This is a genomic window from Arthrobacter sp. R4, assembly GCF_051365025.1.
GTDB lineage: Bacteria > Actinomycetota > Actinomycetes > Actinomycetales > Micrococcaceae > Arthrobacter.
Map to the genome: position 1 here is coordinate 114400 of NZ_JBLWIJ010000007.1, position 56640 is coordinate 171039.

The window sequence follows — 56640 nt, forward strand, 5'->3', positions numbered from 1 at the left end:
GACGTGCTCGATCTTGGAAGACGATACTGCTTCACTGCGCAGCAGGAAGCCGCTGATAGCGGCCATACGGGAGCTCGCTGTGACATCCAGGGAGGCAACCCCTACGGCCGCCTCTTCAAGGGCAACTATGGTTTCGCGGCTGGGGGAGTACCAGAGGTCGGAGATCTGGGGCGGCAGGGAGACGACCACTTCCGTGAAATCGCGGTCCTCACGGGGTGGCCGGCCCGAGGATTTCCATGGCATGGTTTTGCTTCCATGCGCTGGCCAGAAATCGGTCATCGGTTCTCCTAAGTCTGAATAAGAGCGAGCTTATTCCTATTTTCGGGCCAAAGTACGAATAACGGCGTCACTGGTCATGGTTTGTGACGATCCAGTGGGGTGCAGCGCTCGGCGGCCACCGCCGACACGCTCCGGCGCTTCTCGTCGTCACCACGGTGGTGCTTGTGCTCGCTGTGGTGATGATGGTCGCGGCGGCGGTGAGGGTCGCCGTGGTAAAGACCTCGGCGAAACGTTCCGGTGTCAGGGTCTTCGTGCGCCCTTTGTAGGCCCCGCGCTGTTTCTAGTGGGCAATGCCTGCCTGCTTGCGTTCTCTGATGAGGGAGCGTTCGAATTTCGGCGAAGGGCGCCCATGACGGATAGACCTGCAAAACCCCGAATTAGTCACGGAACGGGAGTTCTCGCAGCTACTTCTACTCCCGTGGTTTTAGTGCCGATAACCGACGTTACATAAAGAAACGCGTCGGTACCCGGGACGCTACCCCTGACTACAACACCGTTTGTGCCATATTTATCCCGTGCTTCCCATTTCCGAAATCTGGCGAATCAGCAGGACCGTGGATGAACGCTGGCGCAGCCCGGTAGCCGATTCCGTTGCAGCGGCTTGGGGCTTTCCGGCGGGCTCCGCCCGGTGGCTGCGGTCGAGTGCCACCCACGTCTTCGTCATCCCGGCCCCGGACGGAAGCGAGCCGCCTGCCTATCTGCGATTTGCCCGGGATGGGTCCACGGCCGCAGTGAAGCTCGCCAACTCGATGCCGCTGCTGGCTGGCTGGGCCGGCCAGGGGCTGGGTGCCGTGGCGCCGATCCCGAGCAACAACGGCCAGCTTTCTGAAGCCGTCGAGACTCCGGACGGCCGGGTCGTTGCGATGCTTGTGCCCGCGGCCGCGGGCGCGGAACTTTCCGTCGAGGAGCTTTCCGCCGGGCACGCAGCCAAGTGGGGAGCAGCGCTGGCTGGCCTTCACGCCAGTGGAAATGGAGCTCCGGAGCCGGCACCACCCAGAGTGGACACGCCGCCAGTTCAGGAACAATCGGGCGGGACGCTCCCGGGAGGGTTAGCTAAGGATCCATTGAGATGCGCCATCCGGTCCGTCGAGGACGAAATCGCAAAACTCGACCCGGACCAGTACTCGCACGGCATCTGCCACGGTGACTTTGAATTGGACAACATCCGGTTCGGTCCCGGGGGAGTAGCGTTCTTCGACGCCGATGAGGCTCACCACGGCTGGTTCGCCGCCGACGTCGCCCTTGCCGTCCGGGACCTGACCGGAACCACCCTGGGCTCCAGAGAACGGCCCGAGTTATTGGCAGCATTCCTGGCGGGTTACCGCAGCCGGCGAGCCTTCACGTCAGCCGAGGAGGCCAGCTTGCCCCTGCACTCGCTGGCCGCATCCGCTCGCATGATCGGGCAACTGGAGGGCGTCTTGGATGCGGGCGATGGTGAGCGGCCCGATTGGGTCCGGGAATTGGACGCTTCACTGCGGGAACATCAACGCTGGCACCGGGACCGCCTCCTGCGGAACGGGATCTGACCGCAGTCAGGCAATCATTCAGCGGGCGCCGGAATTCCCGCCGCTTTTTCGGCCTCGGTCAAGGCCAGGCGAAGGCGCGCGACGGCGGGGGCATACCCCTGATGCGGGACGGCCCGTAGCTGCTCGGCTTCTCGCATTGCCCTAATCACTGCCGCGGTTTCGGGCTGCCGGACGTCGGTCATGGCCGGGTAATCGATGCAATAGGCCGGATCCAGCTCATACCGGCTCCACCGTGCCAGCAGCGTGCTGTGTTCAGCCTGCGCTGCCGTATAAAGCGGCTGCTCCTGCCGGCGCTGGCGCCGAGTAGTCTGCCACGCCATGATTCGAGGATGGCTCCGGTAGGCCGCCACCCCCGTTGCTCCGCCCACAGCGGCCAGCACAACCCCTGCCCACGGCGAGGCCAGTGTGGGAATGAGGATCGCGGGGACCGCCACTGCCGAGCCCATAAATACGTCCCAGAACAAAGTGTCGGAGGCGCGGCCGGCCGGCTCCGGCGCAGAGTGAAGGCGCACGGCAAAAACCGTCGCCGCCACCGCGCACGCCAGCACAGCTCCCCAGAACAACAGCTGCCAGGTTCCCGAAAGGACGGATTCTAATAAGGCGGGCACCGCGGCACCTCCCAGCGTCAGGCCCGGCCCAGGACTCCGGGATCCTTCTTCCATTGCAACCCCTGCGGGCAGCCGGGTCAATGGGTAGAGCGCGGGCAGTGCTGCGGGCTGGCGGAGCTCCCGGATCGAACCTACTCAGCGGCGGCGCCACCGCGTAGCGTATGACCATGCGACTCAAAATGTGCAGCATCCACGTCAAGGACCCCGCCGCCGCCCACACGTTCTACACGGAAACCCTGGGTTTCGAGACCCTGATGGCCATGCCCGAACACAACCTGTTCATCATCAAGGACCCAGGCTCCGGCGCCGGGTCGGTGGGACTCCTGCTGGAGCCCAGTGACAACCCCATCGGGGCGGACTACATGAACGCCGTGCACGACGCCGGGCTCCCGGCCATCGTCATGGGCGTCCCCGATGTGCAGGCGGAGTACAACCGACTGGTCGCCGCCGGCGTCACCTTCCAAGGTCAACCGTCCGAGGACCCCTCCGGCATCAGCGCAGTGTTCGACGACGGCTGCGGAAACTTCGTGCAGCTGCACCAGGACTGACGCCTGCCTAGCCCGCCCCCGGACACAACAGAGGCTTGTTCGCAGATCCGAACCACGAAGGTCCGGATCCGCGAACAAGCCTCGGATTCGCGGGGCGAAACGGACTACTCGGCCTTGGCGCGTGCCTTTTTGGCGTCCTTCTTGGCTGCCTCGTCCTTGACCCGCTGGGCTTCGGCGCGGACGGCGGCGTGCGTGGCGCGCTCGGTGACCAGCCACGCCGGGGGCGCCTGAAGCAGCGCGGTGATTTCCGCCGTCGTCAGCGCTTCCTCCACACCGCCGCGGGCCAGGCCGCTGATGGAAACGTTCAGCTTCTGGGCCACCACGGGGCGCGGGTGCGGCCCGTTGCGCCGGAGTTCGGCGAGCCACTCCGGCGGGTTGGCCTGGAGCTCGGCGAAATCGGCGCGGGTGATGGTCGAATCCTGGAACTCCTGCGGTGTTGCGGGCAGGTAGATGCCAAGCTTCTTGGCAACGGTGGCCGGCTTCATGGACTGGGAGTTTGCAGAGGTCATGCTTCAAGGGTATCCGGGCGGGCGGTACTGTGAAGACGTGCCCGCTGACAATGAATCCCCGCAGAACGCCGCGCCCTCCGATAACAGCCCCGCTGACTCGCCGGAGGAAGAGGCGCCTCGGGTACTGCGCTTCGCCTACGTGGCCGGCGTGACGCCGGGCAAGTGGATCCGCCGCTGGGAAGAGCGTGTGCTGGATATACCGCTGCAGTCTTTTATGTCCGACGACGGCGCGCAGCTGGAAGTGCTGCGTGACGGTTCCGCGGACCTCAGCTTCGTCCGGCTCCCCGTGGACCGCGAAGGCCTCAGTGTGATTCTCCTGTATGAGGAGCAGCCCGTAGTGGTCGCCCCCAAGGGACACGAGATCTCGGTGTTTGAGGAAGTGGCGCTGGCGGACCTGGCCGAAGAGACGTTCCTGGACGTGGCCGAACTCGGCGGAGCGGAAATGGCCATGCAGGTGGTGGCCTCCGGGGCGGGCCTGGTCATTCTGCCAATGTCCGTGGCGCGCCACTTCAACGTCAAGGACACCGTTGCCCGGCGCCTGACTGGTGCGCCTGCCACGGAGATCGCCGTGGCCTGGCCCAGCGAATCCACGGACGAGATCATTGAAGAGTTCATAGGGATTGTCCGTGGCCGGACGGCGCAGAGTTCGCGGCAGCCTTCAGCCCAGCAGGAAAAGCCTAAGCGGGAACCGAAGCCGGACCGGCGGGGACCTGCGGTCAAGAAGCCCAAGGTGGCGCAGAGGTATGCCCCGAATCCGGACAAGGGCCGGGGCAAGGGCTCCCGGAAAAAGGGCAAGCGCTAGAGTTCCAGAGCCCCAACCAGCGCATAATCGGCCACCGGCCAAGGGAGAATAATAAGCATACTTGCAATTCATATGGTAAGCATGCTTATTGTGGAGGCGGAAGCGGTGCACCAGAAGAGGTGCCACCACGCCCAATCCGCCATCCACAGGAGGCCGCGGTCGATGAGCAGCAATCTTGATCCAGATGCCCGGAACAGCTACCGCCTGCTGACACTGGCCGCGCGAATGGTCCAGCGGCGGCAGGACGATGCCCTTGCGCCGCTGGGCCTGACCCGCGCCGCCGTCATCGCACTCGAGGGTCTTTCGGCTGGGCCGCTCAACCAGGAACAGTTGGCAGCCGCGGTACACGTGCAGAGCCAGACCTTGGGCCGGGTCCTGCTCCGGCTGGAGGGGACGGGCCACATCACGCGGACGCGGCAGACCGTTGACCGCAGGCAATTCAAGGTTGAACTCACCGAAGTTGGCGCGGCAGCCCTGGCTGCGGCAGCGCAGGCGGAGATCCGCGCTTATCCCCAGGACCCGGCCATCGGGTGGAAAGTCCTCCGGGAGGAACTTGCCAAGCTGGTAGGTTCGCTGCCGAGTCCGGACCCGGATTCCGCCGTCGTGCGGTTCCCTGAGCCGGAAGAGCGGCATCCCCGCAGCGCGGGAGACCATGCCGCCAAGCTCCATGGGGTGGACAGTCCGAAGGTCGAGCATCGGCGCGGGTGAGCTGTGCTGAGCCGCCCGGGAGCGGCCCCGCCCATGAGCGCGGCCGGTTCGGCGGATGGGGGACCTGCAGCTAGGCCGGGCAGGCTTCCTTCAATGCTGTAACCGACTCAGCCGGAACTTGGTCTCCGGCTTCGGCGATCTGGCCCAGCGGGGTTGTGATGTCTGAGGGGACGCCGGCTGTTTCGGCGGCGGCCACCAGCCCGCCAAGTACTGCCTTGTCCTCCACGCTGACCAGGCCATCCTGGATCACCGCGCAGATTTGCCTGGTGACCTCATCCGCCGCGGCGGTGGCCACCTTCGAGGCGGCGTCGCTGGCGGCTGTTTCGGCGGCCTCCTGCACCGATCCGCAGCCGGCGAGGACAAGCATCAGGGGGACGGCGGACAGGGCGGCAAGGCAGCGTTTCATTCCTCCAGCCTAGCGGCCCAGGAAAATTCGTCCGATTCAATATCGTTGGATTGTTGAACAATCCGAGGATTTAGGGCATTCTTGGTAGAGCACACCCATGAGATGAGGATCACAATGGTAAGCATCGACCTGAACAGTGACGTAGGTGAATCGTTCGGACGCTGGACGCTCGGCGATGACTCGGCCATGTTCCGCTCCGTCAGCAGCGCGAACGTGGCGTGCGGCTTCCATGCCGGCGATCCCAGTGTGATCAGGGCAACGTGCCGCAAGGCCGCGGCCGCGAACGTGGTCATCGGCGCGCATGTGGGCTACCGGGACCTTGCTGGCTTCGGCCGCCGCTTCCTGGACATCAGCCCCGGCGAACTGGCGGACGACGTCGTCTACCAGCTCGGCGCGCTGCAGGCGCTGGCCGCTGCGGAAGGCGCCCAGGTCCGGTACGTCAAGCCCCACGGCGGCCTGTACAACGCCATCGTCCATCACACCGCCCAGGCGCAGGCCGTGGTGGACGCCGTGAAGTCCGTGGACCCGGGACTTCCCATTCTTGGCCTTCCGGGCTCCGAGGTGCTCCGGCTCGCCGAAGCGGCCGGGCTGCGGCCGGTCACTGAAGCTTTCGCGGACCGGGCCTACAACCCCGACGGCACCCTGGTTTCCCGCACCCTGCCCGGCGCCGTGCTGGAGGACCCAGCGCAGGTGGCCGAGCACGTGCTCCGGATGGCCACCGAATCATCCGTCCGCACCGTCGACGGGTCCGTCCTGAAGATCCACGCCGAAAGCATCTGCGTCCACGGCGACTCCCCCGGCGCCGTGGAGATGGCCATCGCGGTCAAAGACGCGCTTGCCGCCGCCGGTGTCACGATCTCGGCCTTCGCCGGAGCGGCCGCGTGATTCCGATGGAAACAGTCAGCAAAACCAGCGCGGCAGCCCGTGTCCTCGCCGTCCGGCCGGTAGGCACGACGGCGGTTCTCGCCGAACTCTCCGGGCTCCATGACGTGCTGGCCCTGCAGGCACTGCTCCTGGAAGAGCCGCTGCCCGGCCAGGTGGATGTCCTGGCCGCCGCCGAAACCGTGATGGTCAAGGCGGACTCGCCCGCGGCCGCACGCCGAATGGGCAGCCTGCTGCTGGGCATGGACCTGACGGTCCAATCCCACGCCGAAGGCAAGCTGGTGCAGATCGATACCGTGTACGACGGCGAGGACCTCGCCGAAGTAGCGCGGCTCACCGGCATCAGCGCCCACGGCGTCATCGCCGCCCACACCGGACAGATCTGGACCGTGGCCTTTGGTGGCTTCGCCCCGGGCTTTGGCTACATGGTGGGGGAGAACCAGGTCCTTGAAGTTCCACGCCGGAGTTCGCCCCGGACCGCCGTCCCGGCAGGCTCGGTGGCCCTGGCGGGCAACTACTCCGCCGTATACCCGCGGAAGTCCCCGGGTGGCTGGCAACTAATCGGCCGGACCGCGGCGCACATGTGGGACCTCAGCCGCGAGCAGCCGGCCTTGGCCGCGCCAGGCGACCGCGTGCAGTTCCGGGCGGTGCGGGAGCTCGTTGAGGTTGCCCCTCAGTCAACTGCTTCCGACGCCGCTCGCCGCGAAAACGCCACCACGAACGCCACTGGAACCCAGTCCGGCCTGCGGATCCTGTCACCGGGACTCCAAAGCCTCATCCAGGACCTTGGCCGTCCCGGCCACGCCGGCCTGGGCGTGTCCTCCGCCGGAGCCCTGGACCGCTCTTCCCTGCGCCGCGCCAACCGGATCGTGGGCAACCAGCCGTCGGCCGCCGTCGTCGAATCCGTTGCGGGCGGGCTGCGCGTGCAGGCGGTGGGGGACCAGGTCCTGGCAGTCACCGGTGCGCCGTCGGTACTGACTGTTGTGACGCCGTCGTCCGCTTCTGGCGAAGCCGCACCGCAAGATGATCAACCGGAGCAGGTTCGCACCGTGCCCATGGCCACGGCATTTGCCCTGCTGGACGGCGAGATCCTGACCATCGGGGCGCCGGAGCGCGGCTTCCGCACCTACCTCGCTATCCGCGGCGGGGCGCTGGCCGACGCCGTGCTCGGAAGCCGGTCCACGGACACCATGTCCGGGATCGGGCCTGCGCCGCTGGCCGCCGGGCAGCTGCTGGGCGCGGGCGCTGCCACATCCTCCAACGTGGTGGGCAACCCCGAACTGCAGCCTGATTTCCCGGATACCGGCGTCACAGTCCTGGACATCGTCCCCGGCCCGCGCGATGACTGGTTCGACGACGCCGCGCTGGAATCGCTCTGCAGCCAGGACTGGGCCGTAACGCCCCGCTCCAACCGGGTGGGCATGCGCCTGGACGGCCAGCCGCTGAACCGGAGCCGGGATGGTGAACTGCCCAGCGAAGGAACCATGGCCGGCGCGCTCCAGATCCCGCCCGAAGGCCAGCCCGTGCTTTTCCTGGCCGACCACCCCATCACGGGCGGCTACCCGGTGATCGGCGTGGTGGTGGACCACCAGCTTGACCTGGCCGCCCAGGTGCCGATCGGCGGCTCCATCCGCTTTCGCTGGGCTCCCGGCTACGGGCTGCCCGCCAGCTTTTCCTCTCCCAAAACTTCCCAGACAAAAGTGAGCAACTGATGCGCAAGGTCCTGATCGCCAACCGCGGAGAAATCGCCGTCCGAATTGCCCGCGCCTGCGAGGACGCAGGCCTGGAATCCGTAGCGGTGTACGCGGACGTGGACGCCGACGCCATGCACGTTGGCGCCGCCACCGAGGCCTACAGCCTGGGCGGCAACGCGCCGTCGGAAACCTACCTGGACATCCCCAAACTGTTACAGGCAGCCGCGGCTTCCGGTGCTGACGCCATCCATCCCGGCTACGGCTTCCTGTCCGAGAACGCCGGCTTTGCCCAGGCCGTCCTGGACGCGGGCCTGACTTGGATCGGCCCCACGCCGGAGGCCATCCGGCAGCTTGGCAACAAGATCACCGCGCGTGAGATCGCTGTCCGGGCGGGGGCTCCGCTGGTGGCCGGCAGCGACGGGCCGGTGGCCACGGCCGCCGAGGCACGCGAGTTCGCCGAACAGCACGGCCTGCCCATCGCCATCAAGGCGGCCTTTGGGGGTGGCGGGCGCGGGCTGAAAGTGGTCCGGGAACTGGACCAGATCGAGGAATCCTTCGACTCGGCAGTCCGCGAAGCTGTGGTGGCCTTCGGCCGCGGCGAGTGCTTTGTGGAGCGGTACCTGGACCGGCCCCGGCACGTGGAAGCGCAGGTGCTGGCGGACCAGCACGGCAACGTGGTGGTGGTGGGAACCCGCGACTGCTCGCTTCAGCGCCGGCACCAGAAACTCGTTGAAGAGGCGCCCGCGCCGTTCCTGACCGAAGCTCAGACCCGGCAAATTTACGACGCCGCCAAGGCAGTCTGCCGCGAAGCCTCCTACTCAGGGGCCGGAACGGTGGAATTCCTGGTTGCCGCAGACGGTACCGTCGCCTTCCTTGAGGTGAACACCCGCCTGCAGGTGGAGCACCCCATCACCGAGGAGACCACGGGAATCGACCTCGTCCAGGAGCAGCTCCGCATCGCCGCCGGCGAGCCGCTGCGTTTCACTTCCGATCCCGCACCGCGCGGCCACTCCTTCGAATTCCGGCTCAACGCCGAGGACGTGGGCCGGGGCTTCCTCCCGTCACCCGGGACGATCACCAGCTTCAGCGGTCCCACCGGTCCGGGCATCCGGCTCGACTCCGGAGTCCGTTCCGGCTCCATCGTGGCGCCACAGTTCGATTCCCTGCTGGCCAAGCTGATCGTCACCGGCGCCGACCGCCAGCAGGCGCTCCGCCGGGCCCGCCGCGCTCTCGCAGAAATGCAGATCACGGGCGTTGCCACCGTCCTGCCGTTCCACCGCGCGGTTGTCCAGGCTCCGGACTTCACCTCCGAAACCGCCCTCGGCATCCACACCCGGTGGATCGAGACGGACTTCGCCGATTCGATCGCGGCGGATCCGGAGTTCGGCACGTCCGTTCCGGATGGTGAGCGGCGCACCATTACCGTCGACGTCGACGGCCGGCGCCTCGCCGTCGGCCTTCCCGCGGTCCTGCTGGATGGCTGGGCGCGGTCCGGCGGGGCTGTGCCCGACGGGGTTTCTGTTGCCTCCTCGCCGACGGCGGCCGACGGCGGTGCTGCCGCCACCTCTGGGGATCCGGGTGAGCTCCGCGCGGGCATGTCCGGCACGGTGGTGAAGTGGCTCGTGGAGCCTGGAGCCGAGGTTGCTGCGGGGGATCCCGTGGTGGTGCTTGAGGCCATGAAGATGGAAACCCAGGTCGCCGCGCACCGTGACGGTAAGGTCACCGACGTCAGGGCCAAGTCCGGCGGGGTTGTTATGGCCGGAGCCGTGCTGGCGCTGATCAGTTAGCAGCTGGAGGTTTTGTCCAGGTACGGCGGGTTGGCGGCCCCGGAAGTCCCGGTAGCTGATCAAAACTCCGATGGACAGGGGTCAGCGCAGGCTGGCCGCCGGAGCTCCCAGGATGCTGTCCAGCAATCCGTTGCGGAACTTGCCTTCGGGATCGTGCCGGGCTGCCAGGGCGCGGAAATCGGCGAACTTCGGGTACAGCGCTTCCCAGTCGTGGCCGGCTGGCGTAAACAGCTTTCCCCAGTGCGGCCGGGCCCCGAACGGGCGGAGGAGTTCCTCCAACTCGGGAAGGACAGCCTCCACCTCGGACTGCAGCGGCTTCCACGTGAAGTGCAGGGCCACGCTCTGCTGCCGGTAGAACGGGCTGAGCCAGAACTCGTCCGCGGCCCCGGTGCGGATTTCGGAGACGAACAGCAGCGGCGCCAGCTTGGCCGCGAGGCTGCGGATGGCCTGGATGGCGGCCGGTCCGTGCTCCAGGGGCAGGATGTATTCGCTTTGGAGTTCCTCGCCGTTGCTGGGCGTGAATTCGTGGCGGAAATGCGGCAACCGGTCCAGCCATGGGCCGGGTTCGTCCAGCTGCACCGTGCAGTTTTCGCCGGACATTCCGGGCAGGGGGTGCCGGGCTTCCACGGCCGGGGTGGCGCCGAAGAGTTCGGTCAGGACCGGCTGGGAGTGGAGGGCCTTGAGCCACACCTGGCTGATGGCGTCGCCGGCGTAATCGGTGAAGAGGCTGACGCTGTAGGCGCTGGAGACCAAGGCCGGGAAGTCTGCCAGGGCCCGGTCCCACGGCAGGTTTTCCAGGACCCGCTGCCGCATCTGAAAGCTCGGCCGCACGGACAGTTCCAGGCCGGTGACGATGCCCAGGGCACCGAGGCCCACCACGCTGCCCAGGAACTCGTCCCCGTCCTCGCGGGACAGGGACACCTGCTCGCCGGAGGCGCGGACCAGGTCGATGCGTTCGACGCCGCCGGCCAGGGAGGGGTTCTCTACGCCCGAGCCGTGCGTCCCGGTCTGGATGGCGCCGGCCACCGAGATATGTGGCAGGGAGGCGAGGTTGTGGATCGCGACGCCGGACTTTTCCAGCGTGCGGCACAGGGCTCCGTAGCTGATACCGCCGCTGACCCGGACGGTCTGCCGCTCCGAGTCCAGCTCGATTTCCTGCGGCAGGGCGTCCAGGAGGACGTGCACGCCGTCGGTATCGCCTACGCGGTTGAACGAGTGCCGCGATCCGAGTGCTTTTACCCGGCTGGCGCCGGCCACCACCTCGGCGAGCCCGGCCACTGAGGCCGGTCGTTGGACGTCAGCGGAGGAGTATTCGAGGTTTCCTGCCCAGTTCTTCATTGGATCGCTTTCCGGTGGATGGTATGGCTTCCACGCTACTTTGCTCACGAAAGTTGTCAAGGATTTCGTAAAGTTTCTCAGAATCTGGCCAGCGCGGAGTGCTGGTGCTTCAGTTTATATCGTTGTAAATTGGCCCGATGACACTCGCGCAGACACCTCCGATGGGCTGGAACAGCTGGGACTGCTACGGCACCACCGTGACGGAAGAGGAGGTCGTGGCGAACGCTGCCTTCATGGCCGAGCATCTTCTGCCGTACGGCTGGGACACCGTGGTGGTGGACATCCAGTGGTATGAATCTGCGGCCCGTGCCGGCGGCTACAACGACGGAGCCGCGCTGGAGTTGGACGGCTTCGGCCGCCAGTTGCCCGCCGTCAACCGGTTCCCGTCTGCGGCGGGCGGCCGGGGCTTTGAGCCGCTCGCGGAGCGCATTCACGGGATGGGCTTGAAGTTCGGGCTGCACATCATGCGTGGCATCCCCCGCCAAGCCGTCCGGGACAGGCTGCCCGTTGAAGGCACCAATGCCACGGCGGACCAGATCGCAGACACGTCCTCCACGTGCGAGTGGAACACCGATAATTTTGGCCTCAACCATGATCATCCCGGAGCGCAGGCCTACTACGACTCCCAGCTGCGGCTGTTCGCCGAATGGGGCGTTGACTTCGTCAAGGCCGACGACATGCTGGGGCCGTACTTCGCCGCGGAGATCGCCGCCTACCAGCGCGCCATTTCACGCTGCGGCCGGGACATGCTGCTCAGCCTGTCACCTGGCCGGGCGCTGTCCCTGGCCCACCTGGAGCATCTTCGCGGCAACGCCCAGATGTGGCGGGTGTCCGATGACCTGTGGGATGTCTGGGAGGACGTCGAAGCGCAGTTCGCGCGGATGGCCCGCTGGGCGCCGCACCAGCGCGCAGGTGCGTGGGCGGATGCCGACATGCTGCCTGTGGGACGGATCGCCCTGCGGGCCGAACGCGGCACGGCACGGCTCAGCCGCCTGACCATGGATGAGCAGCGGACTATGTTGACGCTCTGGTGCGTATCGCGTTCGCCGCTGATGCTTGGCTGCGACCTGCCGTCGTCGCCGCCCGAAACGCTGGCCCTCCTGACCAATACCGATCTGCTCGACGTCCTCAACGCGAGCCGCAACAACCGTGAGTTGCTCCGCGACGGTGACCTGGTGCTTTGGGCAGCGGAAAGCACGACGTCGGAGGACCGGTTTGTCGCGGTGTTCAACACCGGGACGGCGGACCTGGTCCGGATGATTCCCGTGGGCGACCTGGGCGTGGGTGCCTTGTCCGGAGGCCGGGCACGTGAAGCATGGAGCGGGGACGAGGCCGCCCTTGGCTTTCAGGGCGGCCTGCCCGCTCTTGAGGTGAAGCTGCCCGCCCACGGTGCGCAGCTGTACCGCTTCCCCGGTTAGTCCTGCTGCCAGTGCGGCGGCGCAGACAGTCCCCGCGGAAGCAGGGTGGTTCTGCTGCCCCGGGCCGAATTGAGCTGGGGTTGGGTGAGGAAAAGCGCAGCGCTGAGGTCGGCGCCGTCGAGCCTTGCATCCCGGAGATCCGCGCCCAGCAGGTCCACGCCGGCCAGGTCGCTTGTGCGAAGGTCTGCTGCTATCAGGCACGCTCCCCGAAGGTCCGCGCCACACAGCTTCCGGGTTCGCAGGTTCGCTCCCGCCAGGTCGGCCCCGGGTTTCAGGGCGGAGTCCAACTGGTCCGTACCGCCGGCGAAGTAGCCAGCGCGGACTTCCTCGCTGACCTCCACGAGCATTGTCCTGACGGCTGAATGGAGGCCCTCGAGGTCACACGCGAGCAGCGCCGCCAGCGGACCGCGGGCCAGGTCCGCGATGGCCGTCCGGAGCCCATGCGCCGCCCCGGCCGTGTCGGCGTCGAACGTTCTTTCCTGTGCTTCGGCCAGGTGCCAGAGCATTTCGTGCAACTGCCGCACGACCCTAAACGCCGCGAACATGTCTGGCCGCGAGTCCGGGGCGTCGCGCCAACTGATGCCCGCGAACAGCTGTTGGGACACCGCTTGGCCAGCCCCAAAGCAGTCAAAAACCGTGCAGCCACGGAATCCCCGCGGCCGCAGCCGGTCATGGATGGTGCAGGAAAAATCCTGGTCCAGGTTCGGGCAGGGGGTGGCGGCGGGCTTGTCGATGGCGAAATCCGCGGACCGCGCAAAGCCGAAGGCGGTGCAGCACAGCGCGAAGCAGTTGCTGCAGTCCGGGCGGAGGCTGTCCCGTTCCGGGGCGGGGATGTTGGACGGGCGTTGTGAAGTGATGTTCATGGGTTCTCCCAAAGTTGGTTCCGGTGTGTGCGGGGAGAAGGGGAACTCGTGATGAGTTCCCCTTGCGGGCGCGCGGAATCAGCACTCCTGGACGGGAAGGCCGCGGGAGTTGCGGGAAGCTGCGGGAACTCTGGGTCACAGAGACATATGAAGAATCACTGCGGTCCAGACTACTCCAGTGACGCCGGGCCGCCCACTTCCTCGGCAGCTTGGCCAGTGTCCTGGTCGGGAGAAAAATCTCGGGAAAATCGTTGACAATCGACAGGCCGAAGATTTAGATTCATTGTGAATCAAAAACATTCAGCTCGGTCTACGGTGCCGCTGGCTGCCACGACCGAGGCCCTCTCCTGACGCCCCAATGAAGGGACCTATCATGGCTTCAAACACCTTCCGGCCGAAGTACATCTCCTTTGATGTCTACGGCACCCTCATCAACTTCGACATTGATCCCACCACCCGCCGCCTGCTTGATGGCCGCATCTCTGAAGAGCAGTGGCCAACCTTCAAGAAGCAGTTCCGTGGATACCGGTTCGACGAGGTCCTTGGCGATTACAAGCCTTACGAGGCGATCCTTCAGGATTCCTTTGACCGCGTGTGCAAGCGCTGGGGCATTGGGCCGACCCCTGGTGCCGGTGCGGAATTCGCAGAAGCAGTACGCGGCTGGGTTGCGCACGAGGACGTGCCGGCTCCGCTGAAGCTCATGGGCGATAACTACCAGCTGGTGGCGCTGTCCAACGCGGACACCAGCTTCCTGGACATCAGCATTCCCAAGCTCGGGGCCGACTTCCACGCCGTGTTCACCGCCGAGCAGGCCCAGGCCTACAAGCCGCGCTACCAGGCCTTCGAATACATGCTGGACACCCTCAATGCCAAGCCGGAGGACTTCCTGCACGTCGCCTCACACACGCGGTATGACATGCACCCGATGCACGACATGGGCTTCCGGAACCTCGTTGTGCTGGACCGTGGTTATGACCCCATCACCGTGGGCTATGACTACACAACTGTTAAGTCCCTGGACGAGATCAACAGGAAGCTCGGTCTCTGAACCGGTCCAGCCTGTCCGACTCCGTCACCGGGTTCGAAGCCGGGCGTGTGCCGCCCACGGCCGTCCCGCCGTGGGCGGGGACACCCGCCTGTTCCGTCCTGACCCGCTGCGGCGCACTCTCTATCGGCACTGCCGCCGGGCACGAGATCCTCAGCTGTGAAGGCCTTCTGGATTTTTCCTTCGACTATTGAAAGCGTGAGATGAATCCTTCTGTTGATCCCAGCGCACTTCACACCGGCCTCGCCGGGGCAAACGGGGCGGGCGTCAATAGCGACTCTGCTTTTATTGCTGCCGTCGCATCGGAGAGTGGACTCCTTGCAGGGCAGTCCCAGCTCGCTGACTCGACTGTCTTGGAGCTCCTTGAACAGTCCTACGGTCTGAAGGGGACGCTTGCCCGGATTCCCACCGAGAAGGACGAGACTTTCCGGCTCCGGGATCGCGAAGAAACGTATCTGGTGAAGGTGTCACCATCGGATGAGGATCCGGTGATTGTCCAGCTGCAGACGGCGTGCATGGAGTATTTGGAGCTGACCGTCCCTGAACTTCCAGTCCAACGCCTTGTTAGGAGCCTTGGCGGGGAGCCGCAAGTCCTCCTCCCGCCATCAGGAGGACCTCTTAATCGGGTACTTCGGGTGATGCGCTTCATGCCCGGAGACTTGCTGGCCAGTCAGGAGGCGTCGGCCGGGCAGCTGCAGTTGGTGGGCTCAAGCCTTGCTCGTCTGGGCCTTGCCTTGCGGGACTTCGATCATCCGCGTGCCGACCGTTTGCTCCTCTGGGACCTCAAGCACTTTCACCGGATGCGGCCGCTGCTTGCCTATGTCGAGGAGAAGCAGAAACGCTCCCTTGCTGAAGGAATTTTCGATCAGTTCGACGAGACAGTGGTCCCGCGGCTGGGTTCCCTGACTTCCCAGGTTGTGCACGGGGATTTCAGCCCGTTCAACGTCCTTATCGACCCGGACAGGCCGGACTACGTGAGCGGGATCATCGACTTCGGAGACGTCGTGCGCACGCCGGTGATCTTCGACCTCAGCGTCATGATGGCCAACCTGCTGGGAGCAGACCCGGGCAGCCCTTGGGAGCACGCACTGCATGTCATGGATGGTTATCTGAGGATCCGTCCGCTGCCCGTTCGGGAGTTGGAGGCCCTGATCATCTCAGCGCAGGCCCGCCTCCTCCTGCGGGCCCTGATTACGCAGTGGCGGGCGAGTCAATTGCCTCAACGGCGCGATTATCTGCTCTCCCACTCCAAGCAGGACTGGGACCGGCTGGCCGCCACCGCCGCTGTGCCGCCACCACAACTGCCCTTCGCACCCTGAACCAGATTCACCAGCTTTCCAGGAGAGAATCATGAACACTAGTCCCCAAACCATCCGTAAGCCTTCCAAGGCCATGGTCAATGGCTTTGATCCCGGCCGCCTTGGTGAGCTACCGGATCAGATGCAGAAGAACATCCGACGCCGGGACCAGAGCCTCGGACCTGGGTACCGGCTTTTCTATGACACCCCGCTGGAGGTCGTTCGCGGCAAGGGCGTGACGTTGTTTGACCGGGACGGGAGTGAGTACCTCGACGTTTACAACAACGTCCCCTCCGTGGGCCACGCCCACCCGCGGGTTATCGCCGCGGTCCACGAACAGATGCAGACGCTGAACACCAACACCCGCTACGTCCAGGAATCCATCCTTGATTACTCCGAACAGCTCCTGTCCACGTTCCCGGCCGAGCTGGGCCATGTCATGTTCACCTGCACCGGGTCCGAAGCCAACGATCTCGCTATGCGGGTGGCCAAATACGCCACCGGCAACCAGGGCATTATCGTCACCTCCGGCGCGTACCACGGCCTGACCGCCGAAGTAGCGTCATTCTCGCCCTCCTTGGGTGTCGGCGTGCCCTTGGGCGCGAATGTGCGGGTCATTGATGCCCCGGACGCCCTGCGCTACTCATCGGACCAGGGGTCTCTGGAGGATCACCTGAGGAACCAGGTGCGTGCCGCCATCGCCGACCTTCACCGGCACGGCATCGGACTGGCGGCCTTTATTGCCGACAGCATTTTCTCCTCCGACGGTATCTTCGCCGGCCCGGCAGGCTTCCTCCGTCCCATCATCGAAGAAGTTCACGCCGCCGGCGGCCTGTACGTCGCCGATGAAGTCCAGCCCGGCTTCGGCCGCACCGGCGAGGAATGGTGGGGCTTCCAACGCCACGGAATCGTCCCGGACATCGTGACCATCGGCAAACCCATGGGCAACGGCATCCCCGTGGCGGCAGCAATCTTCAAGCCCGAACTACTACAGGAGTTCGGCAAGAACATCCGCTACTTCAACACCTTTGGCGGGAATTCCGTAGCCATCGCGGCCGCTCAAGCCGTCCTGGACGTTATCCGAGAGGAATCACTCATAGAAAACGCCCTCAAAGTGGGCGGAAAGATCCTCACAGGACTGAAGGACCTCGCACAGGGCCTGGACCAGGTCGCAGAAGTCCGCGGAAGCGGCTTCTTTATCGGCGTTGATCTCGTCACAGACCGGTCCACCCTCTCACCTGATGGGGAGGCCGCCGCCGGCATCGTAAATGCCCTCCGGCAGGACCGGATCCTCATCTCGGCCTGTGGTGCCCAGGGCAACGTCCTGAAACTCCGTCCGCCCATGCCCTTCTCCAGCAACGACGCCGACCGCCTGCTCGAAGGAATGGGCCGCGCCTTCAAAACACTGCGCTAATACCAAGAGGCCCCGGGGAAGCCTTGCTAAGCATGCTCACTCATTCTGCCGATTACATCAGCGGAAACCACGAAGGGAAGCACCGTGAAGACCATGAACAAGATCCAGACGGCTGCCGCGGGGCTTGCTGTCGTGCTGGCGATGAGCGCCTGTGGCGGTGCGGCTACGGGAACGTCGGAGACGGAAGTTCGGAAGACCCAGAACACTCGTGACGTTTCTGAGGGTGTCCAGCCGGATGCGGCTGCGGTGGCGCTGCTGCCGGAGGCCTACAAGGCCAAGGGTGAACTGACTGTGGCGATGGATCTGAGCTCTCCGCCGATGACGTTCCTGGCGGAGGACAACACCACCCCGATTGGCGTGAACCCGGACCTCGCCCGCCTGGTGGCCAAAAAGCTGGGGCTGAAGCTGAAGTTTGAGAACACGGCGTTCGACACGATCGTTCCCGGTATCGACGGCGGCCGGTACGACTTCACCGCCACCACGATGTCCGCCACCGAAGAGCGGCTGAAGGTCATGGACATGATCAACTACCTCAAGGGCGGCTCGGCCGTGGCGGTAGCCAAGGACAACCCGCTCAAGCTGACCAACGACTCGCTCTGTGGCAAGAACATCGCGGTGACCAAGGGCTCCACCCAGCAGTTGAAGCACCTGCCGAACGTCTCGAAGTGGACCTGTGAGGAAAAGGGCCAGCCGGCCATCAACGCCATCACACTGCCCAACGTCCAGGAGGCCCTGACGCAGCTGGACTCCAAGCGCGTCGACGGGGTCTTCTACGATGCCAGTGCCCTGGCCTGGGCCAACGATCAGCAGCCCAACCATTTCACCATTCTGGAGCCGAGGATGGACACCCGAACGAACACCAACGTCGCCATGGGTGTGAAGAAGGGATCACCGTTGACACCGGCCCTGCAGAAGGCCATCCAGTCCGTCCTGGAAACCCCGGAATACAAGGAGTCCCTGGAGTACTGGGGCCTGGGCGAGTCAGCCATCACTGAAGCCGCGATCCGCTAGCGGTGTTTCGCCCTCAACCTCATTAAGGTTGGCCTATGAGTAGCACTCCCACGGCACGCGACTACAACAAGGCTTCGGTCCTGGACGCGGTCCTTTCCGAGGCCCCTTTGACGCGCAACAGGCTGATCGAGGTGACGCGTCTGAGCCAGCCGACGGTGTCCCGGAAGGTGGATGAGCTTCTTGTTGACGGATTCGTAGTCGAGCAGGGAGTCGATGCGGTTGTGCGCCGCGGTCGGCGCTCGACGTATCTGGATGTACCCGGCACGGCGGGGCACATTGTCGGGATCTCTTTCGGGGCGCGAACCACTTGCGTCCTAGTGACGGACCTGAGAGGTCGCGAGGTTAGGCACGTCGTTGTTCCCAGCCTCGAGGGCGCCGATGTTGGAACCATTGCCGAGTGGCTGGTGGGCGTGATTGAGGAGACCCGTGATTCCGCAGAGGGGCCACTGCGCCAGGTCGTCGCCGCGCTGCCCGGTCGTGTCCCTAGTGGCCCTAACTGGTCCGTGACACCGGAATCAAGGAAGACTTTCCTGGATTCTCTTGAAGACCGGTTGAAGGCTCCCCTGATGCTTGAGAGCGATGCCAATGCATCGCTCCGAGGGATCCTCAAGGACGATCCGAGCATAGGGAATGCTGCTTTGTTCATGCTTAGTACGGTGCTGAGCTTCGCCAGTTGTACTGATCAGGAGATCGTCCAAGGGCGGACCCCTGCCTTCGGCGATCTTGGTGGTGTTCTCTTCTCGGGGGTTGGGAACGAGACGCTCGATGGGCTACTCAGCACGAGGGGTCTCCTCCGATTCGCCCAGGGCCGGGGACTGGGCCTGGAGGGCATCGAAGCACTCTGGGCCCAACGGCAGGAAGCGGCGTCCCACGCGGAAGTGGTGGACGCGTTTACGACGGCGATCGTCACCGCTGTCGGTGCCGTTGCGGTGACGCTGGACCCCGAGTCCGTGTATTTTGTGGGTCGCTTGAGCCCGCTCGTGGACATGGTTCTTCCCGAGGTGCGGAGGCGGCTGGCGCAAAGCCTTCCCGTCGTTCCGGAGATCAGGGTCGTGACGCAAGTGGTCGGACTATCAGTGGCCAGGGGAGCGGCGTATGCCGGACTGGCTCTGGCCCACTCCCGGCTCCGGGAATCGATGCTTGAGGCCCGTCTCGAGGGGCAAAGGAGTAGCTAACAACTTTCCACAGCAACTCTGTCCGTCCTGTCTACTGCGAGTCGGCCGTCGACCGGACGGATGCCGGTCCGGGCCCCTTCACTGCCGTTGCCGCAGATCACCAGGCCGAATTCTTCCGCGGAGCCGGGAACAAGCGTGGCCTCAATGAGCTGCACTGCGGCGCCGCCCCCCAACCGGGTGGAGGCCTTCGACGTCGAGCCCTGTGTAAGCAACCGTGCGGGCAGTTGTTCATCCAGCCGATCGTGAGGAGTCGACCGCAAGGAGTCATGGACTGCCCGATACGAACGTACCTCGTCGGGGTAGATACGCCGTGTGATCCGAGACGATCCTGGTTCAGAACACAGGTGGCTCGGATCGTCACCCGAGGGACATCCGGGGACTCCCTGCAAACATCCTCGAAACGAGGACCCTAGACCGGGGTGGGTTCGAGCACGTCGCACGCCAGGCCGGCACTGGAGCGACCTTTGAGGGAAGGTCACCGACTGATGCATTAGCGGTTTTGCCCACTTACTCACGGTCCAGTTAGGGGCGGTAGATAGGGCATCCCCGAGCAGCTCGCAGTCGACTTGCGTTCCGTGCCGAAGATGCCGGACCGTTTAGCGGTGGCCAGGCCATCAGACACCTGCGCTCCGAAAGGGGCAGGTCAAATACGACCGTTTCTTTATAGCCGCAATCCCGGACGTTCGAGAAGCTTTCGGGCGGCAGTCAGTCCGGCATACGATGACTCGGTGCTCTTGTCCCGCGACATTTTCAAGTACTGGGTAGTTGACCGGTCTCAGCGTAAAATCACGATCCTATGCCAAGATGGCCGAGAACTGACAGAAGAACTACCAGAAGACTCGGACATCCTCGGATCCCAGATCGATGTAACCATCTTCGACTGGGAAAGATGGTGGATCACCAGCCAAACCAATCGTGGCCATCTCATCGTTGCGGAGGTATATAGCCCGAGTACTGAAGACCCGCTGCACGGACGCCCCTCGGTTTACTTGGATCAAAATCACTGGAGCACGCTCGCCCAGGCAATTTTCGATCGATCGCAAATCAAGCATCCGGCAGAGCGGGACGCCGCCGATGAGCTCATTCACCTCGCCCAGGACGGTGGCGTCGTTTTGCCAATGTCGTCTGGGAACGTCCGCGAAACCGCAAACCTGTACGGCGATCATAGGTACAAGGTAGGCGCTTCACTTGCTTCCCTATCTGGAGGCTGGCAGCTTCGCCACCCTCTCGCTGTCTGGAGGGCTGAACTCATGCGAGTTCTGGCCCAGCGGCACGGAGTTGAGGTACCTACTGCCGCCACCTTGCCGGTCGTGACTCTTGAACCACATGCGCTTCTCGATGATGACGTGCAGGCACACGCTATGGAGCCAGACGATCCCCAGCTCTTCATTCTTGCGATGTCGAATCCGAGCGTACTTTTGGAATTGCTCGTTGAACCAGGCAAGGCAGAACGGATCGATCCTCATGCTTGGGTTACATCCAATCAAGAGTTCGCAGAGCACTTGGCCAGCGGCCCCTATACGAAACCTCAGAAGGAACAAGCAGCCTATGCGCGTGCGTGGACGGAAAACGGAAGCCTTGTCTCTGCAGCTTTGAGAGAGCTGGGGCTTGCCGTGGAGGAAAATGCGATGAAGCCCAAGGAGATTCAGAAACTCTTTGCTCACATGCCGGCCCTGGGGGCCTTCACGAAACTCATGGTGATGAGGCAGATCAATGTGTCGCATAAGTGGAGACCGAATGATCTTACGGATCTGATATTTCTTTCATGCGCAGCCGGTTACGTCGATTATGTAGCCGCGGAGAAACACACTGGGACACAGCTGAGGCAGCTGAAGCGAAGCATGCCGCATGGGACAGACACGTCAAATGTTCACACTTCACTCGGATCCTTAGTCGAGAAAATACGCAGTGACGGAGTTACGACTGAGAGTGAGAGACCGGACGAAAAGCAAGCCGCGCGGCACGCCACCGGTTCCTGAGACTTCACACGGCAAAAACGAGCTGGTCAAAACCTACAGTGGAGGCTTTTTGACGTGTCCGGCAATGTAATCGGGTATGCGAGAGTATCCACCCGTGGCCAGTCATTGGATTCGCAAGTCGACGCACTTGTCGCAGCAGGAGCCGTTCGCGTGTTTCAGGAATACGCCTCCGGTGCCACCCAAGCAAGGACACGATGGAAAGAATGCCTAGACTACCTGCAGCCAGGAAATGTCCTAACGGTTACTGATCTGACCAGGCTCGGCCGCAGTACTGCTGATTTGGCTGACATAGTGACGGTACTGGGACAGCGAGAGATAGGCTTTCGTTCCTTGGCCGAACCGTGGCTGGATACTACGAGTGCGCACGGCAAGCTGATCTTTGACATGTTCGCTTCCCTTGCCGAGTACGAACGGTCGCGGTTGTCGGAACGGACAAAGGCCGGCCTGGCTGCGGCGAAAGCCCGCGGCCGGCTCGGAGGCCGCCCACGAACGATGACCCCGTCCAAAACAGAGGCCGGCCGACAGTTGCGCAACCAGGGAAAGACCTTGAAGGAAACAGCCCAGATCCTCAGCGTCAGCGTCTCTTCACTGACCCGGGCCCTAAGCAGGGCTGACGCAGTCCCAGAAGCCGTGTCCGAATTCGCGTAGCGCGCCACTATTTTTGGGGAGTCAGATAATGCAAAACGGTCCAAATCTGATCCTCGGAGGAGTGTCCCACTCCTGACTGTTCCGGCTCCAAGGAACTGGGACAGTCTTCTTGCTTGGCTATAGACCAGGGAAGGACGGTTGTGACGGTTTATCCGGAGCGGGGAGGATGATATCCAGCATCTCCATCGTTAGCTTGCCTCGTTCATGTGCTTCAAGAGGTGACTGCTGCTTTAGCAGCGGATGCGGTGTTACCCACCATCGAGCCGTTGACCAGGCGGCCGCCACTTCATCTTGCCCGGCCGCCTCCGCAACCAGGTAGTTTCTGCGGTTTGCCTCCGCGACCGGCCTGGCGACTGAGTTCGTATCCCGATCAACTTGAAACGTTGGGTATTCGTATGCGGTATAGAGCGGAAGACCGAGGAGAAGCCGCTTTTTTCTAAAGTATCTAACTCGATCTGCACGGCGAGAGGGCTTCAGGTCTGCGCCTAGGAGCAGACCCATTCCGCTAGCGGGGTTCGTTTCGAAGGAGTACAGCAGTTCCTTACGGTCCAATGTCTCCATGTCGTGTGGTGCATAGTCGTGCTGCCATATCTCGAAATGCGCCCAACCAGCGGGAAAGCCCATAGCCGCATGGGATTGACCTGTCGAGGCCAGCCCTTCGTTGATGTAGTCGATGACATCGTTACGCCATGTGGTTTCAGGATGCGTTCGGTCGAGGAGGTAGGCCAAGACGGCCAGGGTTCCGTATATGCGGGTTCGGGTCCCTTCCTCGTCAAGATGCATGAGTTCAGGAATCCCGGAGGGTACTGCCAGCGTGGTTGTGATGTTCTTGTTCCACAGCCGTGCGTGGTGGGCACAGGTGTTGCGGATGTATCTGATGTGGTTTAGCCAGTTGGCCAGTGTGGCAAAGTCTCCGGCTGGAACGGAGTTATGTACGTCAAACGCTGCGGCAATGCGCTCCTTGTCTGCCCGGGCCATGCCCGAGTACAGCGAGGCTAAAGTCCCGAAAGACAGGATTTCCGTGACAGCCCAGGTTGGCAGCGGGCCGCCATACTTGGTCTTAAAGTGCTGAACGAATCCTTCTTGGGAGCGGGCTTCCTCTCTGTCCACCTCTCTAAGCCAATCTGCATGGTTGCTGTCCAGCCAATTGGAGTATTTGAGGTTGTGGTTCGTCGCGCCAAAGCCCGTGAACTCGGAATGTAGAGCTTCGGGATCTCTATGGGCAAAAGGATGGCTTTGGCCAAGTAGATGTCCCACCCGGAACCTCAGGGCCACTTCAAACATCTCGATGGCGTCAAAGAGCCGCATCCTTAGACCGCGGTCGAACTCGTAGATCTTCTGGACTTTCGTCAGAGACGTTCCTGGCACGAAGGTGGACAGCCGCCGTTCCGTCGGGGGAGCGGCGTGTGCTTCGTCCTGCGATTGGTTTTGAGGCTGTCCGGGCCAAACTCCCTGCGGGTCCGGCGTACGAAACAGGTAGGAGTAACCCGAGAGCCGGTAGTAGCCGACATTTCGGAGTATCGTCATGGCCTCGAAGTCGTTGTCGATCTCCATGCCCCGGGACCGGAGCAGCCTGATTTGGTCAGGAACCGTGAGAAAAGTCTTCGAGTAGTCCGTTGGCATGGACCAATCCAAGCGGCTTACTTCGGAAAAAGAAAACTGGCCGCCTCTCCTTGTGCGGAGAATGGCGACCAGTCGTGTTGTGTCCATTCTGCCATAAACTGTGCCCGTTTGTTTCATCCCTTCAAACAAACTTCGGATGGTGGCTGGGCAGACACAGCCGGCCTTCCCATGTGCATGAATCTAGGCGTCGCACGACGGCTGAGACAGGTGCTTGCCGTCACTCAGCGAATCGTTCTTTGCAGCTTCGTCGATGGTGTCAATCCGAGAACGCCTCAGAAGTGGCGCTGGGCCACGGCCTTCACCTCATCGCGTAATAGAGGGAGAGCATGGCCTAGCTGGTCTTCAGCCTTAAAAAGGCCCTGCTGAAGAGGTTTCCACGCAGCGCCCTGCTCGGAGAATTCTTGTATGACATCGTCTACCGGGCCGCTGGTCCAATAGCGCGTTTTCCAGGTGTAACGGCCATACCAAGGGCCGTAGGCATACCGGTTAACGGCAAGTGCGTCTTCTTGGGAAGTTTTCGCCTTAAGCGCGAGAAGAACTTCTGTCCGGTCGAAGAGTTCATCGAAGTCCTGCTCATCAGGAGTCAACGTTGCAAGCAGCGGCTTCAGTGCCTTGAAGAGATAGTCCGACACTGGCGTGAGCCTCTTCGAGTATCTCTGGAGATTTTCCATCGAGACAGTCTGGCCCTCTGCACGAAGGGTAATCAGGGTAGGCAGCCAACCGTCGGAAGACTGGAACACGGAACCCGTATGGAGACGCTCTATCATGGGCTGCTTCTCATTTAGCCGTCTGCACGGCGTCATGAGAAGCTCATTCAGCCCGTAGTAGTTCTCCCGCGCTGCTGCCGCCAATGCGAAGGCATAAGTCAGGTGAAGGGGAATGAACTCTTGAAGTTCGATGAGCCGGCTACTTCCGCTGTCCTGCCGTGTGTTCACCACCAGACCAAGGGCCCTGCTCCAGAGCGAACCATGCTTAGGCTCACCCCATGCACCTCCAATAACAAAGATTTCGGCAAGGGGCTTCAGGAGCTCTTGATACGAGTCCAACCGCTTTCCGACAAACTCGAACCCTTCCTGGGCTGACTTCGGAGTTGTAAAGCTCATTGAGAATCCGTCCTCTTTAAGCCTGTCACGGATATTGCCAGCAACCCCCATGACCAAATCGTCTAGCTCGATCTCTAAACTCGGCTCTCGCAATAATTGCTTGACGGTATGACGTGGAGCTACGCCCTTTTTCGCAGAAGCACTTGAGGAGTGTTGTTCGGGAACCGCCTCACCCCCTACTAGCTTTGCTACCGCAGTTGTCAGCCTGATGAGGTTACTGTCGCGCCTGGCGCCGAAGAGGTCGGTTCGGTGGATGGAGTCCAGTGTCCTGTCAGCCCCGAGGGAATATTCGGGTAATGCGATATCGTCAAAGCGCACAGGGAATAACCACTGCCTATTTGGTGGCAGCTTACGGAATTGGTCTATGGCCAAGAGCAGTTCTTCATACTGGTAGGAGCTGTCACGGCCAGCACTTGCGGCTGAGAAGCATGCAATGAAGGCCAGACTGCCGTTCGTGATGGCATTTCGGATTTCCGTTGCCCAGTCACTACCGGGAAAGAGGTCGTTTTTGTCGCGCCATACTTTGACGCCAGCGGCCTCCAGTGCGTCCTCCAGTCGATCGGCCCGTTCTTCATCTTCGTGAACATACGAAATGAACGCGTGCTTTGTTTGCAATCGGTGCCCCCAGTCCTTAAGCCTTATTGTCTTCAATTAAAGCCGATATTCGGCAGGAGTTTGACCGTTCAGGCGTCGTCAATCCGGACGCGGCGTTTAGGATTCGATGAGAAGCCTGTCGATCACGATCATGCCCCCAATGGCTCTCCGGAGGATGGTTGCAGCTGAACGTTCAGATCTGCTTTTGCACTTCCAATCACTTCTCCCCTCGGGCGCTTTGCTCAGTCCAGGTCGTCGGTGTTGGGTCAGTACGATCACTTCATGAGAGTTGACATGGCTGAGGCCCGGGGAAAAGCAACGATTCGTCCGTGGCGAGTAGGTGTATTGATCGACACGGGATCCCGAACTGAAGTCCGTGAGGCAATTGCGAACCTCAGCTCCGTTTGGGGCGGCCGCTCCATGCCAATCTTTGACAAAGACACTCCAGTCCAAAGGTTGGAGGCGCTCGGAGAAATGTATGACGTCGATTCGCTTTATGCGGATACGACAGATGGCGAGCTCGATGAGTTCCTGCGGAAACCTGGATGGGCTTGGCGAGGCAGAGGTACATGGGGTCCATTCGGCGCACTTGAGGAGGAGGGTTTCCGGATGGGACTGCTTCCCTTAGCAGAAGTCCTGCTTCTGTCCAGCGAGGTCGTCCAGCCTCTGTGGTCGATGGAAGACCCTAATGACTTAGTGCTCGCAGCCTTGTGGGGGCTGGCGGACAAAATTGGCGTCCGTCATACAAGCCTGCCGTTACCGGAATTCTTGTCGCAAAAGAATCTGGAGGCGTCACGGCGCGGAGTGCTAGGTGAATCCATGGTGCACACCGATGCTGCTAATCACACCCATCATCGGGGAATAGGGGACGGAGTGTTCATCTTGAGACCTGATGTCACAAATGACGTTGTGAGCTTCTGGAACGCGCGAGCGTTCGGCAGCAACGTGATTGGCGTTCCCGCTGATGCAGAACCAGATCTGGTCGAATTCTTGCTGTCTCAGCCACTTCCCAGCCAGACGTGGACCAACGCTGGTGGAGCCCAAGAACAGCAAGTCCTCAACATCGTTGGGGCGTGTAATGCATCCGACCGTGTCATGAAGACCATCCGGGGCATCGCTTGTGCCAATGGGATGGCGGTGCAGGACGGAACCGGTGACCCGGAGATCTTGGAATCCTTTGTTTTTGAGGGATTGAATACCGACTTCACCAAATCTCTCAGAGTGGATTTTCGACCAGAGGCCCACGGCGTTGATATTGACCTTCCCCGGTTGCCATTGGTGGGAAGCTCCGCCCGTTCATTGAGGCGTGGCATCGTAGCAGTTGAAGTGCATCTCAGTGAGGCTCGGGGTCAAGACCCTCGGTTTACCTCCCAGATCCCCCCGTACCGACGACATGCGGCCTTGCTGGAAGCACATCACTACGCTCATGGCGTTGAGCATGTTCGACCGCGATATGGTGCAGTAGTGTTCGGCCTGGACGCCAACTCCGAGGCGGTGCGCTTTCCCTTTGTCTACAGCCAAGACGCCCTCCGACTACTGTTCGACAGCGCAACAGCCAAGGTCATCCAGTCTGATGTCGGCAAGTTCCAAACCAGAGCCGCGGAAAGATTCGGTGGACCATACAGCGGAACATTTAATCAGAGCGGGGTCAGAGCAGCCGTTGCATTGGCCGCCGGAAAGGCAGCTGGTGTATCACTGCCACAACTCCGCCAGGCTGTGGAAAAGAACAGGGGAAGCTGGCCGCATCCACTCATGGATCGTGAAACGACTCCGCGGGAGTACGCGAATAGGGCAGTCAATAATTTGTTCCACAGCGGGCTATTTGTCCCAACTCTCAGAGTTCATTGCAGCCATTGTCGAGTCGAAAGCTATGCCTCCGTGGAAGTGCTGGGCCCATCAATGAACTGTGAATTTTGCGGGCAGACGTACAACCTGGCTCTTTCTCACAGCCTTACCAGGCCGGACTGGCGATACAGACTGGCTGCACACCTCCGGGCTGACCAGATCGAGGCCCTACTTCCGGCACTTGCGACCACTTCTCTACTCCGCCAACTGCAGCACGACCAGGGTTCGCCGCCCTTGGTACTCGGTTTTCAGATCACCATCGATGGGCGAACTATTGAGGCGGATGTTGCTACTTACCTCGGTGACCTCGAGTGGCTTGCCGTCCTAGGAGAGGTCAAGACGGCAAACCGAATCGATGAGAAGGACATCGCGAACCTTGAATTCCTCGCTAGCAGGCTTCGGGACAAAAGGGTCAGGTGTTTGCCCCTTTTCGCAACGTTGAAGTCCGAGCTGTCACCCGAAGAGAGGAATGGCTTGCGCGGGCTGGTCGAACGATCGGAGTTAATCACAATGTCGCGTGGGCAAAGCGGGCCGAGTCTTCCGCTCGTATTGACGGGCTCTGACCTTTCGCGCAACTGGTGGGATGACGACCACCCCTGGCGATGGGAGAAGAGAAACCACAACGGCATTTTTGACACCGCGCTGATTTCTTGCGAACGAAACCTAGGACTCCTTCGCCATCGGTATAACGACGATCCCGCAGGTCCTCAGTTCCTCTTTGAATGGGCGGACTAAGCTGTGAAGGCTGTCGAATCGCTGCACTTGGGCGCGCTGCTGCTTTGGCTGCATCGCACGTTGCGCCTTCGGCTTCAAAGTAGCTGAGCTCTCCGTCGCCGGCCTCTACGATGACGGTTACTTTCACTCCCATATTTTTGGGCAACTGCCCTGGCCAGGGTGCTTTCCAGCGCTAACAGCAGCGCTGCCTGGTCTTGTTCCTGGCGCTGGTCCACGGGACGTATTCCATCCAGCACGTGGCAGGGGGTCATCATCCAGACGGCGAAGTAGTTGTGAGGGATCCGCAGTTGCATCGCACGCTGGAACAGGGCCGCGATCACAGAGTTCACTGACATGTCCGGCTGAAACTGGAATCCAGGGCAAAAGGTGCCTTCGCCGATGAAAACGCGGACGAGCTGCTGCATCACCGGCTCCGGATCCTCGGTCAGCTCAGTCAACCGGCGTCGGACCTGCTCCAAGGCGGGCAGGGTGAACTCGGCCCGGAGGTCAGCCCAGACCTGGTCGCTGACCGGCCGGCCGATGATCGGCGTCGGCATCAGGCGCCATCGTTGATGGATTCAAGCACCCGCATTATGAAGGTGACCAGCAGCGTGAGTGCCGCGGTCGGGAGCCAGGCGCTGAGCGCCAACTGCTCAAGGATGCGTGTGACAAGTTGCGATAACGAGTTCGACGCCGTGGACAGCGCCACGGACGCGGCGTTCCCTGGCTGGCCGGCAGTCACAGGCCAATCCCCCCGCGCGGAGCCGCCGGAGCGGCGCATTGCATGAGGTACGGAGTGTGTCGTTGTAACGCCACCATCGTCCGGCTCGGCCTTACGCTGGGTTGCGAGATCGACCGAGGCTTACCCGCACGGCCCGGACCTCCGAAGAGGCCGTTATTGCGCCGGCCACGCCGGACAGCGCGCGCCCGGCCAAGGATCCTTCACGGGACACTCCCCGCATTCTGCCTATTCGGCAGCTACGAGCTCGATCTCGACGCCTTCTGAGTTGAAGAGGTAAGCGGCATAGTGATCAGGGCCGCCAACGTACGGATACTTTTCCTGCCTGTTACAGGATGGAATTTGTTCCGGGCCGGGGGGTTCTCTCGAGTTACTTCAGCGTCGCGGACCAGTTCCCGTCGGCGGTGACCTGGTACAGGCCAGGAGCCCAGACCACTGTGCCCGTGTAGGCCCCGATCTCGTTTATGAGCAGGTCCGGGCGGGTGCCGAAGGTATGTACTGCAATGTTGGACGAGCCATCGTGGGTGAACGTCACTGCCTTGGTCGCACCTTTGTAGTAGAAGACATCATCTCCGGCACCCGTAATTGGCACTGAGCCGTCGAAGGACCTGACACTTGTCAGGGGGACAAGCTTGATCGTCCATGATCCGCCTGCGGTGATTTTCAGGGCCGTCGTCTGGCCCCGGCTCCGGGCGTCAAACAGGACAGCGCCGCTGTAGTTGCCAATTGTGTTCACCAGCAGGTCCGTGGTGTCCAATGTGGCGTCCAAGGTGTGGACGGCGAAGTTGCTTCCTCCGGTGTGCTGAATGATGGCGGCCTGGGCGCCGGTGTCGTGCTTGGTGATCGTAACGACATCATCCCCGAAACCCGCGTACTCCTTGGGGGCTGCTGCCGCTTCCGCGGCTGCCTTCGCCGCTGCTTCCTCCGCTGCCTTCCTGGCTGCGACATCCGCTTCTGCCTTCTCCACGGCGGCCCTAGCGGCCTTGTTTCCTTGGTAAGAGGAGTACTGCGTCGAGCATTTCTCCAGGACTTTGCTCTCTGCCATCTTGTAAGCCTCCCGATCAAAACCAGATTGGTCGCTCTCGCCCAAGTCCTTGAGAGGCTTCGCCAGGTCAAGGACCAGTGGCTTCATCGCTTCGTTTGCGGTATTGGCCACGAACTCCAGGTCTCCGGCGCTGATTTTGGCCAGGGTGCGTTGGGACTTATCAATCTCAGTTGGCAAATTAGCCACGAAGGTTGAGGCCGTGATCAGGCGGCTATCGTCATCCTTGGCGAACAGCTGATTGCAGGTCTGGTTTGTGTCGAAGACCCCCACCTTGATGGTCGATGTCGCTATCGCGCTCGGCGATGATTCAGCGCTAGATCCTCCGCCGCAGCCGGTTAGTCCAAGAGCTGCTGCGACAGCTGCAGCAGGAAGGAGCTTGTTCAATTTTTCCCCATTTGTTTGATGAAATTATCCGAATCGTACGCGATGACGCGGCCTGTGACTTGCAGGGGCGCTTCATAATCCGTGGGGAAGGTTAGTGAGACATGCGGTGTAGTTCGCTGTTGCCGGCTACGACCCCATCGCGGTCAGGGGCCACATGGTCAGTTTCCTTAGCGGGAGTTGGACCGCATGAACTTGATGAGGATTACGATGAGCCACAGGCCACCGGTGAGGAGTGTCAGAATTACGTCGAGCAGCAGGCTGCCGAATCCGTAGGTCTTCTTACGTGCCATCTGTTTCTCCTTGAATTCTCTAGGGCTTCTCCGCCCTGCGCCTTCCTGACTGTAGCAAGCCACAGATCGCCTCAGCGTTTGTACACGGTGGGCTTGACCCGCCATTGCCTGGATTTCGGAGGCTGTGGTGACGCCGATGGCTCTTGAGGCCCGGTGCAGGGCACCTTGGAACCACGCGACACCCTGGGCTCTCGCCTGCCCGTAAGCCGGTCGTCGAGCGTTCAGCCGGGCATGGATTCCTCCCTCAGCTCCGTTGCCGGCCCTTGATAGGTACGTTTACCCCGAACGATGAAATGCCCCGTGAAGGTGCCCTAACCGCTACGCCTACGACTGCCTCGAAACCCTTGGGAAAACGAGACGTCTCAACGAGTGAACAGCCGTTTCACCTCCACAGTCACAGATTTGCGGCGGAATTCTGGAAGTGGCGGTGGCAAGGGCAATTCTCGTATCTATGTCTTGCAACCTTCAGGAAAAAATCGAGTACCCATCGTTAGTTTTGAGACACGTGAGCGCGCGTAAGCCAGAGCGAATTGGTGTGGCAGCAACTTGATCGGCGGCAGGACGGACGGGCTCCGATTGACAGAGTGCAGTGAAGGTATCCGTCCCATTTGGGTTCTGCATAAATCACGCCTGGCAGTGCGCCGGGTGACGGGAATGTCTTGACGAGTTTCGCCAGGGCAACAGCAACCGGGGGCTGCAGAGCCGGCGCGATGGACTCGCTCATGGCCCCAGCCTAAAGGACGGGTCGTTCATACCTCTCGGGGCCGTCTTGGGTACCCTCGGCGGTGCACTTCTGGGTGCGCCTTATCGTTTCCGCCATGGCCCGCACGGACTCCGTAGACAAGGCGGACCTGGACGCGCCAGTCCAGTATTCGACGCCGACCAGGTTGCCGCTGCCAACTACGGCCGCGCTCCTGGTGTTCCACCAAACTTTCATTTCGTTAGTGCATCCCCGGGCTGTCAAGCGGCTTTGACCAGGGGGAGTTCGTCCCAGTGGGTGGTGTAGCGCGGGGAGCGCATGCCGCGTTTCATGCTCCAGTCGGGTCCGCCGCGGATGCCCGCGTGGCCCAGTCCGATGGAGCCGCGTCCGTAGCGGCGGACGATGTCTTCAAGGAGGGGTCCGATGTTGCGCTCTTCGTGCGGGTTCTCGAAGATTTCCAGGGGTTTCTGGTTTCCGGTGGGCCTAAGGTCCGTCACCATGATCCCGGCGCGGGCGTACTTCACGCCCTCGTGGATGGCGGGTAGCAGGGCGTGCGCGGCCTTGGTCAGGATCACCGGATCCGCGGTGGGCATGGGCAGCGGTACGCAGACCGACGGAAAGGAGGTGTCCTTCGCGTTGAAGTGGGAGGTGCCGGCGAAGGCTGTGAGGACCTTGGCCTGGAGGTGGTGTTTGGCCAGCCGGGCGCTGGCCTGCTGGCCGTACACGCTGAGGACCTGGCGCAGGCCAGCGGCTGTGGTGATCGGGGTGGAGAACGAGCGCGAAAAGATGAGCTGGTCCCGGCCCACGCGCTCCTCCTCCATGGGAATGCAGGGGGTGCCTTGCAATTCCAGGACGGTCCGCATCAGCACTACCGAGAATTTGTCGCGGATCCGCACGGGGTCCGCCCGGCTGAGATCGACGATCGAGTGGATACCCATCGCGTTCAGCCGTTTGGTCAGGCGGCTGGCAACGCCCCAGAGTTCGACGACGGAAAGGCCCGCCATGAGTGCCTCCCGCCGACCTGCCGGCACCGAATCCCAGCGGCAGACGCCGTCGAACGCGGGATTGTGCTTGGCCCATTTGTTGGCGAGCTTGGCGAGTGTCTTGGTTCGGGCGATACCAACACAGACGGGGACCCCCACGTTCCTCGCTGCGGCGGCCTTCATGTCCCGTCCCAGCTGGAGGAGTGCCGCGGGAGAGCCTTTGACGCCGAGGAAGGCCTCGTCGATGCTGTAAACCTCCAGCCACGCAGAGTATCGGCCCAGGAGTTCCATCACGCGGGCGCTGATGTCGCCGTACAGCTCGTAGTTGCTGGACCTGGCAATCAGCCCCCATTCTTTCGCCCGCGGGGCGATCTTGAACCACGGCTCCCCAACGCCGATGCCCAGGGCCTTGGCTTCAGGGGAGCGGGTGACGGCGCAGCCGTCGTTGTTGGACAGCACCACCAGCGGTTTGCCTTCAAGGGAAGGGTCAAAGGCGCGCTCTGCGCTCGCATAGAAGCAGTTCACATCCACGAGGGCGATTTCCTGCATCTGCCGCATCAGCGCCGGTTTAGACATGGGACCGGCCGCCGTTCTGGGTAGAGTTTCGGCTATGGATACGGGGGTGACGGTTCGTCGGGCGCGCGTTGATGACGCTGCCGAGATGGCGCGCGTGCATGTGCGGTCGTGGCGTGAGACGTACCGCGGGGTGATGGCCGACCGTGTCCTCGACGACCCGGAATTGCCCTCCACCCGGGAACGCTTCTGGACCGTCGCCCTCAGCGACGAGCGCTACCAAGCGAACCGCGTCGCGGTGGCCGAGCGCGATGGTGAACTGATCGGGATTGCAATGGCAGGGCCACCCCAGGACTCCGGAACGCAGTGGGGCACGCACCTGTATGTGCTGTACGTCGTTGCGGCTGAGCACGGTTCGGGCGCCGGGGCTGCCCTCCTGGACGCCGTCGTCGGCCCTCACGATTCGGCGGCGTTGTGGGTTGCCGATCCGAATCCCCGGGCGCAGGCGTTCTACCGCAAGCACGGGTTCGTAGCGGACGGGACCGTGAATGTGGACGACGGCGTGCGCGAGATCCGCATGGTGCGGCTCCTCTGAGCTGTGCTGCTTACTGAATTTCCGCGAGCTAGACATAGTGGAGGCACCTGGTGGCCACGCCCCAGATGGTGAGCTCACTGAGGCTGGGGACGCGGATGTCCGGGTAGCGGGGGTTCTCTGCCTGCAACACCACACCTGTGGCGGTGATCCGCAGCCGCTTGACGGTCAGTTCGCCGTCGAGGACAGCGATGACTACAGAGCCGTCCTTGGGTTCGAGGGCCCGGTTGACGATGAGTTCGTCGCCATCGCTGATCCCTGCCCGTTCCATCGAGTCGCCGGTTACCCGGACAACGAAGGTGCTGGTGATGTCCTTGATGAGGTGTTCATTCAGGTCGATCCGGCCGTCGAAGTAGTCCTGGGCTGGCGAGGGGTAGCCCGCGGCAACCGCAACCGGGGACATCAGCACCAGCCGCAAGGAGAGGCCCGCATCTATCACACGGGGACCGACAATAACGCCCACAACACACCTTTATTCGAATATATGTTCGATACTTTGAGTGTACAGGCAGGGGGCGACAGTGCGTCATTCTGACTCAAAAAGTCCGTCACGGACCCCTGCTGAGACGATTTATGGTGAGACGTGTTTCCGGGACATCGGTTAGCCCGGTTTTCTCAGTCCGCAGCTGGCTCCTCCCGACGCCCCGAACAGTGTCTCGAAAAGCTTTTGTTTTCTAAGACGGCGGCATTGTCTGCAGTCGCTGCCTGCAGACAATGCCGCCGCCTTAGTATCGGTGTCTTCAAGACACCGACGTGATCAGCTTCGACCAGCATTCAATGAATGCCATCCTGCAGAGACCGTTAGCTGCTCAGCAACTCAATCGAGTCGGCTCGCGCCGCGGCTTCGAGGGCAATCTCTTGGCAGAGACCCACGTGATTGAGCGGGTCGAGTAGGCCCTCAATTTCCATCTCTGTTAGGTGGGCAGTGACGGTCGGGTTCGCACCTAGGACTTCTCCGAACTGCCGATGTGTCCTGATCGCCTCTTGAGCTGATTCGTAAACGACGTCATGAGCGTGCTGCCTGCCGATGGCGTGACCGAGGGACAGCATGACGGCTTCGGAGGAAACGAGCCCGTGGGTGATTCTCAAATTGGTCCACATGCGGTCCTCGTCAATTTCGAGCTCGGTGAGGATCAGTGTCAGCCGTGCCAGCAGGTCCCCACTTAGGATGATGGCCCGGCTCAGGGCGTCGTCCATCATTGCGGTGTTAGCGCCGTTTACTTCCTGATCGTGCAGCATGGCTTCCATTGCCAGTGGGAGGAGGCTGCGGATTTGAGCGGAGATGGTGGTGCAGTCTTGGGAGAGCTGTGGATTTTGCTTATGTGGCATGGTGGAACTGCCGACGGTGCCCGCTGGTGAGACTTCCTTGACTTCGCCGATTTCGGGGCGCATCAGCGTGTATATTTCGCCTGCAATGCGGCCGCCGGTAGCGGCCAGCAGAGCGAGAACTGCTACGTATTCGGCAAACTGGTCAGCGATTCCTCGTGCTTACGGGCAGTTCCTGCCTTCGCGCCGGCATCAAAATCCTTGGGGCTCTGGTCCGGGGCTAGACTGGGGCCGGTAAGGACGGATTGGGGGATCCAAGGTGGCGCACGCCGCTGTTCCGCTGGTCGGTCGCAACCATCGAACCCGTAGGAACGACCGTGACCTTCTTCCAGGACTACTCGATCCCGGCGCTGCCTCCCCGCCCACGGACGCCGCAGTTCACGCCGCCTCCCTGGACGGCGCCACCCCGCTACGAACTGCCCGCCGTCGTCCCGGTGAGTCGGTTCGTCCACAAATCCCCGACCTTTGTGATGTCCGTTGAAGCCATCAAGGTCTACTCCACGGGATGCATCATGGACATGAACTGGATTCTGCGCCGCACCGACCAGGGGGACCGGAAGTGGGCGGAAATCAATGCCGTCTTTCACCGACCGGCGCCGCAATTGCGCGATGGGGGCATTTCTGCCGACTCCATCCTCCTGCTCGGAGTCCAGTTCCCCGACGGCACCAAGGCCAGCAGCTCATCCCTGACGATGTACGGGCACAGGCCAATGGACCAGGAACCTAGCGGCCCGGTCTTCGAATACCGGCCCAAGGGCGGCAATGGCGGGGAAGATGACATGTCAGCAAACGCCGCACTCTGGCTCTGGCCGCTACCGCCGGCCGGGGACCTGCGCCTGGTCGCCCAGTGGACCGACATGGGCCTGCCCGAAAGCTCCATCATCCTCGACGGCCGTCAGCTTCGAGAGGCCGCTGCAGGAGTCCAAAAGTACTGGCCTGAGGAAGACGTGCAGGGATGAATCCACTCAACAACCCGGTCCTGCTCGTGGTCTTCGCGGCCGTCTTCTTCTACGTCCTCTACGGCGTCATTCGCGCCGCTGTCCGCGACGGCATCCTCCAAGCCGACGAGCGGCGGGAGAAGGCACGTCTCGAGCTCAATAGCGGAGAACGGGGATGAGCGCCCGGGCGTGGCTCACGGCCCCCCAACGGCACCGAGATCCTGATTCTCGTTGTGCTGCTTTGGGCCGGCAGCTGGCTCCTGGGCCGCGGGCGGGACCTGCAAAAGGCAAGGCTATTGAACCACGTCGGGCCCGGCCTCCTCAGTTGCAGATGGCAGGAACTGCCGTAGCCACGTGGTCCTGCCACCCGGACTCGGAATAGGAGGCGTCCGGTAAAGGGATCCCCTTGCGGGCTACCCATGCGCCAAATAGCGCTGTGAAAACGTCGCCGATTACTGCCGAAAGTGTCCGTTTCGGGAGTCGTTTGCACTGGATCCCGCGTAAGTACAAGACGAGTGCAGTGGACTGTTGACTTAGGTTTGTCCCGTGCACCGCCCTGATTCTTAGTTTTCCCGAGCCCGTATCGGACGTCAAAGCCAGCGGACGGCGTGCCCCTCCATTCCGATCAGGTCAAGGCCATCGGTGGTTTCTACGCCATGGGCAAACCGTACCAAGACAGCGCCACCCTGCATGCGCTCGAACTCAGCTTGTATCCACAGTTCAAGCGGGAACGTCGACGCCGCCGTGATGTTGGCCCTGGTGAGGACAGGGACCTTCTCAACGATCCGATGAGTCCGACCCTCCGCGTCGACAAGGTCGACCTCGATCCATCCCGGGAAGTCATCGTCTGCCCATCGCACCGCAGTAGCCCGAACGATCACATGCGTCATATCGCGATTGTTTCACTGGATCCAGTGGAGGGTGAGCAAGTCAGAGTACAGATGACAGGCCGCCGTGCCAATCCATTGCGGGGGAGGGGGCTTCGGAGCCAGGGTGAGATTAGGTCCTGGGGTGCCCGTAAGCCGGTCGATCACCGTGCCCAGGAAACCTGCCGGCACGTCCCGTGCATTTTATTGGCCTAGGTCACGTACGTAAGACCCGCACGATCAAATGCACGGTAATGGGGGGATTACCGCAACCATGGTCCTAATGACTGGGAATGAAGGTCGGCTACGCCCGCGTCTCAATGAGTGATCAGGACCTGACCGCTCAACGTAACGCTCTCCTTGCCCTGGGTGTCGCAGAGAAGCAGATCCTCGTCGGCCACGGGCTTACAGGGGCTAACCGTGTGCGCCCTGGTTTGCGTGAAGCGATGGCAGCGTGCCGAGCCGGCGATACGCTCGTGGTGACCAAGCTCGACCGTTTGGCGCGCTCCCTTTTCCGACGCCCGGGATATAGCCGATGAGCTGACGGCCAAAGGGGTAGTACTTAGTCTTGGCGGCAGCACCCACGATCCAACTGATCCGGTAGGCCGGCTGCTGTTCAACGTCCTGGGAATGGTGGCCGAGTTTGAGGCGGATCTGATCCGGGCGCGCACCCGCGAGGGCATGGCGGTCGCAAAAGCGAAGGGACGACTGAAAGGCAAGCAGCCAAAACACTGTCGTACCTCTCGGCGCTCTTCGTAGCAGTATCACTATCACTCGCCATAAACCGGTGGCGTCCCCTCAGCCTCCACGTGCTCCTGTTTAGCCCGCAAGGGAAGCGGGCTAAACCGTTGGCGGAACAGACCGCACCCGATGGCCGTACGCTGTGCTGTGCAGTGTTGGGCATATTCTGATGCTGATCTACATCCAGAACATTTTCGGAAGCAAGGCACTTCCGGCGGCCATGGCGAAACGAACTGCGGCGATGTTCGATCTTCTGAAGTCCTTGGATGAGACCGGGGTTCAGCCTTGGGCCGACATGTACGTCAATGGACACGGTGAGCACTGGCGTTCCGCCGCCCACTACGTCGCGCGGAATCAAGCGATCTGGGAACAAGCCCTCGCACAGCCCTTCAGCGGATGATCCGATAGCGCACGTGCGTGACGAGGCGGCTGCCGCTCACTTCCGTCGGCTCAAGCGTGAGGTTCCCGACGCCGTCGAGCAGCCGTTCACCCGCCCCCAGGGTCATGGGTGCGATGTGCAGCCGCAACTCGTCGATCAGCCCCGCCGACAAGTACTGGCGGGCCGTCTGCGCCCCTCCGGCGATGGCCACGTCCTTGCTGCCGGCGGCTTCCCTCGCCTTGGCAAGGGCCGATTCGATCCCATCGGTTACGAAGTTGAAGGTGGTTCCGCCCTGCATCTGCACAGGCTCGCGCTCCTGGTGCGTGAGAACGAACACGGGGGCGTGATACGGCGGCTCATCACCCCACCAACCCCGCCATTCTTCGGCCCACGCCCCGGGCCCGGCGAACATGTTCCGACCCATGATGTACGCGCCCGCCGCGAGGATGCCCTCGAGCTCGGGTGCGTTGGCTTCGCGTTCCTCGAACTGCCATCTGTGCAGCAACTCGCCGCCCTCGCCCAAAGGGTCTGTCGGAGTTTGGTTCGGGCCGGCGACGAAGCCGTCGAGGGATACCGTCAGATCGCACGTGACTCGGCTCATGCGCCCATCATGCCACCACCCGGCGGTTCGCGCGCCGGATAAGTGCTCCCCAAAGCTAGGGGTGCCGGACGTCCTGCGGCTGCGGTGCCCCCGCCAGGTCCTGGATCCGTTCCGTTGCCGCCCAGCTCGCGAGCAGGCGCAGCCTTTCATCTGACGGCGATCCGGGCGCTGCGGGGTAGACCGTGAGGGTGAAGCCGGGGTCCTCGGCCAGTTCCATCGCCTCGTAGGCAAGCTCGAGCTCTCCCACCACCGGGTGGTGGAAAACCTTCGTGCCCGCGTAGTGGCGCCGGACATTGTGGGCGGCCCAGCGCGTCCGGAATTCTTCGCTGCGGACGGAAAGTTCTCCGACGAGGTCGGCCAGCCGCTTATCAAAGGGGTTGCGCCCGGTCTGCGTCCGCAGGATCGCAACGTTGGTATTGGCCGCCAGATCCCAGTCGGGGTAAAAATCCCGGGCTTTGGGGTCCAGGAAAATGAACCGGCAGTGGTTCCCGGGCCGGGCTGGCCCGCGGTACATCTCCGAGTACAGGGCAAAGCCAAGCTGGTTGGCGGCCACGATGTCCATGTAGTGGTTGCTGATGAAAGCCGGCGCGGTGGTGATGGAGTCGAGCATGAACTGGAGGGTGGGCCGGACCGCGCCGCTTTGGAGGGGGCGCCGTCGGGCCCTGCCTGACGGGCTGGAAGCGCGCGCAAGGTTATAGAGGTGGTCCCGTTCGGCCTCGTCGAGTTTCAGCGCCCCGGCGATGGCGTCAAGGACACTTTCGGAGGTGCCGGACAGATTCCCGCGCTCAAGCTTTGTGTAGTAGTCCACGCTGACACCGGCGAGCATCGCCACCTCTTCACGGCGCAGGCCGGGGACCCGGCGTCGGCCGCCGTAGAGCGTCAGTCCCGCCATTTCCGGAGTAATCCGGGCACGCCGTGAGGCGAGGAATTCGCGCACTTCCATCCTGTTGTCCACCCGTCCACGCTACCCCCGGACCCGCACGTTAGGGAGGTACTGCCAGGACCCGGATAACCGGAACGCTTGCTGGGAATGACGGCGGGCTGCGGCATCGAACTGTCCGGACACGTCAGGGGGCCGGCGGTGGCTGGGGAGCGTGGCCTGGTCTCACCCTGAGGCCATCTCACCGCCGGCCCCGGCATGTATCCCAAACCCCACCTTGGGAGTGAACAGGCAGCCAAGCCCTGTTCACTAAGTCGCACTACTAATCTATTCCCTCGACGCCCGAAGCGCACGGACCACTTTTCGGCGGGTCACTTATGCCGAGGGTCCGACGGCGGCGCTCAGCCCGTGCGGTCCACCGCCTTCAGAATCGCTTGGCCCAGTTCGCCCGGCTTAGTGAACTGCGGCCAGTGCCCGGTGGGCAGGTCCACGTACTCCACGTCCCGGATGCGGGCAAGTTCGGCGACGAAGGGATGGCCGGCGTCGATCCACTCCGTCAGCAGCGACGACGGGAACTCGCAGGCGATCACCGTGGCCGGGACGTCATACCGCCGCGCATCGTGGAGGTGCTGCTTGTCGTAGGCCACGCCCTTGGGCTCCGGGATGGCCCTTGCCCGGAAGCTGTCCCGGAGTTCGTCCGTCAGGTCCACCAAGTCCTCATCCTCGAAACCGTCCCACGGCGGAAGCGGAATGTCGTCGCCGTCGGCCGGCAGTTCATTATTGATGACGTCCCCTTCACCCAGGGGCCCGCTGTCCACAAAGATGTTCCGTTCGATGCGGTCCGGCCGGGCGTCAGCCACACCGTGGATGATGGCCCCGCCGCCCGAGTGGCCCACCAGCACCACCTTGCCGTCGAGGGAATCCACCTTCTCCACCACGGCGTCGATGTGGGTCCGCAGTCCGATGCCCGCCCGCGATGCGTCAGCGGATTCGAGGCCGGGGAGCGTAAGCGGGTGGAGGCGATGGCCGGCCGCGGCAAGTGGGGGAGTGACCTCATCCCACGACGATGCGTCCAGCCAGAATCCGGGTACCAGGATGATGTCCATGACCGAACCCTACCGGTGCTGCTCCGGCCCCTCAAGGGCGATGGCAAGGGTCCGGAGTCAGCCTGGGACGGAGGCAGGCCCGCGCATCAGCGACCGCAGGTGGTCTCCACGGCAGGGGATTGCAGCATCCACCAGGGCACGGCTGTGCTCGTGGGCGGGGCTGGCGAAGAACGCCTGCGTTTCCGCGACCTCAATCACCCGCCCGTCCAGCAGCACGGCCACGCGGTCGCACATGTACCGGACCACATCCATGTCGTGCGAGATCACAATCAGCGACAGCCGGTGGTCGCGCTGGAGCCGCAGCAGCAGGTTCAGGACAGTGCGCTGGGTCAGCGCATCCAGGGCAGAGGTGGCCTCATCGCAGATCAGCACCCGCGGATCCAGCAGCAGGGCCCTGGCAATCGTGGCGCGCTGAAGCTGCCCTCCCGAGCACTGGCCGGGGCGCCTGTCCAGCATGCACTCGTCCAGTTCCACCTCGGCCATGGCCTCCGCAATCCTGCGGGCCCGGTCCGCGGCAGTGAGCCCCCGCCGCCGCAGGAGGGGCGCCTCCATGCTGGCGCGCAGCGTCATCCGCGGATCGAAGGAGCTGTGCGGCTCCTGGAACACCAACTGGACGGCGGTGGCCTCCGGGGCGCTGCCGGCTTCTGGGAGGTGACGGCTGATGGTGCCGCGGGTGGCTTTTTCCAGGCCGACGACGGCGCGCGCCAAGGTGCTTTTGCCCGAGCCGGACTGGCCCAGGATACCCAGGATCTCCCCGCCTTTCAGCTCCAGGCTCACATCCTCAAGCACGGTGTGCCGGCGCCTGCGCGGGCCAAAGGTCTTGTGCACCCCGGAAAGGGTGAGGACGTCCCGTTCGGCGGGGGCTGGCCGTCGGCGGGAGTCAGGCGCCAACTGCGACGCCGCGAGCAGTTCGCGGGTGTAGTCCTGCTGCGGCGCGGCCAGGACGTCGGCCGTGGGACCGCTCTCGACGATGCTGCCCGCATCCATCACCAGCACGCGGTCGGCGAACGGGGCCACGGAGGCGATGTTGTGGGTGATGTACAGGACCCCGAGCCCGCGCTCCCGGCGCTCGCGGTCCAGGAGCTGGAGTACCTGCCGTTCGAGCATCTTGTCCAGGGCCGACGTCGGTTCGTCCGCCAGGAGCAGCTGGGGGCGGCCGGCGAGGGCGACGGCGGTCATGGCCCGCTGTGCCATGCCCCCGGATAGCTGGTGGGGATAGGAACCGAAGCCCCGGGCGGGATCGGCGAAGCCAACCTCGTGAAGCATCTCCACGGCGGTATCCCTGGCTTTCGCCCCGCGCAGGCCCCCATGGATGCGCAGCGGCTCGAGCAGGTGCTGGCCGATGGTCCGGTTGGGGTTGAACATCCGTTTGGGCTGCTGGAAGAGCATGCCCACCTTGCCGCCGCGGACCGTATTGAGGTCCTCCTCTGCGGCGGCCGTGACATCGACGGTGCCCAGCCGGATGGAGCCGGACGTGATGCCAAGCTGCGGCGGCAGCAGGCGCAGGCAGGACAAGGCGGTGAGGGTTTTTCCCGACCCGGAGCCGCCCACGAGTGCCACGAATTCACCCGCGGCGACGGACAATGACAGGTCCCGGACGAGGGGTGCCGGCCCGGCGATTCCTCGACCGGTGGCACGCGCTGCTCTGCCGCCGTCGGAATTTCCGGCAGGCCCAAGGTTCCGGACTTCCAAACCGCGGATCTCCAACACGCTGTCCGGGCTGCTCATTTCGCCTCCGCCACGGGCAGCAGCAGGGGACCGGCGGCCATATGCGCGGCACGCTGCCCCAGCAGGGTCACACACAGGGCAACCGCAAAGATCGCGAGGCCCGGCGCGAGGATCCCCAGCGGGGCACGTTCGGTGTAGGGCTGCGCGGCGGCCATCATGGACCCCCAGTCCGACTGCGGCGGCTGGACGCCGAGCCCCAGGTAGGACAGGGCGCCAACGCTGATCAGCAACTGGCCGAACCGGAGCGTGGCCTGGCCCAGGATAGGGGCGGCCAGGTGCGGAATGACGTGCCGGAAGATAATGAACGACGGCGGGCAGCCCACCACGCGCGCGGCCTCAACGAAACCGCGGCTTGAGACGTCGTAAGCGAGGGTCCGTGCCAGCCGGGCGAACGGCGTCCAGCCGGTCACGGTCAGGGCCAGCAGGAGCGGCCCGAACCCGGTGCCCAGCGTGGCCACGATAAAGAGCGCCACCACCATCTCGGGAACCGCGAGCAGCACATCGTTGGTCCGGGTCAGGAACTCATCCAACCAGCCGCGCCGGCGGGCGCTGAGCACCCCGGCGGCGACACCGAGCACGCACGTCAGGACAGTGGCCAGCGCAGCCACGGACATGGAGAACCGGCCGCCTTCCAGGAGCCGGCTCAGGGTGTCACGGCCCAGGTGGTCGGTTCCCAGCCAGTGCTCGGCGGACGCCGGGGCGAGGCGCGCGGCAAGGTTCTGCTCCGAAGGCGGGTACGGGTAGATCCAGGGTGCAACCAGGACAGCCAGGATGACGACGGCGAGCACCACGGCCGCCGCGACGGTCGCCACCGGGCGCCTTTGTCCCGTCCGCCTACGCATAGCTGCCTTCCACGGCCGGGCTAAGCAGCCGGTGCACAAGGTCGGCGAGCGTGGTCACGGTGACGGCGAGGACCACCACCACCACCACCCCGCCCTGGGCCAGCGGTATGTCGCTGTTGATGACGGCGTCGAACAGCAGCCGCCCCATGCCGGGTACGGCGAAGATGACCTCCACGATCACCGAGCCGCCCAGCAGCCCCGCGAACCACACCGCGAAGAGCGTGGACAGCGGTACCAGCCCGTTGGGCACCACATGCCGGAGGACCGCCTGGGCGTGGTTCAGGCCCCTCGCCCTGGCCGCGGGAACGTGTTCGGCGGCGGCCGCTTCGATCATGCCGGAGCGGACAGCCGACGTGAAGTAGCTGATGGGCCGCAGCGCCAGGGTGACCGCCGGCAGGATCATCGAGGCCGGGCCCGTCCAGCCCGCGGACGGCAGGACGGAGAGTTTCAGCGCGAACACCAGCACCAGCAGCGGCGCCACCCAGTACTCCGGCATGGCGATGAAAGACTGCGTGACGGTAGTGATCACCCTGTCCGTGGCCTTCCCCTGGCGCAGCCCGGCAGCGATCCCCAGCGGCAGTGACACCAGGACGGCGAGGCCCAACGAAAGGACAACCAGGCTGAGCGTCACGGCCAGGGCAGGCAGGACCTGGTCCGCCACCGGAGTCCGGCTGACGTGCGAAAGACCCATGTCGCCGGCGATGATCCGGCCCAGCCAACGGAGATACTGGAGCACCAGCGGATCCTGCAGGCCCAGGCTGAGGCTCAGTGACTGCACGGCGGCGTCATCCACCACGTCCCCGGACACGCGCGACCTGATGATCTTGCGGACGGGGTCCCCGGGAGTGAAATACGGAATCAGGAACACCGCGAAAGAGGACACCACAACGGCCGCCACCAGCGTTGTTGTTCTCTTGGCGATGAAGGGGAGCATGGCTGGGGCAGGTGCCTAGGAGCCCGACTTGGCGGTCTTGGCGGTCAGGACGTAGCGGGACAGCGGGTCCTGCACGTAGCCCAGCACGTTGGTGCGGATCGCATCCGTTGCCTGCTCGTTGACCAGCCACACGTTGACGGCCTTTTCGGCGAGGATGTTTCCCGCGTCGGCGTAGAGCTTGTAGCGCTCGTCGGGGTCCACGGTCTTGGCTGCTTCGGCCACGATCCGGTCATATTCCGGGTCGCAGAAGTGGCTGAGGTTGTACGCTCCGGTGCAGGTGTAATCGGCGGTGAGGAAACCGATTGGATCGGCGATGTCGATCAGGCGGTTTCGCTGGCTCAACAGCATGTCGTAGTTGCCTGCCAGGACAGCGGGCTCTGCCGCGGCGTATTCCTTGGCCTGGATGCTGACGGGGATGCCCACGGCCTTCAGGTTCTCCTGGATGACGGCTGCCACGTCGGCGAACTCCGCCCGCTCCACGATGGCGATGATCTCCAGCGGCCGGGCCGCGGTGTAACCGGCGTCGGCCAGCAGCTTCTTGGCGGCATCCACGTCCTGTTTCGGGGCTTCCTGCTTGTCGCCGGCCCAGGGTTCAGACGGAGCAAAGACACCCTTGGCCGGGAGGGCCGCACCCTCGTACACGCTGGCCGCCAGCGACTCGAGGTCCAGCGCATCGCGGATAGCGGTCCGGACGTCCACGTTGTTCAGCGGTTCCCTGCCGTTGTTCAGGTACAGGGTGGCCGTGCGCGGCGAATCCGCCTTGTTGACCTTCACGCCGTCGGCGTTCTCCAGTGTGGCCAGGCTCGCAACGGGAATGGAGAGGGAAATGTCGGCCTCTCCGGTCTGGACCTGGGCCGCCCGGGTGGCACCGTTGGTGATGAAGCGGACCTCGGCGCCGGCGAGCTGCACGTCGCCGCCCCAGTAGTCCTCATTCCGTTCCAGGGTCAGGGACTGCTGTGACACTTCGGAGGCCGGGACAAATGGCCCGGTGCAGTGCCCGAACGGATTCAGGTTTTCTCCGGCGTACGCGGCCGGGGCAAGGATGCCGGCGTTAACGCTGGCCAGCCGGTACGGGACCAGCGGGCTCTCGGTGGGAGTGGTGATGCGGACGGTGTTGGCGTCCACCGCGGTGACGGCGCTGACCATTTTGCTGTTGAAGGCGCGGGCCGGGACGGTGGCGGCGAGGACGTGGTTCAGGGCGCCAGCCACCGAATCTGCTGTCAGGGCTGTCCCATCCTGGAATTTCACGCCTTCGCGGATGGTGAAGTCCCAGTCGAGGGGACTGGACTGGGACCACTCCGTAGCCAGCATGGGAACCACTTCGCCCTTGGCGGCGTCGTAGCTGGTCAGCGTCTCAAGGCAGCCGGAGAGTGACAGGACGTACGCGGCATCGGATTCGAGCGCCCAGTTGGCCACGGGCGCGCGGAAGTTGTCCACCACAATCCGCTGGTTGGTGTCGGCCGTGGGGGTCGCAGTGCCCTGTTGGGCCTGGCCACCGCTGAAACCGCAGCCGCTCAGTGTCAGGAGGGCGGCAACGCCCAGGGTGATCCGGGATCGGTGGAGTGGACGCACGAAAAACCGCCTAGCAGGACCCGAGGGGACGTCGGGGAAAAATGAGGACTACTTAGGTTAGCCTTGCCTGCCGCGAAAGGGCTAATCCCGCACGGCGGGCCACCGTAATACTCCAGCGCCCAATATCGCGCCGCAGTATTCCGGTGGCCCGCTGGCACCGCCCTCCGGGCAGTTCCGCGGCAGTTACGGCTTGACGGAAAGTCCGACGGCGTCGGTGGTCACCTTGCCGTGGGCATTCTGGAATATGGCGCGCACCTGCAGTCCGGCCTGTTCCGGGACTGCAGTGAACTCCAGAGTGGACCGGTAGCTGCCCTCGTCCGTCCGCCGGGTGGCAGGTTGGGTTCCCGTCCGCTCCCAGGTGGTGCCGCCGTCGGACGATACCTCCCATACCGCCACCGGCCCGGGTGTTCCGGTGGCGGTGGCAGTGAAAGTGGCCGTCTTGCCAGCTTTGACGGCCGCAGCCTTGGGCTGTTTCTGGACTGCCGGAAGTTCCACGCTCTGGTCGAACTCCGGCCAGCCGTCCACCCAATTGATCTTCTGCAGGCCGAGCGTGGGGAAGTAGGGGATGTCCTCGTTGGAGCCGTCGTAGTAGTGGAAGGCCAGGTAGTCGCCAAAGACCGACTGTCCACCTGGTCCGGTGATGGCTCCATGCGAATCGAGCACCACCGACCCGCCGCCGCCGAACATGTCGCGGCCCTCCTTGTCCAGATAGGGGCCTTTCACCGAGGTGGAACGGCCTACCGCCACTTTGTAAGTGGAGTCGGCGCCGCGGCAGCAGGAGTCGAAGGAGACAAACAGGTAGTAGTAGCCGTCGTGTTCAGTGATGTATGGCGCTTCGACGGGGTTGCCGGGCATAAAGCGGTCCGCGATGTTCACGGTTTGCGCCTGCCAGCCCTCCACCGGCTTGCCGGTAGGCCACTCGAGCGGGACCAGGAAGATGCCGTACCAGAACGATCCGATCGCCATGTAGGGCTGGCCGTCGGCGTCTTCGATGATCCCGGCGTCGATCGCGTTGAACGTTTTGCCGGGGTTGTTCGGGTCAAGGCCGGTGGCCGGGGAGGAGACCACCAACCCCTGGTCCACCCATTCATAGTCGGGATCGCTCGGGTCCAGGGTGGTGTTGGTGGCCAGTGCCGTCAGGGAGTTGTTCCCGCCAAAGCGCGACGCCGAGTAGTACAGGTAGTAGGTGCCGTCATGTTCGGTGATTTCCGGCGCCCAGAGGTTGCCGGGGAGGTCGCCGTCAGAGAAATGCTCATCGATCCAGGCTGGAATCCGGTCCCAGACCGTGCCGGTGTACTCCCACGTGGTTCCCTCATCGTGCGAAGACCAGATCTGGATAGTTCCGCCGTTCTCCCGGTTCAGGAGCCCGGTGGAGTACACGTACCAGGTGCCGTCCTCGGCGATGATCAGGGCGGGATCGTGGATGGGGGAGGTGTCGCCGACCACCGATTTGCCGCCGGGGAGATCGGCGGGCAGCTCCTGGCTGGCCTTTGCCTGGATGGCCGGGGCATCCCAGGCGGCTGCGGCAATATTGTTCGTTGCTGGCTGGGCTGGGGCTGACGCTGTGGCTGGAGGCAACGCCAACGCCGCGAGGGCGAGACCTGTGACCGCCGCCAATCCTGCGGCGCGCACAGTCCAAGAACGTGACTTCGTCATCACGTGGTCCTTCCGAAAGGTTTGTCCGGGAATGGGGTTATGGCGTCGGGGATGCGCCGAGGCCGGATTTATTGCAACGTTGTAACGATGAATATTCCACGCGTGGCCGCAGGCGTCAAGGGAGTTGGCGGCGGATGAAAACTTATTGGGCATCACCCCTTGACGGCATCCGACAGGCTGTGTGAAGGTTTCTTACAACGTTGCAAACGAATGGCTCCGGATGCGGGTCCGCCATTGCGGACTGCGGGGCAAGCTCTGCACCAGCCAATAAACTTGATCGCTCAACCCAACTCGGAAGGACTGCGTGATGATGAAGTCACGTCCCATGGCCGCTACCCTGGCGCTCTTTACCGCCGCCGGCCTGATGCTCGGCGGATGCTCCGCCCCCACCGGTGGGGACACCGGCGAAAAGAAGCTGACCTTCATGTTCCGCGGGGGTGAGGACGAGAAGAAGGCCTACGAAAAGGCCGTTCAGCAGTTTGAAACGGAGAACGGCGTGGACGTGGACATCATCGTCACCACTGCCGACCAGTACGCCACCAAGCTGAAGGCCGCCATCGCCGGCAAGCAGGTTCCGGACGTGTTCTACATCGGCCCCGGCGACGTCCAGGCCTACGTGCAGAACGGCATCGTCAAGGACATCACCGAATACGTGGAGGGTTCGGACACGATCGACCTGGACAACATCTGGGAATACGGCGTGGACAGCTACCGCTACGACGGGAAGCGAGTGGGTGAGGGCTCCATCTACGCCCTTCCCAAGGACGTTGGGCCGTTCTCCTTTGGCTACAACAAGACCATGCTGGAAAAGGCAGGCATTCCCCTGCCGGATAAGGACAAGCCCTACACCTTCGATGAGTTCGTTGCGGCTGCCAAGAAACTTACCGCGGACACCAATGGCGATGGCACGCTGGACCAGTGGGGCACCGGCCTGAACGTCCAGTGGAACCTGCAGCCGTTCGTGTGGTCCAACGGCGGCGACTGGCTCAACGAAGACCGCACCAAGGTCACCGTGGACACTCCGGAATTCGCCCAGTCCCTCCAATGGTTCGCCGACCTGCAAAACGTCCACGGCGTGACGCCCTCTGTGGCCGAAGCGCAGACCCTGGACACCTACCAGCGCTGGATGAAGGGCGAAATCGGGTTCTTCCCCATCGCCCCCTGGGACCTCTCCACCTACCAGAAGCTGGACTTCGACTGGGACGTGATCCCCTACCCGGCGGGTGAATCCGGCAAGACCGCCAGCTGGGTCGGCACGCTCGGCATCGCGGTCTCCGAAAGCACCAAGCACCCCGAGGACGCCGTCAAGCTCGTCGAATTCCTGACGGCCAACAAGGAAGCACAGCAGAGCCTGGTGGACGCCGGGATCCAGATCCCCAATCTGAAGGACATGGCCGAGACCTGGGCTGCGGACACCACCACCAAGCCCGCCAACAAGGCCGAGTTCCTGGAGATCGTCAAGGACTACGGCCGCGCCCTCCCGGGCGGCAACACCTACAACGCCGAGTGGTACGACGAACTGTTCACCAACATCCAGCCCGTGCTGGACGGAAAGCAGACCGCCGCGGACTACCTGAAGGAAGCCCAGCCCAGGATGCAGGAATTCCTGGACGCCGCCAACCAGCAAGCCGGCAACTAGCCCGACAGACCGGGTGCCGCGGCCCTGCCCGAACGGGGCCGCGGCACCCTATCCACCAGCCTTTGCGTGCCGCTTGGCGCGCCACCCATTAAGAATCAAAGAGGATCCAGCGATGACAACCATCACGCGCCCGCGACGCTCGCGGCTTCACCGGAAGGAACACCAGGCCGCCCTGCTCTTTGTTGCCATACCGGTGATCGGGTTCCTCCTCTTTACGCTCTTCCCGCTGCTGTTCTCCGTCTACGCGTCCTTCACTAACTGGAACGGCATCTCCGCCCCGGTCTTCAAGGGCCTGGACAACTACACCAAGATGTTCGGGGACCGCTACTTCCTGAAGTCGCTGTGGAACACGCTGTTCATGATGATCGGCATCCCCATCGGCCTGGTCATCTCGCTGGCCCTGGCATTGGCCATGAACCGCAAGATGCGCGGAACCACGTTCTTCCGCACCGTCTACTACCTGCCCGTGATCTCCTCGATTGCCGCCGTCGCCATCCTTTGGCAGTGGGCTTTCAATGGCGACTTCGGCCTGATCAACCAGGGCCTGGGCCTGATCGGCATTGACGGCCCCAACTGGCTGCAGGACACGGGCACGGTGAAGCCCGCGCTGATCATCATGGCCGTCTGGAAGGGACTGGGGTATTCCATGCTGCTGTACCTGGCCGCGCTGCAGTCGGTGCCGCGCTACCTCTACGAGGCAGCAGCCCTCGACGGCGCCTCCGCCTGGCAGCAGTTCCGCCACATCACCATCCCCATGGTCCGTCCGGTCACGTTCTTCCTGATCGTCACGTCCATCATCGGCGGCTCGCAGATCTTCGTGGAGATCAACATCATGACCCCCACCGGCGGCCCCGAGTTCGAGTCCGCTTCCATCGTCTGGTACATCTGGCAAAAGGCGTTCGACAACCTCCAGATGGGCTACGCCTCGGCCATGTCCGTGGTCCTGGGACTGCTGGTGTTCATCATTACCTTCATCCAGTTCCGGCTCAACCGCCGCAACCAGTTTTCGATCGATTGAGGCAGGCAGCCATGTCCGCACAGAACGTCATCAGCACCCCTCCGCTGGAACCCACCGAAGCCATCCCGGCTACCGGCGGACGCGGCCGCTCCGGCCTGCCGGCCAGGAACGGCCACCGCTCGGCCAAGTCGACACTGAAGCTCGGCAACATCATCACCACGCTCATCCTGTCCGTGGGCGCGATCATCATGATTGCCCCGCTCGCCTGGACTTTCTCCACGTCCTTAAAGACGAAGGACGGCGTGTTCGAACTGCCGCCGCAGTGGATTCCGGACCCGTTCGTATGGGAAAACTACGCCCGGATCTGGACCGCCGGACCGCTCCTGAGCGGGATCCAGAACAGCCTGATCGTTGCGTGTTCAGTCACCATCGTTGGATCGCTGACCTCCGCGCTGGCAGCGTTTGCCTTCGCCAAAATGCGGATGCCCTTCAAGAACGTCCTGTTCCTCGGGCTGCTGTCCGGCCTGATGATCCCGTTCCCCACGCTGATGATCCCGCAGTTCACCATCTTCGCCGGCATAGGCTGGGTGGACACCCTGCTGCCGCTGATCGTGCCGGGACTCTTTGGCAACATCATCATGATCTTCTTCCTGCGCCAGTTCCTGAACAGCGTTCCGGACTCCATCGTGGAAGCCGCCCGCATCGACGGCGCCTCCTACCTGCAGATCTTCTGGACCCTGATCATGCCCGCCATCCGGCCCGCGCTGGCCGCGCAGTTCATCCTCTGGTTCATGGCTGTGTGGAACGACTACCTGGCGCCCATCATCTACCTGAACTCCCCTGGCACGCAGACCCTGCAGCTGGTCATCGCCAACTTCAACGCCCAGTACGCCATCCAGACCGACTACCCCTTGATCATGGCCGCCTCGTTCATCGCGCTGCTGCCCGTGCTGATCGTCTTCATTGTGTTCCAGCGCCAGATCATCGAGTCCATCGCCCTGTCCGGGTCCAAGGGCTAGCGCCATGACCACCGCAGATCTCACCAGTGCTGACGCCCCCGCCTTCGATTCCGCAGCAGACCCTGCCTCCTGGGGGGCCCGGCACGCCCACGACCCCACCGTGATCCGCCACGACGACGGCACCTACTACATGTTCTCCACCGATTCCGTGGCCAACTCGAAAGATATTCCAGCCGGGGTACATGTCCGGACGTCTGTGGACCTGGTGGAGTGGACATATGCCGGAACCGCGTTGAATGGCGTTCCGGGGCCAGCCGTTGAATGGTCCCAAGCGCAGGGACTCTGGGCGCCCGAGGTGGTCCGCTGGGAGTCCGGGGACTGGCACATGTACTACTCCGCCTCCACCTTCGGCTCCAATACGTCCGCCATCGGGCTGGCTGTAGCGCCCTCACCGGCTGGCCCCTGGCAGGACCGCGGCCTCGTGGTGGCCACCCGCTCGGGGCAGCACTCCCAGAATGCCATCGATGCCGCAGTGACGTTCGACGCCGACGGCGCCCCCTGGCTGACGTACGGTTCGTTCTTTTCGGGGATTTACATCCTGCCGCTGGACCGGACCTCCGGGCTGCCGCTGGTGAAGGGGGACCTCGGCTCCGTCATCGCCCGCCGGCCGAAGTCCGTCGAAGGCGCAGTAGAAGGCGCGTTCATCCTCCGCAGGCCCGAGGATGGCCGGTACGTCCTTTTCGTGTCCTACGATTCGTTGTTCAGTTCCTACAACGTGCGGGTGGCCGTGGCAGACTCCATCACCGGCCCATACCGTGACTTCCATGGCCTCGCCATGACGGATGTGGACGCGCTGCCGGCGTCCGTGGGCACCAAGGTATTGGGCAGCCACCAGTTCGACGGCGGCACGGGCTGGCTTGCCCCTGGCCACAACTCGGTACTCACGCAGGACGGCCCGGGCGGGAGCCCGGAATACTTCATGGTCCACCACGTTCGGTTCGCGGCTGACCCCAGCGAGCATGTGGTGCAGTTGCGGCGCCTATTCTTCAACTCCGCGGGCTGGCCGGTTGTCTCACCGCAGCCGTTCGCCGGCCGGGAGACCGAGACGTTGCCCGTGCCGGAGCCTGTGGCCGGCACCTGGCAGGTGCTCCGGCTCGATCCGGGGTCAACGGCACTTGTCCCTGCGGTCGCTGCCGAACTGGCCAGCGTTGTTCCCCTCGTATCGGGTGGGACACCAACTCCCGCCCGGTTGCTCATCGCCGGGGCCCAGGACGGATCAGGTCGGGCCGTTGAACTTGATGCTGTGGTGTTCGGGTCCTGGGACTGGGCCCGTAACCGCCCGGCATTGTCCTTTAGCGGAATCGACCAACACGGCGTGGCCTGGAGCGGAACCAAGGGCGGCGCGTCATGAACGACGTTCCGTTGGGGTGGGCCGGACGGGTGATGCAGTGGCTTGCCTTCGCCACCCGCCTGGTGCTGGTCAACGTGCTGTTTGTGGCCGGGACGCTCGCCGGGCTGATGGTGTTCGGCCTCTTTCCGGCCGCCGTTGCCGCCACCACTGTCCTGGGCCGCCTGCGCCTGGGCGGAACAGATGCCGACAGCCAGGGTGGTCACGTGGTCCGGGACTTCGTGACCGTGTACCGCTCGCAGTTCTGGCACACAAACCGGGTGGGCAGCATTTTCTGGCTGGCCGGCGTCGTGCTTTACCTTAATGTCCTGACCGCCGGAACAGCGACGGCGTCCGCGGGCGCCGATGGGACTTTGCTGGTTCATGCTGTCCTGCTGGTACTTGCTGCCCTGGCCGGCCTGGCCACCCTCGCTGCAGCCGCAACGTCGGTGGCCCTGTGCAGCCGCTACCGCGACTCCGTCACCAGCGTGTGGCGGACGGCGCTTGTCCTGCCCCTTGTCTCGCCCCTGATGAGCCTGTCGCTGCTGGCCACCCTGACGGCCGCCGTCGTCGTCTTCTCCGCGGTGCCGGTGCTGGTGCCGTTGGTGGGGGTATCCCTTCCGCTGCTCCTGTCGGGCTGGTTGGTGGGGCGCCGGCTGGCGGCGTTCGAAGCGGCTGAGACAGTCCCTGCCGCCGGACAAACCGAACCCGCACAGGCCATCACGCCGGCCGCCGCCTAAGAATCCCAAGTTCGCCCTTACAAACGTCAACCCCCGTCTTTTACAACGTTATACAGAACAGGAAAGAACCGTGACCATCACCTCCGCTGCTGCTGAACAGACCGACTTGGCTGTTGTGGCGCCCACCGTCATCACCATCGACCGGTCCGCCGTCGTTGCCCCCGTCAGCCGCCGTATCTTCGGCTCCTTCGTGGAGCACCTGGGCCGCTGTGTGTACGACGGCATCTATGAACCCGGCCACCCCACGGCCAACGAGGACGGCTTCCGGCTGGACGTCATCGAACTCGTCAAGGAGCTCGGCTCCAGCACCATCCGCTACCCCGGCGGCAACTTCGTCTCCGGTTACCGGTGGGAGGACGGCGTGGGTCCGCGCGAGGAGCGTCCGGTCCGGCGTGACCTCGCCTGGCACTCCCTGGAGTCCAACCAGGTGGGCCTGGACGAGTTCGCTCGCTGGTGCAAGCTCACCGGCTCCGAACTGATGATGGCCGTCAACCTGGGCACCCGCGGCATCGAAGCGGCCCTTGACCTGCTGGAATACACCAACCACCCCTCCGGCACGGCCCTCAGCGACCAGCGCATCGCCAACGGTGCCAAGGACCCCTACAACATCCGCATGTGGTGCCTGGGCAACGAGATGGACGGGCCGTGGCAGATCGGCCACATGTCCGCCGAGGATTATGGCAAGATCGCTGCCCGCACCGCGTCCGCCATGAAAACGGCGGATAAGAACCTGGAGCTGGTGGTGTGCGGCTCGTCAGGATCCTCCATGCCGACGTTCGGCGAATGGGAACGTGTGGTCCTGGAGCACAGCTACGACTACGTGGACTACATCTCCTGCCACGCCTACTACCAGGAGCGCAACGGTGACCTCGGCTCCTACCTCGCCTCCTCGCTGGACATGCAGTACTTCATCGAAACCGTGGTGGCCACCGCGGACCACGTCAAGCACAAGCTGAAGAGCAAAAAGACCATCCAGCTCTCCTTCGACGAGTGGAACATCTGGTACCTGGACGAACACCAGGCCTCCGACGAGGTCAACGAGGAATGGACCCACGCGCCGCGCCAGCTGGAGGACACCTACTCCGTGGCCGACGCCGTGGTGTTCGGCAACCTGCTGATCACCCTGCTGAAGAACCACGACCGCGTGGCAGCGGCTTCCCTTGCGCAGCTGGTCAACGTCATTGCCCCCATCATGACCGAACCGGGGGGCGACACCTGGCGCCAGACCACGTTCTTCCCGTTCTCCGTCACCTCCCGCCTGGCCCGCGGCGAGGTCCTGCGCCCGCGCATCGAGGCCGGCACCTACACGACGGCGGTCTACGGCGAGGCTCCGTTGGTGGACGCCGTAGCCACGGCCGACGCCGGCCAGTCGGCTCTCTTCCTGGTAAACCGCAGCCAGACCGAGTCCATCGACGTGACCGTCAATGTCTCGGACCTCAACGCCACGGTGATCACCGAAGCCGTGACCCTGCATGACGAGGACGTCTACGCCAAGAACACCCTCCAGGATCAGAACCGGGTTGGCCTGAAGCAGCTCCAGGGCGCCGTCCTTGAGGAGGGCACGCTGACGGTGACCCTGCCGCCCGTGTCCTGGTCCGCCGTCGCGCTTGGCTGACGTGCTTTCCGAGCCGGCTGCCGGCCGCCCTGCTGTTCGATTGACAGCTGTTCGATTGACAGCGCGGCGGCTGGCAGCGGTGCTTGCCGCCGTCGTCGTCCTTGTCCTGACGGCCTGCGGCACCTCTCCGGGCGCGGCGCCTGAGGCGAAGCCCGCCGAAATCACCGGCGACTTCTTCACCCACGACCCCGCGCTGGTCAAAGGCGGCGACGGCGATCCGTGGTTCATCTACTCCACAGGCAACGGGCAGGTGGCTGACGGCAACATCCAGATCCGGCGCTCCGATGACGGCGTGGAGTGGGAGTATGCCGGCGAGGTCTGGCAGGAAAAGCCGGCCTGGCTGGCCACTGCGGTCCCGGGCGTGGACAACCTGTGGGCGCCGGAACTCTATGAACACGACGGCACCTGGTACCTGTATTACTCGGCGTCCACGTTTGGAAAGAACCTGTCCGTGATCGCGCTGGCCACGAACACCACGCTGGATCCCGCCGACCCCGCGTACGAGTGGGTGGACCGCGGGCAGGTTATCTCCTCCAAGGGGGAGCGTTTCAACGCCATTGACCCCGGCATCGTGGAAGACGCAAACGGGACGCCGTTCATGGCTTTTGGATCCTTCTGGACCGGGTTGCAGCTGGTGCAGCTCGAATGGCCTACTGGCCTGCGCGCCGATGCCGCGGATCCGATAACGATCGCCGACCGGAAGGTTCCGCCCAACGCCATCGAAGCGCCCTACATCCTGCCGCATGATGGCCAGTACTACCTGTTCTTCTCCCGGGACTTCTGCTGCCAGGGCCTGGAAAGCACGTACAACATCGCGGTGGGACGTTCGGACAGCATTACCGGCCCCTATGTGGATGCGGAGGGCAAGGAACTGCTCGACGGAGGCGGGACCACTGTGTTGGCCACAGATGGCGGGCGCGTGGGGCCGGGCGGCCAGTCCGTTTCCGGGGACACGCTCGCCTTCCACTACTACGCCGAGGAGTTGGACGGGGCGTTCCGGCTGGGGCTGGCCGATCTTGAGTGGAAGGACGGGTGGCCCAAGGCGAGCTAGGATCCGCGTGCGTTCCTGCCCGGTTGCTTTCGCCCCAAGCAGCTGAATCAGGCCGCGCCACGGCGTGTCGCGCGTGGAAAGCGCTTCACCGGCGGGGCCGCCAAAAGCAACTGGGCAGGAGCGTACAGCCGGGCGGCCGGAGGTCATGGACGAGCTGTTCCAGGCCTTCCCGCTGCCCACCTACGCTGGGCTTGCTCCCGCCGTCGATTCGCGGGCCACAATCCGGAACTCCGTCTCGATCTCCCGTGGCGGCATGCCGTTCGGTTCCTTGATCCGCTCCATCAACATCCGGATAGCGGTCTCGGCGATTTCCGTACGGCCGGGATCGACGGTACTCAACGTCGGCAGGCTGTACCGGGTTTCGTCCAGGTCATCGAAACCGATCACGGCGACGTCGTCCGGGACGCGGAAGCCCGCCTCCTGCAGGACGCGGACGGCACCTTGGGCCAAGGTGTCGTTGAGACCAAAGACGGCATCAAAGGAGGCGCCGCGGTCCAACAGGTCATGCATGGCGGCCGCGCCATTGGACCGGTGCCAGTCCACCACGTAGGCCACGATTCCGTCGTCGTATGGAATGCCCCGGGCCTCGAGGGCATCCCGGTAGCCCCGCAGCCGGAGGCCAGCAGAGCCGATTACTTCCCCCTCGTGGGCCCCTACGACAGCGATCCGCTTCTTTCCGAGGTCCAGCAGGTGTTCGGTGGCAGCGCGGGCGGCGGTGACATTCTGCATGGTGACGTGGTCGGACGCGCTGCCGAAGATGCGCTCGCCGAGCAGGACAATCGGCACCTCGGCCTTGATCAGGTGCGCGTCCTCCTGGCCGAGGGCGAGCGGGCTGAAAAGGAGGCCATCGGACATCTTGAGCCGGGGGCTGGCCATCACTTCAAGTTCGCGCTTCCGGTCCGCGCCGGTCTGTTCGATCAGCACCACCAGGCCGTGCTTCGCTGCGGCTTCGATGACGGCGTCGGCCAGTTCGGCGAAGTAGGGCAGGCTCAGCTGGGGCAGTGCCAGGGTGATGGCGCCGGTCTGCCCCGAGCGGAGGCTGCGGGCCGTGAGGTTGGGCCGGTAGCCGAGTTCCTGAATGGCCTTTTCAACCCTGGCGCGCGTGGTGTCCCGGACGTGCGGATGGTTGTTGATCACGTTGGAGACGGTCTTGAAGGACACCCCCGCCACACGGGCCACGTCGTGCAGCGTTGCCGCCATCCTGCCTCCCCCGGGTGTTGTTCTGGGCCACGCGGCCTGTCCCGGATAGTTTACAACGTTGCATCGCCTCAGCGCCCCTTCCCTGCGTTGCTCTATCACTTCCGGTTCCTAACAGGCATGTTTGGCAACCATGAGTGATAGAGCAACGCCGAATGTTTAGCGCCGCTTCCGCTTGGAGCGCTGCTCCTCCCGCCGCTCGGAGGTGTCGCGCTCCGCGGAGCGTTGCGATTTCCCGGCCACCACTACCTTCTGGTGCCACTCGCGCTGATACGCCCGGCGGGCTGCGGCGTCGGTGCGCCGGGCCAGGGCGGCGAGTTCGCGCTGGAGTTTGCCGTAGCTATGCCAGCGCCGTTCGTCCAGCGTCCCGTCCGCCAGGGCAGCCTGTACGGCACAGCCCGGTTCCCGGTGGTGGGCACAGTCCGAAAACCGGCAACGGCTGGCCAGCTCCTCCACGTCGCC

General features: G+C 63.6%; 54 protein-coding genes and 1 pseudogene (2 of these 55 cut by a window edge). 29 read left to right on the forward strand and 26 right to left on the reverse strand.

Features of this window, described 5'->3' with window-relative positions; all coding sequences use genetic code 11:
- Positions 1-279, reverse strand: partial view of a Fic family protein gene (locus tag ACLKOZ_RS03590; protein WP_436472854.1) — the beginning only. 921 nt of this gene lie to the left of the window's left edge; the window shows 279 of its 1200 coding nt (coding positions 1-279); the start codon lies at positions 277-279; the stop codon falls past the left edge of the window.
- 83 nt (positions 280-362) lie between these two features.
- Between ACLKOZ_RS03590 and ACLKOZ_RS03595 the strand changes: the two genes are divergently transcribed.
- Both ACLKOZ_RS03595 and ACLKOZ_RS03600 read left to right on the forward strand, forming a co-directional pair.
- Positions 363-545 (forward strand): hypothetical protein, encoded by a 183-nt coding sequence (locus ACLKOZ_RS03595; protein WP_436472856.1) that lies wholly within the window; start codon positions 363-365, stop codon positions 543-545.
- Between the two features lie 249 nt (positions 546-794).
- Positions 795-1805, forward strand: a complete 1011-nt coding sequence (locus ACLKOZ_RS03600; protein WP_436472857.1) for a phosphotransferase enzyme family protein — start codon at positions 795-797, stop codon at positions 1803-1805.
- Between the two features lie 14 nt (positions 1806-1819).
- Here the strand turns inward: ACLKOZ_RS03600 and ACLKOZ_RS03605 are convergent, their stop codons facing one another.
- Positions 1820-2467 carry a hypothetical protein gene (locus ACLKOZ_RS03605; protein ID WP_436472859.1) on the reverse strand — a complete coding sequence of 216 codons (648 nt, stop codon included), beginning with the start codon at positions 2465-2467 and terminating at the stop codon, positions 1820-1822.
- Positions 2468-2580: 113 nt separating this feature from the next.
- On the opposite strand from ACLKOZ_RS03605, the gene ACLKOZ_RS03610 reads away from it, so the two are divergent.
- Positions 2581-2961: a VOC family protein gene (locus tag ACLKOZ_RS03610; RefSeq protein ID WP_436472861.1), complete on the forward strand. Its 381-nt coding sequence runs from the start codon at positions 2581-2583 to the stop codon at positions 2959-2961.
- A gap of 104 nt (positions 2962-3065) precedes the next feature.
- Here the strand turns inward: ACLKOZ_RS03610 and ACLKOZ_RS03615 are convergent, their stop codons facing one another.
- Entirely contained in the window at positions 3066-3470 is a 405-nt protein-coding gene (locus ACLKOZ_RS03615; RefSeq protein WP_337345224.1) for a DUF5997 family protein, read from the reverse strand.
- Positions 3471-3507: 37 nt separating this feature from the next.
- Between ACLKOZ_RS03615 and ACLKOZ_RS03620 the strand changes: the two genes are divergently transcribed.
- Both ACLKOZ_RS03620 and ACLKOZ_RS03625 read left to right on the forward strand, forming a co-directional pair.
- Positions 3508-4272 (forward strand): LysR family substrate-binding domain-containing protein, encoded by a 765-nt coding sequence (locus ACLKOZ_RS03620; protein WP_436472863.1) that lies wholly within the window; start codon positions 3508-3510, stop codon positions 4270-4272.
- Between the two features lie 162 nt (positions 4273-4434).
- Entirely contained in the window at positions 4435-4980 is a 546-nt protein-coding gene (locus ACLKOZ_RS03625) for a MarR family winged helix-turn-helix transcriptional regulator (protein WP_436472865.1), read from the forward strand.
- Between the two features lie 70 nt (positions 4981-5050).
- Here the strand turns inward: ACLKOZ_RS03625 and ACLKOZ_RS03630 are convergent, their stop codons facing one another.
- A complete protein-coding gene (locus ACLKOZ_RS03630; RefSeq protein WP_376044832.1) occupies positions 5051-5386 on the reverse strand; it encodes a hypothetical protein in 336 nt (111 codons plus the stop codon).
- A 114-nt stretch (positions 5387-5500) separates the two neighbouring features.
- On the opposite strand from ACLKOZ_RS03630, the gene ACLKOZ_RS03635 reads away from it, so the two are divergent.
- The 3 genes from ACLKOZ_RS03635 to ACLKOZ_RS03645 are packed head-to-tail and all read left to right on the forward strand — an operon-like array spanning position 5501 to position 9749.
- Complete coding sequence (locus ACLKOZ_RS03635) at positions 5501-6271, forward strand: LamB/YcsF family protein (protein ID WP_436472955.1); 771 nt, start codon at positions 5501-5503, stop codon at positions 6269-6271.
- A 5-nt stretch (positions 6272-6276) separates the two neighbouring features.
- On the forward strand, positions 6277-7980 hold the full coding sequence (locus ACLKOZ_RS03640) for a 5-oxoprolinase/urea amidolyase family protein (protein WP_436472957.1): 1704 nt from the start codon (positions 6277-6279) through the stop codon (positions 7978-7980).
- Positions 7980-9749, forward strand: coding sequence for an acetyl/propionyl/methylcrotonyl-CoA carboxylase subunit alpha (locus ACLKOZ_RS03645; protein ID WP_436472867.1), 1770 nt, complete (start codon positions 7980-7982; stop codon positions 9747-9749). Before ACLKOZ_RS03640 ends, ACLKOZ_RS03645 begins: the two co-directional genes overlap by 1 nt.
- 81 nt (positions 9750-9830) lie before the next feature.
- Here the strand turns inward: ACLKOZ_RS03645 and ACLKOZ_RS03650 are convergent, their stop codons facing one another.
- Positions 9831-11087, reverse strand: coding sequence for a D-arabinono-1,4-lactone oxidase (locus tag ACLKOZ_RS03650; protein ID WP_436472869.1), 1257 nt, complete (start codon positions 11085-11087; stop codon positions 9831-9833).
- A 137-nt stretch (positions 11088-11224) separates the two neighbouring features.
- Here ACLKOZ_RS03650 and ACLKOZ_RS03655 point away from each other — a divergent pair, with 137 nt between their 5' ends.
- A complete protein-coding gene (locus tag ACLKOZ_RS03655) occupies positions 11225-12505 on the forward strand; it encodes a glycoside hydrolase family 27 protein (RefSeq protein WP_436472870.1) in 1281 nt (426 codons plus the stop codon).
- On the opposite strand, the gene ACLKOZ_RS03660 is transcribed toward ACLKOZ_RS03655, so the two are convergent.
- The gene (locus tag ACLKOZ_RS03660; RefSeq protein WP_436472872.1) at positions 12502-13368 is read right to left on the reverse strand and encodes a pentapeptide repeat-containing protein; all 867 of its coding nucleotides are present in this window, start codon (positions 13366-13368) and stop codon (positions 12502-12504) included. The genes ACLKOZ_RS03655 and ACLKOZ_RS03660 overlap by 4 nt on opposite strands.
- Positions 13369-13741: 373 nt before the next feature.
- Between ACLKOZ_RS03660 and ACLKOZ_RS03665 the strand changes: the two genes are divergently transcribed.
- The 7 genes from ACLKOZ_RS03665 (at position 13742) to ACLKOZ_RS03695 (ending at position 21938) form a co-directional block, all read left to right on the forward strand.
- On the forward strand, positions 13742-14416 hold the full coding sequence (locus tag ACLKOZ_RS03665) for a haloacid dehalogenase type II (RefSeq protein WP_436472874.1): 675 nt from the start codon (positions 13742-13744) through the stop codon (positions 14414-14416).
- Between the two features lie 200 nt (positions 14417-14616).
- On the forward strand, positions 14617-15732 hold the full coding sequence (locus ACLKOZ_RS03670; RefSeq protein WP_436472876.1) for a phosphotransferase: 1116 nt from the start codon (positions 14617-14619) through the stop codon (positions 15730-15732).
- Between the two features lie 31 nt (positions 15733-15763).
- The gene (locus tag ACLKOZ_RS03675) at positions 15764-17125 is read left to right on the forward strand and encodes an aspartate aminotransferase family protein (protein WP_436472878.1); all 1362 of its coding nucleotides are present in this window, start codon (positions 15764-15766) and stop codon (positions 17123-17125) included.
- A gap of 93 nt (positions 17126-17218) precedes the next feature.
- Complete coding sequence (locus tag ACLKOZ_RS03680) at positions 17219-18136, forward strand: ABC transporter substrate-binding protein (RefSeq protein ID WP_436472959.1); 918 nt, start codon at positions 17219-17221, stop codon at positions 18134-18136.
- Between the two features lie 35 nt (positions 18137-18171).
- Positions 18172-19311 (forward strand): ROK family transcriptional regulator, encoded by a 1140-nt coding sequence (locus ACLKOZ_RS03685; protein WP_436472880.1) that lies wholly within the window; start codon positions 18172-18174, stop codon positions 19309-19311.
- A gap of 728 nt (positions 19312-20039) precedes the next feature.
- Entirely contained in the window at positions 20040-21290 is a 1251-nt protein-coding gene (locus ACLKOZ_RS03690) for a hypothetical protein (RefSeq protein ID WP_436472882.1), read from the forward strand.
- Between the two features lie 54 nt (positions 21291-21344).
- Positions 21345-21938 carry a recombinase family protein gene (locus tag ACLKOZ_RS03695; RefSeq protein WP_436472884.1) on the forward strand — a complete coding sequence of 198 codons (594 nt, stop codon included), beginning with the start codon at positions 21345-21347 and terminating at the stop codon, positions 21936-21938.
- Between the two features lie 117 nt (positions 21939-22055).
- On the opposite strand, the gene ACLKOZ_RS03700 is transcribed toward ACLKOZ_RS03695, so the two are convergent.
- The gene (locus ACLKOZ_RS03700; protein ID WP_436472886.1) at positions 22056-23561 is read right to left on the reverse strand and encodes an Abi family protein; all 1506 of its coding nucleotides are present in this window, start codon (positions 23559-23561) and stop codon (positions 22056-22058) included.
- A gap of 272 nt (positions 23562-23833) precedes the next feature.
- Positions 23834-25279, reverse strand: a complete 1446-nt coding sequence (locus ACLKOZ_RS03705; RefSeq protein ID WP_436472888.1) for a toll/interleukin-1 receptor domain-containing protein — start codon at positions 25277-25279, stop codon at positions 23834-23836.
- Between the two features lie 261 nt (positions 25280-25540).
- Between ACLKOZ_RS03705 and ACLKOZ_RS03710 the strand changes: the two genes are divergently transcribed.
- Entirely contained in the window at positions 25541-27838 is a 2298-nt protein-coding gene (locus tag ACLKOZ_RS03710; RefSeq protein ID WP_436472890.1) for a hypothetical protein, read from the forward strand.
- A 74-nt stretch (positions 27839-27912) separates the two neighbouring features.
- On the opposite strand, the gene ACLKOZ_RS03715 is transcribed toward ACLKOZ_RS03710, so the two are convergent.
- The 5 genes from ACLKOZ_RS03715 to ACLKOZ_RS03735 form a co-directional block, all read right to left on the reverse strand.
- Positions 27913-28374: a hypothetical protein gene (locus ACLKOZ_RS03715; RefSeq protein ID WP_436472892.1), complete on the reverse strand. Its 462-nt coding sequence runs from the start codon at positions 28372-28374 to the stop codon at positions 27913-27915.
- Complete coding sequence (locus ACLKOZ_RS03720) at positions 28374-28559, reverse strand: hypothetical protein (protein WP_436472894.1); 186 nt, start codon at positions 28557-28559, stop codon at positions 28374-28376. Before ACLKOZ_RS03720 ends, ACLKOZ_RS03715 begins: the two co-directional genes overlap by 1 nt.
- 367 nt (positions 28560-28926) lie before the next feature.
- Positions 28927-29985, reverse strand: coding sequence for a hypothetical protein (locus ACLKOZ_RS03725; protein ID WP_436472896.1), 1059 nt, complete (start codon positions 29983-29985; stop codon positions 28927-28929).
- 167 nt (positions 29986-30152) lie between these two features.
- Complete coding sequence (locus ACLKOZ_RS03730) at positions 30153-30275, reverse strand: hypothetical protein (protein ID WP_436472898.1); 123 nt, start codon at positions 30273-30275, stop codon at positions 30153-30155.
- 960 nt (positions 30276-31235) lie between these two features.
- The gene (locus ACLKOZ_RS03735; RefSeq protein ID WP_436472900.1) at positions 31236-32534 is read right to left on the reverse strand and encodes a Y-family DNA polymerase; all 1299 of its coding nucleotides are present in this window, start codon (positions 32532-32534) and stop codon (positions 31236-31238) included.
- Between the two features lie 34 nt (positions 32535-32568).
- On the opposite strand from ACLKOZ_RS03735, the gene ACLKOZ_RS03740 reads away from it, so the two are divergent.
- On the forward strand, positions 32569-33066 hold the full coding sequence (locus ACLKOZ_RS03740; RefSeq protein WP_436472902.1) for an N-acetyltransferase family protein: 498 nt from the start codon (positions 32569-32571) through the stop codon (positions 33064-33066).
- A gap of 28 nt (positions 33067-33094) precedes the next feature.
- Here the strand turns inward: ACLKOZ_RS03740 and ACLKOZ_RS03745 are convergent, their stop codons facing one another.
- Together ACLKOZ_RS03745 and ACLKOZ_RS03750 are read right to left on the reverse strand one after the other, a co-directional pair.
- Complete coding sequence (locus ACLKOZ_RS03745) at positions 33095-33526, reverse strand: LexA family protein (protein WP_436472904.1); 432 nt, start codon at positions 33524-33526, stop codon at positions 33095-33097.
- Between the two features lie 338 nt (positions 33527-33864).
- Positions 33865-34542 carry a lyase family protein gene (locus ACLKOZ_RS03750; RefSeq protein ID WP_436472961.1) on the reverse strand — a complete coding sequence of 226 codons (678 nt, stop codon included), beginning with the start codon at positions 34540-34542 and terminating at the stop codon, positions 33865-33867.
- Between the two features lie 164 nt (positions 34543-34706).
- Between ACLKOZ_RS03750 and ACLKOZ_RS03755 the strand changes: the two genes are divergently transcribed.
- Both ACLKOZ_RS03755 and ACLKOZ_RS03760 read left to right on the forward strand, forming a co-directional pair.
- A complete protein-coding gene (locus ACLKOZ_RS03755; RefSeq protein ID WP_436472906.1) occupies positions 34707-35348 on the forward strand; it encodes a hypothetical protein in 642 nt (213 codons plus the stop codon).
- Complete coding sequence (locus tag ACLKOZ_RS03760; RefSeq protein WP_337350506.1) at positions 35345-35506, forward strand: hypothetical protein; 162 nt, start codon at positions 35345-35347, stop codon at positions 35504-35506. Before ACLKOZ_RS03755 ends, ACLKOZ_RS03760 begins: the two co-directional genes overlap by 4 nt.
- A 411-nt stretch (positions 35507-35917) precedes the next feature.
- Here ACLKOZ_RS03760 and ACLKOZ_RS03765 read toward each other — a convergent pair whose 3' ends face one another.
- Positions 35918-36217, reverse strand: a complete 300-nt coding sequence (locus ACLKOZ_RS03765) for a hypothetical protein (RefSeq protein WP_141140119.1) — start codon at positions 36215-36217, stop codon at positions 35918-35920.
- Positions 36218-36486: 269 nt separating this feature from the next.
- On the opposite strand from ACLKOZ_RS03765, the pseudogene ACLKOZ_RS03770 reads away from it, so the two are divergent.
- Together ACLKOZ_RS03770 and ACLKOZ_RS03775 are read left to right on the forward strand one after the other, a co-directional pair.
- Positions 36487-36922, forward strand: a pseudogene (locus ACLKOZ_RS03770) (recombinase family protein); the annotation flags it as partial.
- Positions 36923-37103: 181 nt separating this feature from the next.
- A complete protein-coding gene (locus ACLKOZ_RS03775; RefSeq protein WP_436472909.1) occupies positions 37104-37334 on the forward strand; it encodes a hypothetical protein in 231 nt (76 codons plus the stop codon).
- Here ACLKOZ_RS03775 and ACLKOZ_RS03780 read toward each other — a convergent pair.
- From ACLKOZ_RS03780 to ACLKOZ_RS03815, 8 genes are all read right to left on the reverse strand, one after another.
- A complete protein-coding gene (locus tag ACLKOZ_RS03780) occupies positions 37324-37914 on the reverse strand; it encodes a dihydrofolate reductase family protein (RefSeq protein ID WP_436472911.1) in 591 nt (196 codons plus the stop codon). The two genes, ACLKOZ_RS03775 and ACLKOZ_RS03780, sit on opposite strands and share 11 nt — an antisense overlap.
- A gap of 55 nt (positions 37915-37969) precedes the next feature.
- Positions 37970-38869 (reverse strand): helix-turn-helix transcriptional regulator, encoded by a 900-nt coding sequence (locus tag ACLKOZ_RS03785; protein ID WP_337350522.1) that lies wholly within the window; start codon positions 38867-38869, stop codon positions 37970-37972.
- 326 nt (positions 38870-39195) lie between these two features.
- Positions 39196-39900 (reverse strand): alpha/beta fold hydrolase, encoded by a 705-nt coding sequence (locus ACLKOZ_RS03790; RefSeq protein WP_436472913.1) that lies wholly within the window; start codon positions 39898-39900, stop codon positions 39196-39198.
- 57 nt (positions 39901-39957) lie between these two features.
- Positions 39958-41628: an ATP-binding cassette domain-containing protein gene (locus tag ACLKOZ_RS03795; protein WP_436472915.1), complete on the reverse strand. Its 1671-nt coding sequence runs from the start codon at positions 41626-41628 to the stop codon at positions 39958-39960.
- On the reverse strand, positions 41625-42470 hold the full coding sequence (locus tag ACLKOZ_RS03800; protein WP_436472917.1) for an ABC transporter permease: 846 nt from the start codon (positions 42468-42470) through the stop codon (positions 41625-41627). The genes ACLKOZ_RS03795 and ACLKOZ_RS03800 overlap by 4 nt, the downstream gene beginning before the upstream one ends.
- Positions 42463-43404 carry an ABC transporter permease gene (locus tag ACLKOZ_RS03805; RefSeq protein WP_436472919.1) on the reverse strand — a complete coding sequence of 314 codons (942 nt, stop codon included), beginning with the start codon at positions 43402-43404 and terminating at the stop codon, positions 42463-42465. Before ACLKOZ_RS03805 ends, ACLKOZ_RS03800 begins: the two co-directional genes overlap by 8 nt.
- A 15-nt stretch (positions 43405-43419) precedes the next feature.
- A complete protein-coding gene (locus ACLKOZ_RS03810; protein WP_436472921.1) occupies positions 43420-44976 on the reverse strand; it encodes an ABC transporter substrate-binding protein in 1557 nt (518 codons plus the stop codon).
- A 183-nt stretch (positions 44977-45159) separates the two neighbouring features.
- Positions 45160-46632, reverse strand: coding sequence for an arabinan endo-1,5-alpha-L-arabinosidase (locus tag ACLKOZ_RS03815; RefSeq protein ID WP_436472923.1), 1473 nt, complete (start codon positions 46630-46632; stop codon positions 45160-45162).
- A 307-nt stretch (positions 46633-46939) separates the two neighbouring features.
- On the opposite strand from ACLKOZ_RS03815, the gene ACLKOZ_RS03820 reads away from it, so the two are divergent.
- The 7 genes from ACLKOZ_RS03820 (at position 46940) to ACLKOZ_RS03850 (ending at position 54981) form a co-directional block, all read left to right on the forward strand.
- Positions 46940-48271: an ABC transporter substrate-binding protein gene (locus tag ACLKOZ_RS03820; RefSeq protein WP_436472925.1), complete on the forward strand. Its 1332-nt coding sequence runs from the start codon at positions 46940-46942 to the stop codon at positions 48269-48271.
- Positions 48272-48383: 112 nt separating this feature from the next.
- Complete coding sequence (locus ACLKOZ_RS03825; RefSeq protein WP_337345255.1) at positions 48384-49289, forward strand: carbohydrate ABC transporter permease; 906 nt, start codon at positions 48384-48386, stop codon at positions 49287-49289.
- 11 nt (positions 49290-49300) lie between these two features.
- Complete coding sequence (locus ACLKOZ_RS03830; protein WP_337350528.1) at positions 49301-50248, forward strand: carbohydrate ABC transporter permease; 948 nt, start codon at positions 49301-49303, stop codon at positions 50246-50248.
- 4 nt (positions 50249-50252) lie between these two features.
- On the forward strand, positions 50253-51599 hold the full coding sequence (locus ACLKOZ_RS03835) for an arabinan endo-1,5-alpha-L-arabinosidase (protein WP_436472928.1): 1347 nt from the start codon (positions 50253-50255) through the stop codon (positions 51597-51599).
- A complete protein-coding gene (locus tag ACLKOZ_RS03840) occupies positions 51596-52315 on the forward strand; it encodes a YesL family protein (RefSeq protein ID WP_436472930.1) in 720 nt (239 codons plus the stop codon). The genes ACLKOZ_RS03835 and ACLKOZ_RS03840 overlap by 4 nt, the downstream gene beginning before the upstream one ends.
- A 70-nt stretch (positions 52316-52385) precedes the next feature.
- Complete coding sequence (locus ACLKOZ_RS03845; RefSeq protein WP_436472932.1) at positions 52386-53930, forward strand: alpha-N-arabinofuranosidase; 1545 nt, start codon at positions 52386-52388, stop codon at positions 53928-53930.
- A 55-nt stretch (positions 53931-53985) separates the two neighbouring features.
- A complete protein-coding gene (locus tag ACLKOZ_RS03850) occupies positions 53986-54981 on the forward strand; it encodes an arabinan endo-1,5-alpha-L-arabinosidase (RefSeq protein WP_436472934.1) in 996 nt (331 codons plus the stop codon).
- A gap of 180 nt (positions 54982-55161) precedes the next feature.
- Here ACLKOZ_RS03850 and ACLKOZ_RS03855 read toward each other — a convergent pair whose 3' ends face one another.
- On the reverse strand, positions 55162-56181 hold the full coding sequence (locus ACLKOZ_RS03855; RefSeq protein WP_337350531.1) for a LacI family DNA-binding transcriptional regulator: 1020 nt from the start codon (positions 56179-56181) through the stop codon (positions 55162-55164).
- A gap of 156 nt (positions 56182-56337) precedes the next feature.
- On the reverse strand, positions 56338-56640 hold the end of the coding sequence (gene rsgA, locus ACLKOZ_RS03860) for a ribosome small subunit-dependent GTPase A (protein WP_436472936.1). Its footprint extends 870 nt past the window's final position; only the last 303 of its 1173 coding nucleotides appear in the window; its start codon lies beyond the right edge, outside the window — the gene reads right to left on this strand; it ends in the stop codon at positions 56338-56340.

Coding starts and splice junctions, on each gene's coding strand:
- ACLKOZ_RS03605 (WP_436472859.1), bottom strand. CDS start 2,467: ATGGAAGAAGGATCCCGGAGTCCTGGGCCGGGCCTGACGCTGGGAGGT.
- ACLKOZ_RS03610 (WP_436472861.1), top strand. CDS start 2,581: ATGCGACTCAAAATGTGCAGCATCCACGTCAAGGACCCCGCCGCCGCC.
- ACLKOZ_RS03615 (WP_337345224.1), bottom strand. CDS start 3,470: ATGACCTCTGCAAACTCCCAGTCCATGAAGCCGGCCACCGTTGCCAAG.
- ACLKOZ_RS03625 (WP_436472865.1), top strand. CDS start 4,435: ATGAGCAGCAATCTTGATCCAGATGCCCGGAACAGCTACCGCCTGCTG.
- ACLKOZ_RS03630 (WP_376044832.1), bottom strand. CDS start 5,386: ATGAAACGCTGCCTTGCCGCCCTGTCCGCCGTCCCCCTGATGCTTGTC.
- ACLKOZ_RS03635 (WP_436472955.1), top strand. CDS start 5,501: ATGGTAAGCATCGACCTGAACAGTGACGTAGGTGAATCGTTCGGACGC.
- ACLKOZ_RS03640 (WP_436472957.1), top strand. CDS start 6,277: ATGGAAACAGTCAGCAAAACCAGCGCGGCAGCCCGTGTCCTCGCCGTC.
- ACLKOZ_RS03645 (WP_436472867.1), top strand. CDS start 7,980: ATGCGCAAGGTCCTGATCGCCAACCGCGGAGAAATCGCCGTCCGAATT.
- ACLKOZ_RS03650 (WP_436472869.1), bottom strand. CDS start 11,087: ATGAAGAACTGGGCAGGAAACCTCGAATACTCCTCCGCTGACGTCCAA.
- ACLKOZ_RS03655 (WP_436472870.1), top strand. CDS start 11,225: ATGACACTCGCGCAGACACCTCCGATGGGCTGGAACAGCTGGGACTGC.
- ACLKOZ_RS03660 (WP_436472872.1), bottom strand. CDS start 13,368: ATGAACATCACTTCACAACGCCCGTCCAACATCCCCGCCCCGGAACGG.
- ACLKOZ_RS03665 (WP_436472874.1), top strand. CDS start 13,742: ATGGCTTCAAACACCTTCCGGCCGAAGTACATCTCCTTTGATGTCTAC.
- ACLKOZ_RS03670 (WP_436472876.1), top strand. CDS start 14,617: ATGAATCCTTCTGTTGATCCCAGCGCACTTCACACCGGCCTCGCCGGG.
- ACLKOZ_RS03675 (WP_436472878.1), top strand. CDS start 15,764: ATGAACACTAGTCCCCAAACCATCCGTAAGCCTTCCAAGGCCATGGTC.
- ACLKOZ_RS03680 (WP_436472959.1), top strand. CDS start 17,219: ATGAACAAGATCCAGACGGCTGCCGCGGGGCTTGCTGTCGTGCTGGCG.
- ACLKOZ_RS03685 (WP_436472880.1), top strand. CDS start 18,172: ATGAGTAGCACTCCCACGGCACGCGACTACAACAAGGCTTCGGTCCTG.
- ACLKOZ_RS03700 (WP_436472886.1), bottom strand. CDS start 23,561: ATGCCAACGGACTACTCGAAGACTTTTCTCACGGTTCCTGACCAAATC.
- ACLKOZ_RS03710 (WP_436472890.1), top strand. CDS start 25,541: ATGAGAGTTGACATGGCTGAGGCCCGGGGAAAAGCAACGATTCGTCCG.
- ACLKOZ_RS03715 (WP_436472892.1), bottom strand. CDS start 28,374: ATGCCGACGCCGATCATCGGCCGGCCGGTCAGCGACCAGGTCTGGGCT.
- ACLKOZ_RS03730 (WP_436472898.1), bottom strand. CDS start 30,275: ATGGCACGTAAGAAGACCTACGGATTCGGCAGCCTGCTGCTCGACGTA.
- ACLKOZ_RS03735 (WP_436472900.1), bottom strand. CDS start 32,534: ATGTCTAAACCGGCGCTGATGCGGCAGATGCAGGAAATCGCCCTCGTG.
- ACLKOZ_RS03740 (WP_436472902.1), top strand. CDS start 32,569: ATGGATACGGGGGTGACGGTTCGTCGGGCGCGCGTTGATGACGCTGCC.
- ACLKOZ_RS03760 (WP_337350506.1), top strand. CDS start 35,345: ATGAATCCACTCAACAACCCGGTCCTGCTCGTGGTCTTCGCGGCCGTC.
- ACLKOZ_RS03765 (WP_141140119.1), bottom strand. CDS start 36,217: ATGACGCATGTGATCGTTCGGGCTACTGCGGTGCGATGGGCAGACGAT.
- ACLKOZ_RS03775 (WP_436472909.1), top strand. CDS start 37,104: ATGCTGATCTACATCCAGAACATTTTCGGAAGCAAGGCACTTCCGGCG.
- ACLKOZ_RS03780 (WP_436472911.1), bottom strand. CDS start 37,914: ATGAGCCGAGTCACGTGCGATCTGACGGTATCCCTCGACGGCTTCGTC.
- ACLKOZ_RS03790 (WP_436472913.1), bottom strand. CDS start 39,900: ATGGACATCATCCTGGTACCCGGATTCTGGCTGGACGCATCGTCGTGG.
- ACLKOZ_RS03795 (WP_436472915.1), bottom strand. CDS start 41,628: ATGAGCAGCCCGGACAGCGTGTTGGAGATCCGCGGTTTGGAAGTCCGG.
- ACLKOZ_RS03800 (WP_436472917.1), bottom strand. CDS start 42,470: ATGCGTAGGCGGACGGGACAAAGGCGCCCGGTGGCGACCGTCGCGGCG.
- ACLKOZ_RS03805 (WP_436472919.1), bottom strand. CDS start 43,404: ATGCTCCCCTTCATCGCCAAGAGAACAACAACGCTGGTGGCGGCCGTT.
- ACLKOZ_RS03815 (WP_436472923.1), bottom strand. CDS start 46,632: ATGACGAAGTCACGTTCTTGGACTGTGCGCGCCGCAGGATTGGCGGCG.
- ACLKOZ_RS03820 (WP_436472925.1), top strand. CDS start 46,940: ATGATGAAGTCACGTCCCATGGCCGCTACCCTGGCGCTCTTTACCGCC.
- ACLKOZ_RS03825 (WP_337345255.1), top strand. CDS start 48,384: ATGACAACCATCACGCGCCCGCGACGCTCGCGGCTTCACCGGAAGGAA.
- ACLKOZ_RS03830 (WP_337350528.1), top strand. CDS start 49,301: ATGTCCGCACAGAACGTCATCAGCACCCCTCCGCTGGAACCCACCGAA.
- ACLKOZ_RS03835 (WP_436472928.1), top strand. CDS start 50,253: ATGACCACCGCAGATCTCACCAGTGCTGACGCCCCCGCCTTCGATTCC.
- ACLKOZ_RS03840 (WP_436472930.1), top strand. CDS start 51,596: ATGAACGACGTTCCGTTGGGGTGGGCCGGACGGGTGATGCAGTGGCTT.
- ACLKOZ_RS03855 (WP_337350531.1), bottom strand. CDS start 56,181: ATGGCGGCAACGCTGCACGACGTGGCCCGTGTGGCGGGGGTGTCCTTC.